Source organism: Albibacterium profundi (assembly GCF_042159835.1).
Lineage (GTDB): Bacteria > Bacteroidota > Bacteroidia > Sphingobacteriales > Sphingobacteriaceae > Albibacterium > Albibacterium profundi.
This window is the reverse complement of the sequence record NZ_JBBVGT010000003.1, coordinates 692,056-732,655: the sequence shown is the minus strand read 5'-3', so window position 1 is coordinate 732,655 and position 40,600 is coordinate 692,056. Positions and strand designations below refer to the sequence as shown.

At 41.9% G+C, this 40,600-nt stretch carries 38 protein-coding genes (1 of these 38 cut by a window edge); 22 read left to right on the top strand and 16 right to left on the bottom strand.

What is annotated here, in order from left to right:
- Positions 1–322: 322 nt before the first annotated feature.
- Positions 323–643, bottom strand: coding sequence for a hypothetical protein (locus WKR92_RS14590; protein WP_375558576.1), 321 nt, complete (start codon positions 641–643; stop codon positions 323–325).
- 70 nt (positions 644–713) lie between these two features.
- Here WKR92_RS14590 and WKR92_RS14585 point away from each other — a divergent pair, with 70 nt between their 5' ends.
- Entirely contained in the window at positions 714–1,004 is a 291-nt protein-coding gene (locus WKR92_RS14585) for a hypothetical protein (RefSeq protein WP_375558575.1), read from the top strand.
- Positions 1,005–1,073: 69 nt separating this feature from the next.
- Here WKR92_RS14585 and WKR92_RS14580 read toward each other — a convergent pair whose 3' ends face one another.
- Positions 1,074–1,598 carry a YciE/YciF ferroxidase family protein gene (locus tag WKR92_RS14580; protein ID WP_375558574.1) on the bottom strand — a complete coding sequence of 175 codons (525 nt, stop codon included), beginning with the start codon at positions 1,596–1,598 and terminating at the stop codon, positions 1,074–1,076.
- An 80-nt stretch (positions 1,599–1,678) separates the two neighbouring features.
- Between WKR92_RS14580 and WKR92_RS14575 the strand changes: the two genes are divergently transcribed.
- From WKR92_RS14575 to WKR92_RS14520, 12 genes are all read left to right on the top strand, one after another.
- The gene (locus WKR92_RS14575; protein ID WP_375558573.1) at positions 1,679–2,542 is read left to right on the top strand and encodes a carbohydrate kinase family protein; all 864 of its coding nucleotides are present in this window, start codon (positions 1,679–1,681) and stop codon (positions 2,540–2,542) included.
- A gap of 61 nt (positions 2,543–2,603) precedes the next feature.
- A complete protein-coding gene (locus tag WKR92_RS14570) occupies positions 2,604–3,635 on the top strand; it encodes a GntR family transcriptional regulator (RefSeq protein ID WP_375558572.1) in 1,032 nt (343 codons plus the stop codon).
- 88 nt (positions 3,636–3,723) lie between these two features.
- Positions 3,724–5,844 carry a bifunctional aldolase/short-chain dehydrogenase gene (locus tag WKR92_RS14565; protein WP_375558571.1) on the top strand — a complete coding sequence of 707 codons (2,121 nt, stop codon included), beginning with the start codon at positions 3,724–3,726 and terminating at the stop codon, positions 5,842–5,844.
- A gap of 23 nt (positions 5,845–5,867) precedes the next feature.
- Positions 5,868–7,217 (top strand): FGGY-family carbohydrate kinase, encoded by a 1,350-nt coding sequence (locus WKR92_RS14560; protein ID WP_375558570.1) that lies wholly within the window; start codon positions 5,868–5,870, stop codon positions 7,215–7,217.
- A gap of 190 nt (positions 7,218–7,407) precedes the next feature.
- A complete protein-coding gene (locus WKR92_RS14555) occupies positions 7,408–10,506 on the top strand; it encodes a SusC/RagA family TonB-linked outer membrane protein (RefSeq protein WP_375558569.1) in 3,099 nt (1,032 codons plus the stop codon).
- A 20-nt stretch (positions 10,507–10,526) separates the two neighbouring features.
- Positions 10,527–12,008 carry a RagB/SusD family nutrient uptake outer membrane protein gene (locus tag WKR92_RS14550; RefSeq protein WP_375558568.1) on the top strand — a complete coding sequence of 494 codons (1,482 nt, stop codon included), beginning with the start codon at positions 10,527–10,529 and terminating at the stop codon, positions 12,006–12,008.
- A gap of 58 nt (positions 12,009–12,066) precedes the next feature.
- Entirely contained in the window at positions 12,067–14,748 is a 2,682-nt protein-coding gene (locus tag WKR92_RS14545) for a heme-binding protein (protein ID WP_375558567.1), read from the top strand.
- A gap of 22 nt (positions 14,749–14,770) precedes the next feature.
- Positions 14,771–15,571 (top strand): 3-keto-disaccharide hydrolase, encoded by an 801-nt coding sequence (locus WKR92_RS14540; RefSeq protein WP_375558566.1) that lies wholly within the window; start codon positions 14,771–14,773, stop codon positions 15,569–15,571.
- Between the two features lie 105 nt (positions 15,572–15,676).
- Complete coding sequence (locus tag WKR92_RS14535) at positions 15,677–16,732, top strand: aldose 1-epimerase family protein (RefSeq protein ID WP_375558583.1); 1,056 nt, start codon at positions 15,677–15,679, stop codon at positions 16,730–16,732.
- Between the two features lie 15 nt (positions 16,733–16,747).
- A complete protein-coding gene (locus WKR92_RS14530) occupies positions 16,748–17,962 on the top strand; it encodes a hypothetical protein (RefSeq protein ID WP_375558565.1) in 1,215 nt (404 codons plus the stop codon).
- 12 nt (positions 17,963–17,974) lie between these two features.
- Positions 17,975–19,006: a sugar phosphate isomerase/epimerase family protein gene (locus WKR92_RS14525; protein WP_375558564.1), complete on the top strand. Its 1,032-nt coding sequence runs from the start codon at positions 17,975–17,977 to the stop codon at positions 19,004–19,006.
- Positions 19,007–19,035: 29 nt separating this feature from the next.
- Positions 19,036–20,181 (top strand): Gfo/Idh/MocA family protein, encoded by a 1,146-nt coding sequence (locus WKR92_RS14520; protein ID WP_375558563.1) that lies wholly within the window; start codon positions 19,036–19,038, stop codon positions 20,179–20,181.
- An 89-nt stretch (positions 20,182–20,270) separates the two neighbouring features.
- Here the strand turns inward: WKR92_RS14520 and WKR92_RS14515 are convergent, their stop codons facing one another.
- The 4 genes from WKR92_RS14515 to WKR92_RS14500 form a co-directional block, all read right to left on the bottom strand.
- Positions 20,271–20,867 (bottom strand): zinc-binding dehydrogenase, encoded by a 597-nt coding sequence (locus WKR92_RS14515; RefSeq protein WP_375558562.1) that lies wholly within the window; start codon positions 20,865–20,867, stop codon positions 20,271–20,273.
- A 217-nt stretch (positions 20,868–21,084) separates the two neighbouring features.
- Positions 21,085–21,303, bottom strand: coding sequence for an alcohol dehydrogenase catalytic domain-containing protein (locus tag WKR92_RS14510; protein WP_375558582.1), 219 nt, complete (start codon positions 21,301–21,303; stop codon positions 21,085–21,087).
- Between the two features lie 142 nt (positions 21,304–21,445).
- The gene (locus WKR92_RS14505; protein ID WP_375558581.1) at positions 21,446–21,907 is read right to left on the bottom strand and encodes an SRPBCC family protein; all 462 of its coding nucleotides are present in this window, start codon (positions 21,905–21,907) and stop codon (positions 21,446–21,448) included.
- Between the two features lie 44 nt (positions 21,908–21,951).
- Positions 21,952–22,119: a hypothetical protein gene (locus tag WKR92_RS14500; RefSeq protein WP_375558561.1), complete on the bottom strand. Its 168-nt coding sequence runs from the start codon at positions 22,117–22,119 to the stop codon at positions 21,952–21,954.
- A gap of 122 nt (positions 22,120–22,241) precedes the next feature.
- On the opposite strand from WKR92_RS14500, the gene WKR92_RS14495 reads away from it, so the two are divergent.
- Genes WKR92_RS14495 through WKR92_RS14470 form a run of 6 tightly spaced genes read left to right on the top strand, consistent with a single transcriptional unit; the run spans position 22,242 to position 29,512 of the window.
- Positions 22,242–23,219, top strand: a complete 978-nt coding sequence (locus WKR92_RS14495) for a ligase-associated DNA damage response exonuclease (RefSeq protein WP_375558560.1) — start codon at positions 22,242–22,244, stop codon at positions 23,217–23,219.
- Between the two features lies 1 nt (position 23,220).
- On the top strand, positions 23,221–24,801 hold the full coding sequence (locus WKR92_RS14490) for an ATP-dependent DNA ligase (RefSeq protein WP_375558559.1): 1,581 nt from the start codon (positions 23,221–23,223) through the stop codon (positions 24,799–24,801).
- A gap of 2 nt (positions 24,802–24,803) precedes the next feature.
- A complete protein-coding gene (locus WKR92_RS14485; RefSeq protein ID WP_375558558.1) occupies positions 24,804–27,245 on the top strand; it encodes a ligase-associated DNA damage response DEXH box helicase in 2,442 nt (813 codons plus the stop codon).
- An 18-nt stretch (positions 27,246–27,263) separates the two neighbouring features.
- Positions 27,264–27,944: a ligase-associated DNA damage response endonuclease PdeM gene (gene pdeM, locus WKR92_RS14480; RefSeq protein ID WP_375558557.1), complete on the top strand. Its 681-nt coding sequence runs from the start codon at positions 27,264–27,266 to the stop codon at positions 27,942–27,944.
- A 13-nt stretch (positions 27,945–27,957) separates the two neighbouring features.
- A complete protein-coding gene (locus WKR92_RS14475; protein WP_375558556.1) occupies positions 27,958–28,851 on the top strand; it encodes a sensor histidine kinase in 894 nt (297 codons plus the stop codon).
- Positions 28,852–28,861: 10 nt separating this feature from the next.
- Entirely contained in the window at positions 28,862–29,512 is a 651-nt protein-coding gene (locus tag WKR92_RS14470) for a response regulator (RefSeq protein ID WP_375558555.1), read from the top strand.
- On the opposite strand, the gene WKR92_RS14465 is transcribed toward WKR92_RS14470, so the two are convergent.
- The 5 genes from WKR92_RS14465 to WKR92_RS14445 all read right to left on the bottom strand — a co-directional run bounded on the left by WKR92_RS14465 (position 29,505) and on the right by WKR92_RS14445 (position 33,515).
- Positions 29,505–30,623, bottom strand: coding sequence for a PAS domain-containing sensor histidine kinase (locus WKR92_RS14465; protein WP_375558554.1), 1,119 nt, complete (start codon positions 30,621–30,623; stop codon positions 29,505–29,507). The genes WKR92_RS14470 and WKR92_RS14465 overlap by 8 nt on opposite strands.
- Positions 30,624–30,646: 23 nt before the next feature.
- A complete protein-coding gene (locus WKR92_RS14460) occupies positions 30,647–31,156 on the bottom strand; it encodes an RNA polymerase sigma factor (RefSeq protein ID WP_375558553.1) in 510 nt (169 codons plus the stop codon).
- Between the two features lie 219 nt (positions 31,157–31,375).
- Positions 31,376–32,896: an FAD-dependent oxidoreductase gene (locus WKR92_RS14455; RefSeq protein WP_375558552.1), complete on the bottom strand. Its 1,521-nt coding sequence runs from the start codon at positions 32,894–32,896 to the stop codon at positions 31,376–31,378.
- Between the two features lie 71 nt (positions 32,897–32,967).
- Positions 32,968–33,441, bottom strand: a complete 474-nt coding sequence (locus WKR92_RS14450) for a CinA family protein (protein WP_375558551.1) — start codon at positions 33,439–33,441, stop codon at positions 32,968–32,970.
- A gap of 8 nt (positions 33,442–33,449) precedes the next feature.
- On the bottom strand, positions 33,450–33,515 hold the full coding sequence (locus tag WKR92_RS14445; RefSeq protein ID WP_375558580.1) for a DUF6766 family protein: 66 nt from the start codon (positions 33,513–33,515) through the stop codon (positions 33,450–33,452).
- Between the two features lie 135 nt (positions 33,516–33,650).
- On the opposite strand from WKR92_RS14445, the gene WKR92_RS14440 reads away from it, so the two are divergent.
- A complete protein-coding gene (locus WKR92_RS14440; RefSeq protein WP_375558550.1) occupies positions 33,651–35,507 on the top strand; it encodes a beta-N-acetylhexosaminidase in 1,857 nt (618 codons plus the stop codon).
- A 4-nt stretch (positions 35,508–35,511) separates the two neighbouring features.
- Here WKR92_RS14440 and WKR92_RS14435 read toward each other — a convergent pair whose 3' ends face one another.
- Positions 35,512–36,429 (bottom strand): pirin family protein, encoded by a 918-nt coding sequence (locus tag WKR92_RS14435; protein WP_375558549.1) that lies wholly within the window; start codon positions 36,427–36,429, stop codon positions 35,512–35,514.
- Between the two features lie 77 nt (positions 36,430–36,506).
- Complete coding sequence (locus WKR92_RS14430; RefSeq protein WP_375558548.1) at positions 36,507–37,406, bottom strand: diacylglycerol/lipid kinase family protein; 900 nt, start codon at positions 37,404–37,406, stop codon at positions 36,507–36,509.
- A 90-nt stretch (positions 37,407–37,496) separates the two neighbouring features.
- Here WKR92_RS14430 and surE point away from each other — a divergent pair, with 90 nt between their 5' ends.
- The gene (gene surE / locus WKR92_RS14425) at positions 37,497–38,231 is read left to right on the top strand and encodes a 5'/3'-nucleotidase SurE (protein ID WP_375558547.1); all 735 of its coding nucleotides are present in this window, start codon (positions 37,497–37,499) and stop codon (positions 38,229–38,231) included.
- A 25-nt stretch (positions 38,232–38,256) separates the two neighbouring features.
- On the opposite strand, the gene WKR92_RS14420 is transcribed toward surE, so the two are convergent.
- From WKR92_RS14420 to WKR92_RS14410, 3 genes are read right to left on the bottom strand one after another with little or no spacing between them, the layout of a single operon-like run.
- Complete coding sequence (locus WKR92_RS14420; RefSeq protein WP_375558546.1) at positions 38,257–38,991, bottom strand: metallophosphoesterase family protein; 735 nt, start codon at positions 38,989–38,991, stop codon at positions 38,257–38,259.
- 1 nt (position 38,992) lies between these two features.
- Positions 38,993–39,736: a nucleotidyltransferase domain-containing protein gene (locus WKR92_RS14415; protein WP_375558545.1), complete on the bottom strand. Its 744-nt coding sequence runs from the start codon at positions 39,734–39,736 to the stop codon at positions 38,993–38,995.
- On the bottom strand, positions 39,733–40,344 hold the full coding sequence (locus WKR92_RS14410; protein ID WP_375558544.1) for a hypothetical protein: 612 nt from the start codon (positions 40,342–40,344) through the stop codon (positions 39,733–39,735). The genes WKR92_RS14415 and WKR92_RS14410 overlap by 4 nt, the downstream gene beginning before the upstream one ends.
- A gap of 164 nt (positions 40,345–40,508) precedes the next feature.
- Here WKR92_RS14410 and WKR92_RS14405 point away from each other — a divergent pair, with 164 nt between their 5' ends.
- Positions 40,509–40,600: the 5' end (the start) of a TVP38/TMEM64 family protein gene (locus WKR92_RS14405; RefSeq protein WP_375558543.1), read on the top strand. It continues 604 nt past the right edge of the window; the window shows 92 of its 696 coding nt (coding positions 1–92); its start codon is at positions 40,509–40,511; the stop codon falls past the right edge of the window.

Genomic DNA, 40,600 nt, shown 5'->3' with positions numbered 1-40,600 from the left:
AATCGATTCTTTGAACAAAAGAAGAAAATTGTATAATCAACAAAAATTAATAAATTTATAACTTGAAACTCTCCTTAAGGTTTGAACCTAATATGTCTAATTTAGTTTGAAGACGTACAGTACCGATTCATACAAGGGCGCAACTTGTGCTATTTTCATGGTGTATTACTAAATCTTATTGTTCGATAAAAACAAGGCATCTTTTTCCTAATAACTTATTTATTATCACAAAGGTTTTAATAATATCTACCTGTTTAACGATTTCTGACGTTGTGTGAATGTTATTTAGATACTATAAGGTGGGAACTAACGATTTTGGGGTTTATTCTTTGCTGGGTGTATGAAGTTTAATTGAATCCTGGTATTCTTTGATTAAGATTTTCTGTTCTTCTTCGGTCAGTTCCTTGCTTGAAATAGATTTAAAAATTTCATTAAGATCTCGTTGCTCAACGGTAACTCCTTTAAGTTGTTCTGAAGATGCTGTAAGGGCGGGAAAAGTTGAAGAGTCTGGTACTTGTGTTACTGAATCAATCGTATTCAAATCAGCATCTTCCGATCGCTCATGTTGACTGTTGTTGTTACAGCTTATCATAAGAAACAAGGAAGTGCTTATGAGTATTCTGGTAAATAAAAACTTGATCATACTTAACAAAGGTAACATATTATTTATAGCTATTTTCTTCTTACTAATTTAAAATACTAAATTTGTTAGCATGAAGCATGATATATTTGAAGGTACAATTCAGCTGGATTACAATGGGAAGGTTCGAACCGTTCCTTACGAAATTGAAACCAGCCCAGGCTATGGCGGACTGCCATTTGCGGGCGTCACAGATGTAAACAATAAATATTACAGTTTTGTTCGCGACACAAATGGTAAATGGGATCCTCCAGGTGTAGGCCCTAAATGGCCTTCTGATTTTTTAGAGTTGCTTTATCATGCTCTGGAAATTGAATATCAATGCCTTCAATATAAGGATGGGTCTTGGAAGCGTATTGAATAGACAAGGGTACGAACGTTCAAATCGCTCGCACCCTTGCGACACTATACATATGAATTAATGGAATTCTTTTTAATTCGCTTTGTTGGTATTGGCTTCTTTCATGGCAATTTCAGTCAACAATACATCGGTCTTCTTTTCTTCGTTCAGAGTTTCAGATAAAAGTTTTTCTGCATCCGTATGTTTCATGAGTTTAGCATAGGTAACTAAGCAGCCGTAGCTGGCGATTTCATAATGTTCTACTTTCTGCGCGGCTGCAATAAGTGCTGCATCTAATATCTCTTTATTGTCTTCAAAGCTCTCGATAATTTCGTCTGCTTCTCCTAGAAGACCTTCCATTGCTTTACACTTCTTTCCGCGTGCTGTTAGGTCGATCGACTTAAACACATCTTTCAGTCGGTCGATATGCCCTTCGGTTTGTGAATGATGTTCTTTGAAAGCAGATTTCAATGAATCACTGACAGCTGAAGTGGACATTTTTTTCAAGCCTTTTAAAAGTTGACGCTCTGCGCCTAATATATCACGAAGTTCATCTACGAACAGTTCATGAAGTTGTGCATTGGGCATGTTGTTATTTGATTGCTTAGTAGTTGCCATAATAATAGTTTTTTTATTTGATCAATTTATTTATGGGGACTAACACGTCCTAGTTGAAAAAGGTTTTGTAATATTATAAAATGAATAAGGACGTTCTAAATGTGATTTGTTTCGGCGAAGTTCTCATGGATAATTTTCCAGAAGGAAGACGAATTGGTGGTGCTCCGTTAAATGTTTGTTATCACCTGAATAAAAATGGCATTCAGAGTCGCATCGTCAGTCAGGTCGGCAACGATGCTATTGGCGATGAACTCTTTAGCGGTATAGGTGATCTTGGTGTAGATACCGAATATATTAAGAAAACGGATCGGTTTAACACCTCGACCGTTGAGGTTCATATCGATACTGACGGTAAAGTGTCTTATGAGATTGTAGAGCCGGTTGCCTGGGATGGTTTGGAATATGATAGTGAGGCGGCATTGGCGGTGGAGAAGTCCACAGCCTTTGTTTTTGGAACTCTGGCGGCACGGAGTAAGGCAAGCCGTGGTACGCTTTTTAAATATCTAGATCGTGCGAATTGGTCGGTCTTCGATGTGAATATTCGTCCACCGTTTTATAGCCGAGAGTTGATATGGGAACTTATGGGTAAATGTCAGACGCTGAAGGTGAATGACGACGAGTTGAAAATTCTGGCAACGTGGTTGAGTGAAGTAAAACTGTCTATGATTGAGGCCTTGGATACTATACTAGATCGCTTTCCAAATATTCAGGAGATATTGCTGACGATGGGTGCGGAGGGAGCGGTTTATAGGAGTCGCAAGCAATTCATTTCTGTGCCTGCCAAACGTGTTGAAGTGAAAGATACAGTAGGAAGTGGCGATTCATTTTTAGCTGCTTTCTTGGCGAAAAAAATACAGGGTGCCACTATTCTTGTTGCACTAGAATATGCCGTTGAGGTCAGTGCTTATGTGGCAACACAGCAAGGTGCATGTCCTGATTATTGAGATCCGATTTGTAGAGGTAGTCGGTGATTTTTTTGTAGATTCAAAGAAATTATAAAAAACTATGATGCCTATACCTTTTTTTGATCATGTTTGGATCGATGAACAATCCGTTACACCTAAGTATATTCAACTCACTAGCTCTGTCTTAAAAGCAATCCAAGCGGGACATTTAAAGAAGAATGACATGCTCCCCTCTATCAACGAATTGAGTTATGTTCTTGAAATATCACGAGATACAGCCGAGAAAGGTTATAAACATTTAAAAAAACTGGGGGTTTTGGGTTCGGTTCCAGGCAAGGGTTACTATGTGTTGAATGCCGATTTTAAACAAAAGCTTCACGTGGTTCTGTTTTTTAATAAGTTAAGTGCACATAAAAAGATTATTTATGACGCCTTTATTGGGGCAATTGGTGATGGTGTGTCGGTCGACTTCTACATATACAACAACGATTTTAAACTTTTTAAGAAGTTGCTATTGAACCCGAAGCATGAATACACTCATTATGTAATTATCCCTCATTTTGTTGAAGGGGGCGATAATGCCGCTGAAATTATAAACTCAATTCCAAAGGAAAAACTGGTTCTACTCGATAAAAACATCAATGGTATTGAAGGGAAGTTTGCGGCAGTTTACGAGAACTTTTCGGACGATATTTACAACGCTTTGGAACAGGCCCGAGAACAATTGAGTAAGTATCATACCATCAAACTGATCTTTCCCGATAAAAGCTATTACCCGAAAGCTATTATTAAGGGTTTTTATCGTTTTTGTCAGCAGTATGCGTTTTCACATCTATTAGTGAGTGATATCTTAGATGAACCGATTAAGGCCGGTGAGGTTTATATCAACGTGATGGAGGAAGATCTGGTAAAGTTACTAGACCGTATTGTTTCATTAAAGCTGGAAATTGGCAAGGATGTGGGAGTAATTTCCTACAATGAAACATCTTTGAAAAAATTTATTATGAATGGTATTACGACGGTTTCAACCGATTTTAAACGGATGGGGATTGCAGCTGCACATCTGATCTTGGACAATTCTACGAGACACGAAGAGGTTCCATTCTATTTAAAGCTCCGATCATCTATTTGATCGCACGGGATGTTTTTCATAACAGCTCATGACAGTTGAATAATAGGCCTTTTTTATTATTGTAGGAAACTAATAAAGCCAACAGGATATGACAGATTCTAGATTAAGCACATTTAAGTACGTAAATTATCTTTGGGACAAGGAGCATGCTGAAAAATTAGTAGGTGATGAAGTAGGGTTGCTCCTATATCGTTCGAATCTTCTTGGCGCTGATTTGCGTCTCACTAACTATGGTGGGGGTAATACATCATGCAAAACAACGGAAACTGACCCACTTACAGGAAGCAATACCGAGGTTATGTGGATTAAAGGTTCTGGTGGTGATATTGGCTCTTTAAAGAAAAACGGCTTGGCGGCGCTTTATCTGGATAAACTTCATAATTTGAAGAACGTATATGGGGGTATTGAGAAGGAGGATGAAATGGTTGGCTTATTTAATCATTGCATCTTTGATCTGGATTCGAAAGCTCCATCAATTGATACGCCTTTACATGCGTTCTTGCCATTCAAGCATATTGATCATCTTCATCCCGATGCAGCCATTGCTATAGCGGCAGCGAAGGACGGAGAGCGGATAACCAAAGAGCTTTTTGATGGGGAAATCGGTTGGGTAGAATGGCAAAGACCAGGTTTTGACTTGGGTCTGAAGTTGGAAGATTGTTTGAATGAAAATCCGGATATTAAAGGAATTATGTTAGGCTCTCATGGTTTATTTACGTGGGGAGATACGGCTTACGACTGCTATGTTAATACGTTGAACGTAGTAGAGAAGTGCGCTGAATATATTGAAGAAAAGGTTAGCAAATCGAAGGTTTTCGGTGGAGCGAGACTGATGAGTTTAGATGAAACTGATAGGAAGAACCAAGCTGCACAAATTGCGCCGGTATTACGAGGTTTCTGTTCTTCTGAACGGCATATGGTTGGTCATTTTACAGATGATCAGCGAGTGCTGGACTTCGTCAATTCGAACCATTTAGAACGACTAGCGGCGATGGGAACTAGTTGCCCGGATCATTTTTTGCGGACTAAAATTAGTCCGCTTGTACTGGAATTGGAGCCTCATGTGGATTTAAATGACACAGCAGAGCTTGTGTCGAAACTGGAACCAGCTTTTGTTGCCTACCGTAAAATGTATGCGGAGTACTACGAGTCGTGTAAACATGCGAATTCACCGTCAATGAGAGATCCAAATCCGGTTATTATTTTATATCCCGGTGTTGGCTTATTTGCCTTCGCAAAAGATAAGCAGACCGCTAGGGTAGCAGCAGAATTTTATACGAATGCGATCAACGTGATGCGAGGAGCAGAAGCTATTTCTGAATACACTTCACTCAGCAGGCAGGAAGCATTTAATATTGAGTACTGGCTTTTAGAAGAAGCAAAGTTACAGAGGATGCCGAAAGCTAAACCGTTGTCGGGTAAGATTGCATTGATTACGGGTAGTGCAGGAGGGATTGGGAAGGCTATTTCTAAGAAATTCCTTGAAGAGGGAGCGGTGGTGATTATAAATGATATGGATGAAGGTCGATTGGATGAAACGGTTCGTCAATTTGACAAGTTATACGGAAAGGATCGTTTTACTTCGACCGTGCTGAACGTCACGAAAGATGAGGATATCAGAAATGCATTTAAGCAGGCAGGTATCTACTTCGGCGGTGTCGATATTGTGGTAAATTGTGCCGGTTTGTCGATTTCAAAACCGATTGAAGAGCATACAGATGAGGACTGGGATTTGCTTTATGATGTGCTGGTAAAAGGTCAATTTAAGGTCACCAAAGAAGCATTGAAGGTGCTCAGAAAGCAGGATTTGGGTGGCGATATTGTAAATATCGGCAGTAAAAATGCCCTGGTATCCGGACCTAATAATGCGGGGTACGGATCAGCGAAAGCTGCGCAACTGCATCTGAGCCGACTGAACGCGGCTGAACTCGGTAAGGATAGAATTCGCGTAAATGTAGTAAACCCAGACGCGGTTATTATTGATAGTAAGATCTGGGAGGGGGCTTGGGCGGAAGGCCGGGCAACTGCTTATGGAATTAAACCGGAAGAGCTTCCTGCTTTTTACGCGAAAAGAACGCTGCTGAACGAAACGATTTTGCCTGAAGATATAGCCAATGCGTGTTTTGTCTTTGTCGGCGGATTATTGAGCAAGTCGACCGGTAATATTCTGAATGTGGATGGTGGAGTAGCAATGGCATTTGTACGTTAAATAGTTAAGGCTCAAAAAAGAGTATGGAGAAAAACTCAGTTATTGCAGTTTTTGATGTTGGAAAAACTAATAAAAAGTTATTCCTTTTTGACCGGCATTATAAAATTGTGTACGAGAAATCTGCTCGTTTTCTAGAAACTACCGATGAGGACGGTTTCCCCTGTGAAAATCTGGATAGTTTGAGGCTTTCGGTCTTCGATTCGTTAGACGAAGTGTCGCGGAAGACAGACTTTGATATCAAGGCAATTAATTTTTCAACTTATGGAGCAAGTTTTGTGTATCTAGATGAAAAAGGAGACACCGTAACGCCTTTGTATAATTATTTGAAACCATACCCGGAAGATATTCAACGAGAATTTTATAGACGTTATGGCGGTGAGGAAAGATTCGCCAGTCAAACCGCGTCGCCCGTGTTAGGAAGTTTGAATGTGGGTATGCAGCTATATAGAATAAAAAGAGAGCAACCTGAACGGTTTAAAAGAATCAAAGCCGCATTGCACTTGCCGCAGTACATGAGTTATCTGATTTCAGGCCGACTGTATTCTGACATCACCAGTATTGGCTGTCATACGAATTTGTGGGATTTTGAAGCGAATGACTATCACCCCTGGGTGGAGAATGAAGGGATCCTAGATAAACTAGCCCCCATTGTACCGTCCGATATGGTATATTCATCACAATTGCCTGATATCACGGCCCTTGTAGGTGTTGGCTTACACGATAGTTCAGCATCTCTGATTCCCTATCTCGTCGGTTTTAACCAACCCTTTGTGTTGATTTCGACGGGCACATGGAGCATCAGTTTGAATCCTTTTAACACAACGAGGTTAACCGAACTTGAATTGAAATCGGATTGCTTATCCTATATTCAATATCAAGGAACACCAGTGAAAGCATCTCGCTTATTTGCTGGTCACGAACATGAGAAGCAAGTTGAACGGATTGCTAACTATTTTAATCAGGCCACATCGAAATATCGGAATATGATCTTCGATCCCAGTATCCTAAAATTGGATAATAGGAGGGAACTCAGAAAATCTTTTTCAGATCAGGAATTGGGCGTCTTTGCGTCCGACGTCGAAGCTTATCATTACCTCATATTGCATTTGGTGAATGAACAAAAGCGATCTACTGAGCTCATTATTAAAGGCTCTGATGTTAAACGAATTTTTGTCGATGGCGGATTTAGTAAGAACTCCATCTACATGAATCTCTTGGCTGCAGCTTTTCCGGATATCGAAGTTTTTGCGGCATCCATGGCGCAGGCTACTGCTATCGGTACGGCACTTTCTATTCATCATTCTTGGAATAGTGATCCGATACCCAATGATCTTATCGAGTTGAAATTTTACTCACCCTCCATCGTATTATAAATATTTTTTATTAACGCTACTTTTTGGCTACCTCTGGTGCTGATTGGGTGTGTTTGTTATTGACAATCAGTCTGTTGTTTGCTAAAGGACAATGCGGGATGATCTTCAGGACAGAGCGGGTTGCGATAGGTTACGACTTTGGTTAGGTTTACTTCTACTAATAATCAAGTTCAAAAAAACCTAATGAATTATGAAGCAATTCTATCGTGTTAGAAGGAAAGCTATACTGCTTTTGTGTGTGCTGATGGCGAGTATTAGCGTCTTTGCTCAGCAAGAGATTACCGTTACAGGTGTTGTCTCAGATGAGTCGGGTCCTCTTAGTAAGGTTTCAGTTATTGTCAAAGGTACAAATAATGGAACGGTAACGAACGAAACCGGAGCATATTCAATTGATGTAGCGCCGGGTACGACGCTCATATTCCGAAGTATTGGCTTTGAAGAACAAGAAATTCTTGTCGACAAAGGGGGCGTAACTGATGTATTATTACTGGCCGATTCCGAGGACTTAAGTGAGGTGGTGGTTGTGGGTTACGGTAGCCAGCAGCGTAGAGATGTGACCGGTTCGGTGGCACCTGTTGAAATGGCGAACATCAGAGATCAGTCGTTAACGAGTGTCGATCAGGCACTTTCGGGACAGATAGCGGGTGTCAATGTAAGGACTTCAAACGGTGTTCCGGGTGGGGGACCGAAGATTCAGGTGCGAGGTATTGGTGCTATAGGTGCGGGAAGTGAACCTTTATATGTAATTGACGGTTTTCCTGTTCCTTCTTCTTCGAGCCAACAGTCCAATCCGATGAGCGCGATAAATCCTCAGGATATTGAGTCTATGACGATATTGAAGGACGCGTCGGCGACTGCAATATACGGATCAAGAGGTGCCAATGGAGTGGTCATGATTACAACAAAAAAAGGCGTTAGCGGAAAGGCTACAGTCCACGTCTCGGCGAATACCGGTTTGCAAAGTGTTCCAGAAAAGGGTAGACCAGACTTAATGAACGGACAGGAGTTTGCGCAATGGCGAAAGGAGGCAATTTCTGATAAAATTCGTTTTGACGAAGGACGTGAACCTACTTTAGAGGATATACCGGAAGTTTATAGAAATCCAGAGTTAATAGGTGACGGCACAGACTGGTATGATGAGGTGACGCGAGTGGCTTCTATGTCGGATATAAATCTGAACGTGTCTGGTGGAAGCGAAAATATCAGAACCTATGTTTCAGCTGGTTATTTCAACCAAGAGGGTGTGATGCTGAATACAGGTTTTGAACGTTTTTCTCTAAGAGCAAACGTAAATGCCGATGTGGCTGAAAAATTAAATCTGGGATTTAATATTGCGCCCTCGTTGGCTTACACACGAGGAGGTGTAAGAGGACAGGGGCGTGATGAGGGTTTCGGTATTGCAAGTCCGATTCCTGCTGTTTATAATGAAGACGGAAGTTATAATGCCTACATCCAATCACCCGGTTCATTTGGGATCCCGAATCCGGTAATGGTCATGAATGAGACGACCAACAAGGCGAACAGGACTAAGATATTAATGAACACGTTTGCCGAATATGAGATAATCGATAATTTAAAATTCAAATCAACTTTTAATGTTGATTTTGAAGATACAAGCTCTGAATATTTTAGGCCTTCTACTTTGGGAAATCAAAATGCGGCACCACCTTCGGTACCTAGCGGAAGTTTTGGACGAGGCAAGTACTTGAACTGGTTGAATGAGAATACATTGAACTACGACTGGGCTTCTGACGAGCACTCTTTTTCCGGATTATTGGGTTTTACGGTTCAGTCGCAACGCTTTGAATCTGCTAACTTCAATGGCGAGCAGTTTCCGGATGATGATATTCATACCTTGAATGCTGCAGCGCGAATCACGGGTGGGACCGATAAGAGCGACTGGTCACTAATATCGTACCTAGCGAGAGCAAATTATTCGTACTTGAGCAGGTATTTGGTGACTGCGACAGTTAGAACGGATGGTTCTTCTCGCTTTGGATCAAACAATCGCTGGGGAACGTTTCCTTCTTTGGCTCTCGGTTGGGTGCTTTCAGAAGAGAATTTCTTGAAAGATACGGAATGGGTGAACGAACTGAAGTTGAGAGCATCCTATGGATTTACGGGTAATTTCAACATTGGGAACTATTCCTATATGAGTAACATTGGAACACGGGATTATGTGTTTAACGGAACACTGGCGAGCGGTCGGGTGATGAACACCTTGGGTAATCCAAATTTAGGCTGGGAGAAGATGCGTGAGTTGAATATTGGCTTTGATTTCTCTTTGCTAGGCAGTCGTTTGTTACTGAGTGCTGATTTCTATAATCGAAATACACAGGACCTATTGCTAAACGTGGAGATACCTCAATCGTCTGGTTTTGGTTCGGTCACCGAGAACCGTGGAGATGTGCGAAATAGAGGACTTGAGCTGGCAATCAGTTCGCAAAATGTGGTGACGGACGATTTTAACTGGAGTACGAACCTTAATATTTCGTTTAACAGGAATAAGGTTATTGCATTAGGTAGAAGTGACGATCCTATTTATTCTGGTGCAAGTAGTGAGGGCAACCCGACCAATATTACGCAAATCGGTAAACCTGTAGGTATGCTGTATGGCTATCTAGTTGAAGGTATTTATCAAAATGCGGCAGATCTGGAGAGATATCCTGCTTTTCCGGGCGCGATACCGGGGAATATGAGATTTAGGGATGTGAACCAAGATGGTGAAATTACCCCATTTCAAGATTTTACAATAATCGGTAATCCTTACCCGGACTTTACTTGGGGAGTGACCAATACATTAAACTATAAGCGCTTTGATCTACGGGTGTTGGTAGTTGGTTCCATGGGTGCAGAAATGATTAGGGCAACAAACTACTATACTTGGAATATCGATGGTGTATTTAATGTTCAAAAGAACGTGGCAAACCGTTGGCGTTCTGAAGAGCAGCCAGGTGATGGGATTGTACCGACAACCAACGGCACGGGCAGGGGACGTGTAATGTTTAGAGATACGCATAGTTATACGGTTGAAAAAACGGATTATGCTTGGATAAAAAATATAACCTTAGGCTATAATCTTCCGAACGAACTTAAGAGAGCTAAGGTCTTTGAAAACATGAGGGTGTATGCAACGGTTCAGAATGCTTTTTTATTCACCGACTACAGTGGTAATCCTGAAGGAACGAATTATAACAGGCCGGATACGGGTGCATTGGTGCCCGGAGTTGATTACTCGAATTATCCTGTGCCGAGAATTATTACGATCGGGACCAACTTTAGTTTTTAAACCATTTAAATCAATTCAAAATGAAAGTTAGAATTTACATATTGGTGTGCTTAGTTGTGGGGCTGGCTGGCTGCAAAAAGCTTTTGGATGTGAAGCCGCATTCCTTTTCAAGTGATGCTAATTATTATGAAAACGGAAGCCAAATTTTACGCGCGGTAAATGGTGCTTATGGATCCTTGCAGGAGTTATACACGAACGATTTTTGGGCGCTGACCGAGATGAGATCTGATAATACCAATTATCAATTTGATGAGAGTGACCGCGGAGCGCAACAACGCGAAGAAATTGATGAATTCTTGATTACCTCTACAAATAACTATGTGAATACAATATGGCAGTTGCTATACCGTAATATTCAGCAAACAAACGTTATTGTTGATCGGGCGGATGTAGTAGAGTTCTCAGACGAAGGGCTCAAAAATCGGTATTTGGGTGAGGCAAAATTCTTAAGGGCTTTGCAGTATTTTCATTTAGTGCGACTGTTTGGAGAGGTTCCTTTGGTGGTCCATGAGATTTCTGACCCTGAAGCGGCATTTAGTGAGGGACGGGCAAGCGTCGATGAGGTCTATGCACAGATTATAGCGGATGCGACATTTGCCTCTGATAATCTTCCTGAAGCGTATGAAGACAACGAAATTGGTCGCGCAACAAAAGGTGCAGCTCTTACCTTGTTGGGCGAGGTTTACTTGACGAGGAAGGATTATCAGTCTGCAGTATCAGCCTTAAATCAGGTTGCTTCTATGAACTATTCGCTTGTGCCTGACTATGGAGACAATTTCGATCCGGCTACAAAGAATAATTCAGAGTCTGTATTTGCTATACAATATGATGCCGCACTACAATCTGAAGCAAGTAATTTTATCTTTATGTTCGGTCCTCGAAACGCTAAGGTTCAGCTGACCGGCTATAATGGTAATTTGGGTGGTAGTAATATCCCAACTCCAAGTATGGTAGATGCCTACGAAGAAGGTGATCTTCGGAAGGATGAGTCGATCGCTATGTTTACCGACCCCTCCAACAGTTCCTTTGAGGAAGCTGAAGCCTTTGACGGCAGTATTCCTTTTATAAAGAAGTTCTATCACCCTCCCTTTTTAGAGGACGGCAGGGCAAATGAAAATTGGCCAGTTTACCGCTATTCGCATGTCTTGTTAATGCTTGCAGAGGCATCAAATGAACTGGGTGTGGGTGATCCGCACACGTACCTTAACCAAGTGAGAGAACGCGCGAGCCTTGATCCGCTATCCGGATTGTCCAAAGATCTATTCAGGGATGCCGTGCATCATGAACAACGTGTGGAGCTAGCATTTGAAAATCACCGTTGGTTTCAACTGTTACGTAGTGGTGAGGCAATTGAAGTAATGACCGAGCATGGCAACGAAGAGAAAGGTCGGCTTTCTCGCTTGAGTGATGCCTCTTATAATATCCAAGCATTTAAATTGCTTTTCCCGATACCGGAACGCGAGGTTCGTTTAAATGGATTTGAACAAACACAGGGATGGTAATTAACTAATTGATCTAATTGACACAAACAGATAACCTAAACTTTTCTAAATTATTTTTATGCACGTACAAGCTAAATTCATTGCCATTTTAACTACAATCTCTTTTATTTTAACATTGGGAGCTTGTCAAGAGAAGACTGAACCAGAAGAACCTGTTGACCCCGAGGTGGAGAAATTTATACTGCCTTCTGATTTTGTAATTGAACACCTTTACAGTCCGTCGGAAAGCGAAGATGGGTCTTGGGTTTCGATGACTTTTGACGATCAAGGAAGAATGATAGCCTCCGATCAGTTCGGTGCACTCTATCGCTTAACAATACCGGAGATCGGTAATGATAGTATTCCTATTCAAGTAGATAGCCTTCGTTTCCCATTAAAAGATAAGCAGTCGAAGGATTCTCTAGAAAAAAAGGTAGGGATGGGTTATGCCCAAGGATTATTGTGGGCGCATAACAGTTTGTACGTAATGGTCAATCATCGAGGAGATGATGTGTTTAAGAAAGGGAGTGGGCTGTATAGACTTCAGGATACCGACCATGACGATGAGTTTGATAAAATCACGCAGCTGATTGCCTTAGATGGTAGTGGGGAACATGGTCCGCATAGTATTATCCTAGGCCCGGATAATGAATCGCTCTATCTGGTAGCGGGAAATCATACCGATATTCCGGAAATGGATCGTTATCGCTTACCAAGAAGTTGGCAGGAAGACAATGTGTTTCAGCTGATTAAAGATCCGCAGGGTCATGCAACGGATCGGATGGCACCAGGTGGATGGATTGCAAAGACTGATTCAGTAGGATCCGAATGGGAGCTCTATGCGGCAGGTTTTCGAAATACTTTTGATATAGCTTTTAATCCGAGTGGTGAGTTATTTGCATACGATTCGGATATGGAATGGGATTTCGGAATGCCTTGGTATCGTCCGACGAGAATCTTACATGTGACGAGTGGAGCAGAGTTTGGCTGGAGAACAGGTTCTGGAAAGTGGTCAGCTGCTTATCCTGATAATCTACCGGCGATGATCAATGTGGGACAAGGTTCGCCGACCAATCTTATCTACGCTGGCAAAGCTAACTTTCCGGAGGAATATCGAAAGAGCCTACTGGCATTCGACTGGAGTTTTGGAATTATCTATTCCATACAAACGGAACATGATGGTGCAACGTATGAAGGAAAAGCAGAAGAGTTTATTTCTGGATCACCGCTGCCTCTTACTGATGGGGTGATTGGGCCAGATGGAGCACTATACTTTTTGACAGGTGGAAGGGAGCTCGAATCTGATCTATACAGGGTTTATCATAAAGATCATAATGAGATTGCCAGCGAAGTAAAGGACGATCGAGATGTTGGTCTTAATGCTTATCAGCGAGTTAGACGAAAGCTTGAAGAGTACCATGTTGGTTCTCATCCGGAAGCGGTAGACGCCGTTTGGCCGTATTTGCGTAACAAAGATCGCCATATTCGCTATGCGGCTAGAATTGCGCTAGAACATCAGCCGGTTGACACATGGAAAGAGCGCGCTTTTAAAGAACGTAGTGTGCAAGCGGTTATTCAGTCGATGGTGGCGATGGCGCGAAGCGGCGACTCAGCACTTCGATCATCGATCCTTAATAAATTGATGACCATCGATCTTGCCAGTCAAGACGAAGAAAAACAGATAGATGTTTTACGAGCCGTTGAATTGGTTCTTTATCGAATGGGGAACCCTGAACAAACAACAACAAGTAACCTCATTAGTTATTTAAATGAAATATACCCGGCGGAGACGAATTCACTAAATAGGAGCTTGAGTAAGTTATTGGTACACGTGGGGGATAGCGCTGCGGTCGATAAAACCTTGGTTTTACTAGAACATGCTGAAGATGACTCGACCTACCAGGCGACTGTTACACAGTCGTCCGACCTTATTCTGCGAAATCCTCAATATGGCTTAGACATAGCTAATATGCTCGCAAAAACGCCACCGGCTCAACAAATCTATTTTGCTACGGTGTTAAGTAAAGCTAATGCAGGATGGAATGAAGAGAATCGGGAAAAATATTTTAAATGGTTTTACGATGCGTTCGGATATAAGGGAGGAAACAGCTATATTGGTTATGTTAACCGAGCCAGACAAGAGGCTCTTAAGCTTGTTCCTGAATCAAAATTTGCTTACTTTAATGAATTGTCCGGCGACTCACTAGTAAATCAAGCAGGAACTTCGCTCTATAGTTCTGAAGAGGGGCCTAAGGGACCAGGACGGGGATGGGAGATGGAGGAAGCTGTAGAGATAGTAGAAGCAGATTCTGGTGAAAGAGACTACGAGCAGGGAATGATGTTGTTTTCAGCCATTCGTTGTAAGTCTTGTCATTCCATGAAAGGTGAAGGAGGTTCCATTGGTCCGGATTTAACACAGTTGGGTACTAGGTTTTCAGCTAAAGATATGTTGGAAGCGATTATCGAACCTAATGAAGTAATATCTGACCAATATGCGTCAAAAGTTTTTTCTCTTAAGGATGGAACTTCTATCTTAGGGAAACTAATGGATGAAGACGAGAACGTTTATACAATATCTCAAAATCCTTATGCACCACAGGTGTTGAAAGAAATAGCGAAAGAAGATGTGGTCGATGTGAAAATGGCTAAGGTGTCTGTTATGCCGCCCGGAACTATTAATGTTCTGAATGAAAATGAATTAAAAGACTTGATTGCTTACTTGATGGCTGGTGGCGACGAAGAGCATGAAGTCTATAAGTAAATACCGTTTATCCTAATACATTATGACTAATTTAAAAAGTACCTTTTTTTTTCGACGTTGGTGGCTCCGGCTACTTCATGTTAGTTTCATTTTTGTGCTCGTGAGCTGTAACACGCATTCGAACGGACAAGAGGAAAAAAATAAAGAAGACGGAGTTGATAGCAGTGGCTTTGTTGATCTGTTTGAGGGAGGGACCTTAGATAATTGGGAGGGGGATCCGGCCTACTGGCGGATTGAAAATGGAGTGCTTATTGGTGTAACCACCGCTTCTACACCACCTTTAGAAAATAATACATTCCTTACTTGGAAAGGTGGGGAGTTAGGTAACTTCGAGCTGAAGGCGGAGTTTAGGATTACGGAAAAAGGTAATAGTGGAATCAACTACCGGAGTGAAACCGTTACGGATGTTCCTTTTGCACTTAAGGGCTATCAGGCTGATATCGACGGGATGAATAATTACACGGGGCAGAACTATGAGGAACGAAAAAGAACGACCTTAGCTTATCGTGGAGAACAGGCCGTCATTGAACCGTCAGAAGATGCAACAGTTGAAAATAATGCATGGACGGCTCGACGCATTGAATCTTCTTTGGGTTCTTCCGATTCCCTTAAAACGCTAATTAACTCTGAAGATTGGAATGAGATTCACATCATTGCTAACGGCAATCGCCTACAGCATTATATAAATGGCGTATTGATGAGTGACGTTACGGATAAGGATGAGAAAAACTTCATGGCCAGCGGCTTATTGGGCATACAAATCCACGTGGGTCCTCCGATGAAAGTAGAATACCGCAGCTTCCGAGTGAAGCAAGTTGACTAAACCGTCTTGCCTAACGGATGGGTGCAGGACACCGCATGACGGTCAATTTCAAATAGAAATTTATATTGTCATACCAAATGGGAATTATGAAGAAAGGAGCGAAGCATTCTGGAAAATAGAAACTGGCATTCCAAGATATCTAACCCTGCTCAAGTAGGTGGGATTGAAACTTCTGTTCTTGATAATGGAAACGGAAGAGGTAGTCGGATTGCGTGGGTTAATACCGGTTCTGGACTGCGATATAAAGTTGTCATCGACCGTGCCATGGATATTGCAGATGCGTTTTACAACCAGAATAGCCTGGCTTGGCTGAGCCACCTCGGTGTTCAGCGAGCGAACGCTACGAAGGGAACCGATTGGCTGAATAGTTTCGGCGGTGGTTTACTTACAACCTGTGGGTTGGATCATATCGGAGGACCGGAGTCGGACGAATATGGAGACAGAGGGCTTCATGGTTCGATTAGTTCAATGCCAGCAGAAATTGAGTCGATAATTCAACCAGATCCGAAGAAAGGACTATTGGATATGCGGATTGTCGGCCGAATGAAACAGACTCAGGCTTTAGGGCAACAATATGAGCTGAAACGTACCATTTCGGGAACACTTGGACAACCGGTGATCCATATTCATGACGAGGTGACTAACGTAGGAAATAGTCCTGCTCCACACATGTTGCTTTATCACTTTAATTTTGGATGGCCCTTGGTAGACAGAGGTGCGAATATTTTATGGGAAGGCTCTTGGAAACCTAGAGAAAAGGCTGGAGCCGCTAAGATATTTAAGATGGGAAATGACTTTCGCAAATGTCCAGATCCTATGGATGACCATCGCGCTGGAGGTGAGGAGGCCGTTTTTATTGATATTGAAGCGGATGCATCCGGACAATGTGTATGTGGAATTGCGAATCCAAATTTAGGTATTGCAGCTTTATTACGATTCGAAAAAAATCAGTTACCCTGGTTAACGAATTGGCAACACTGGGGGCCTGGGGAATATGTGACCGGACTTGAGCCAGGTACGAATGTGCCGAAGGGACAAGCTGCTGCACGTAAAGATAATACACTGATATTTCTAAATCCAGGAGAAAAAAGAATGTACCACTTAGAACTTGAGGTATTGACCGACCTGCATGAAATGGAAACACTAATAAACAAAAATTAACCTATAGAGAAAATTATGAATAGTTTTGAGATTGCCAATAAGGCGCTAGAGCAAGGAGAAGGGATATTAAGACTAACTCCCACTTGGGTGCCGCGATCTTTTTGTGTGCCCGGAAGGAGAATCAAACTCCATCCGGATGATTATTACGTACTAGGTGGTGAACGTGGGGGGATCGATGAGCGATGGCTCTCATCGACAACCCCCGCTAAGAATGGGCCGCTGACTGGAGAACATGAGGGTTTGAGTGCAATAGCCTATTCAGATGGATCAAAGACTGAGCAGATTTTATTAAAGGACGCAGTTACCGAACTGAAGGGTCAATTAATAGGAGATCGACTGTGGAATGAATATGAAAGTTGGCCAATGTATTCAAAATTCTTTGACAATATGGGGCCGCTCCCGCATCATATCCACCATAACGACGAGAAGGCTGCACTGATAGGGCAATTAGGGAAACCAGAAGCCTATTATTTTCCACCACAACTGAATAATCATGGTGGCGATTTTCCGTATACGTTTATGGGCATTTCACCTGGAACAAGCAAAGAGCAGATCAAAGAGTGCCTTGTGAACTTTACAAAAGGGGATAACAAAATAACGAGTTACTCTCAGGCATATCAACTTGATCCCGGTACCGGATGGGACGTGCCACCGGGATTGCTACACGCGCCAGGAAGTATGTGTACATACGAGCCACAAAAGGCTTCCGATGTTTTTGCAATGTATCAATCCTTAGTGAATGAAGCGATTATCCCTGAAGACCTTTTATGGAATGGAACGCCTGCAAAAGACAGGGGAAATTTTGATGCGCTTGTTGATGTGATCGATTGGGAGCTCAATGTAGATCCAAATATGATGCAGAATCGCTTTATGGCGCCTAAGCCGGTTAAACCGATGGATGAGATGCAAAGCGAAGGCTATATTGAAAATTGGATTTGCTATAAATCGTCTGCATTTAGTGCGAAGGAGTTAACGGTTCTCCCTGGAGCTACGGTAACCATTAAAGATAGCGCTGCGTATGGAATGATTATGATGCAGGGTCACGGAAAAATGGGAGTGTGGAATGTTGAAACTCCTGCATTAATTCGATATGGACAACTAACGAATGATGAATTCTTCGTGAGTGAGCAGGCAGCTAGAAACGGCGTTCAAATCACAAACCTGTCTGCATACGACCCGATTGTCATGCTAAAGCATTTTGGACCCGATAATCCAGATTTAGAACTATAAAAATTTAACAAGATGAATGACTTTAATTACCCCAAATTACACAACGCTACTTGGCCAGGTATCGTGGGAAAAGGCCCGGATTCAGAGCCTGTTATTTCTTTTGATACGATGCTTGAGAAGACGGCAGCTGCCGAGTTTGAAGGAATAAAGTTCGATGGTGTCGATATTGGACTCTTTGATCCGCATATTGATCTGGATATGAGCGATGATGGCATTAAACGCCTAGCTGATAAGATAGCTGGATTGAATCTTAAAATAGGAACATTGGTTGCCCCGATTTGGTCGGGATCGGCTATGGGGACAAAGGAGAGTCGATTGGTATTTATTGATGCAGTACGTAAATCTACTGAGTTTGGCCAAAAACTTCGTGAACTGGGTGTCCGATCGAATGCAGTTGTCCGTATTGATTCAGCAAGTAATCTAGACGAGTGGGCGAAGGATCCTGTTAATAATTCAAAGTCAATTGTCCAAACCTTTAAGGAAGCTTGTGATGTTGCTGCCGATTTTGATGAAAGCTTAGCTGCCGAGGGGGAAATTTGTTGGGGAGGTATGCATAGTTGGAAGGCTATGATTGAAACACTAGAAGCAGTAGATCGACCGAATATGGGTTTCCAAGCAGATATGGCTCATACCTTGTTGTATTTACTAGGCTATAATAGCCCAGAAGATAGAATATTACCGGACGACTTTAACTGGGACGACCGATCGGCTTTGGACGAAGGATTGAAAAAACTCACGAAAGAACTGCGTCCGTGGACCATAGATTTTCATATCGCACAAAATGATGGGACTGTGTTTGGGTCTGGATCGCATGATAAAACCGGGCGCCACTGTTTAGCGGATGACCCAAAGGGGAAACTGGATATCGTAAACGATGCAGCTTATTGGCTTCGAGACGAAAATGGAAACCTGACGAAAGCATTTAAGCATATTTGCTGGGATGGATGCATGTTCCCGAACGAAGTTATGGAGGAACAAAAAACGTGGAACAATATTCTTGAAAAGATGGTTAAAGTGCGCCGCGCTCACGGATGGAACGAATAAAATTTCTAACGATAAACTCTAAACGCAAAATGACAAAGAAAAAAGAAGTAAGAATTGGGCTAATTGGTTGTGGCTTTATGGGTAGGACACATTCCAACGGGTATAACCGAATTAAGAATTTCTTTCCGGATTTAGAGCATCTACCAGTATTGAAAGTAGCCTGTTCTAGAAATGAAGAAAAAGCAAAGGCCTTTTCGGAGCAATGGGGCTACGAGTCGTATGAAACCGACTGGAAAGCTGTTATAGCACGGGATGATATTGACGCCATTGATATATGTACGCCTAACGATATGCACGCAGAGATATCGATTGCAGCAGCTAAAGCTGGCAAGATGATTTTTTGTGAGAAACCGTTGGCTCGGACGCTGGAGGAGTCAGAAGAAATGGTTAACGCCGTCGCAGAGTCTGGTGTTAAAAATATGGTTTGGTACAATTATCGTCGTTTACCTGCTGTAACACTTGCTAAGCATATTATAGAATCAGGTAAATTAGGCAGAATCTTCCATTATCGTGCTAATTTTTTACAAGACTGGACAATCAATGCCAATGTTAAACAGGGTGGTAGTGACTGGCGTATGGATGCTGAGGTTGCTGGATCGGGTGTAACTGGTGATCTACTGGCCCATTGCATTGACACGGCCATGTGGCTAAACGGAAGCATTGGTGATGTTTCAGCTGTTACCGAAACTTTTATAAAGGAACGCGTCCACCAGGTGACCGGAAAAATGGAGCCCGTTGGGATTGACGACGCATGTATATTTCACTGTCATTTTGATAATGGATCTTTAGGTCTATTTGAATCAACGCGTTATGCCCGGGGGCATAAAGCATTTTACACCTTTGAGATTAACGGAGAAAAAGCTTCAATTCGTTGGGATCTAGAAGATCTGAACCGTTTGGAGTTTTTTGATCATTCCGATAGCTCTGAAGTGCGTGGTTGGCGTTCTATTCACGTTACGGATGGTGATCAGCCCTATATGGATAAATGGTGGGTGCCAGGATTGAGTATTGGATACGAACAGAGTTTCATCCATCAAGCAGCTGATTTTCTTGAAAGCCTAGCGTCAGGTCAAGACTTTTCCCCTAACTTTAAAGACGCTTTTGACACCCAAAAAGTCTGCGAAGCTGTTCTTGAATCTGCAGCTTCAAAAAGCTGGAAAACAACAGGCTTATAATAACGATTTATCCTGTGTACTATTAGTAGCTAAGACCACGTATAAATTTCGTGGCCTTAGCTTATGAATTTACGGTATCAACGCTCTCATCATGGCACAAATACAGCTCGGAGACAGGAATCTCGATGCTCAGCAAAAAGCTCGTAAACGTAATTACCATGATCGAGGATGAATTCATGTGTTTTGAGGTACGTCGGGTCGATATCACCTTTCTGTACGTGGTCGAGCAATGTTGGAATATATTTCTGAGCATGCACCATTCCGGACTTTATTGTCAGAGACTTATTAATCATGACGCCCACCGGAAACTTATCTACGAGGCCGGAGTAGACTCCCACTATGGAGACCGTACCGCCTTTACGACAATTGGTTAGGGCTTGCCGCAAAACTGCAGGCCGATCACTTTCTAACTTTAGCTGTTGTTTTACCTTGTCATAAACATCTTGAAGACCCTGACTGTTTGCCTCCATACCAACTGCATCAATGCAAACGTCTGGACCCCGACCTCCGGTGGCCTCTTTTAAGGTTTCTTGGATATCGCTAGATGTGTAATTTAAAACTTCTCCATTGCAATTTTCTGCAACTAGCGATAACCGATAGTCGTATTTATCAATACAAATTACTCGGGAAGCACCTTTTAACCAAGCGGAGGCAACGGCCATTTGTCCAACTGCGCCAGCTCCCAAACGGCAACAATATCGCCCTGATTAACCGATATGTCGGCAGCCATATACTCAGTTGATAGAGCATCCGAAGTAAATAAAGCTTGTTCGTAACTTAAATCTTCCGGAATGACAAAACACCCATATTCAGCATAAGGCACACGAATATATTGCGCATGACTACCGGCATAACCGCCATATAAATGAGAGCACCCGAAAAAGGCGGCAGTTGGAGCTCCGTTTATCTTTCAAGTATTTGACCATTTTGATTGCTATTATCACAAAGTGACCATTCTTCGTTTTCGCAATAGAAGCACTTACCGCAGCCCATGTCGGGCGCAACTACAACTCGGTCTCCTTTTTTCAACTTTCTGATATTCGCGCCCGTTTCGACTATCTCGCCAACAAATTCATGTCCTAAAACATCTCCTGATTTCATTCCAGGAATATAACCATGTATAAAGTGAAGATCAGAGCCGCAAACGGAAGATAAAGCTACCTTTACGATAACGTCACCGGGGTTGATAATCTAAGGTTCTTTAACGGATTCAAGCTTAACTTGATTTTTTCGATCATAACATAATGCTTTCATATGAGTAGAGTTAATCCCCGAAAGGTTGGTTTTCAATAGTTGGCAGCACACCAGACTCTATAAACCGTTTGAAGTTTTTAATATCTTCTCTGATCATGTTTTCGAAGAGTGGATTAAACAGTCCCGCGATCGCCTCCGTAATTTTTCCTCCGGGTGCTCGGTAGGAAATAACGGCATGAACTTCCGTGCCGAACTTGCCTGCATCTTCGAAATGGATATTACCGGCGTTTTCGATGATCGTTCCCTCTTTTGATTGCCATCCAATGCGTTCATTTTGTTCGTCGAGCACAATTTCACTTTCCCACTTAACGGGAAGCGTGTCCCCTAGCACAGAAAGCTCCCAACGTGATCTGCTTGGATCAAGCACGGTGATATCCTTCAGATGTTTCATAAATAAGGGGAAATTTTCAATTTTGCGCCAAAACGCATAGACTTCGTGTCGCGGTTTATTGACAGTTAAACTGACCTTTATATTTACGTTGCGAACTTCTGTATATTTTTTATCAATATAGTTGTCTAGTGGGCGTAAGCAACGATCTTCAAGCCCTGATACAATAAGATCCCACCAATAGCGAGTTTAAACGGTTTAAACCGTGATGATTTTCGGGCTGTACATAAAAATATCACTCCTGCGCCGATAATTGCCATTTTTTCGGCAGTACTTAATTTGTTTTCTTCATGCATGGCTGCATATTTATGCTTGTTTATGAGTTAACATCAGTTCATTAGCATTGTTTAAAACATATTTAATTTGAAAGATGTTCATTATGTACTTAATAACTATTAGTACTTAAAGAGCATTTAAATTGTTGAGATTCACCCACAAAGGTATTTATTGTGAAGCCGGCAAGTTCTATATTGACCCTTGGTCGGAAGTGGACTACGCTGTAATAACCCACGGACACGGTGACCATGCGCGTGCGGGGATGAAACATTATTTGTGTCATCACTTCACAGTTCCTATACTGAAAAGGAGAATAGGTGACGTAAATGTACAGGGAGTTGCTTATCATGAAACACTGAATATCAACGGTGTGAGTGTGTCGCTCCATCCGGCAGGACATATAATGGGGTCGGCACAAGTTCGTTTGGAATACAAAGGAAAGATAGTCGTTGTCTCTGGTGACTATAAACTTCAGAACGATGGGCTATCCACTCCTTTTGAAGTTGTGAATTGTCATGAGTTTGTTAGTGAAAGTACCTTCGGCCTTCCGATTTATAATTGGGTGTCAGTTGAACAACAAAATGAACAATTAGGAAGCTGGGTATCAGAGAATCAATCAAATGGTAAAACCTCTGTGATTATAGGCTATTCTTTGGGGAAAGCTCAGCGCATCATGAGAGCATTAGAGAATATTGGACCCCTGAATGTGCATTCTTCTATTGGCAAATTAAACGAAGCTTATGCGAGCGTAGGTATTGATTTGCCACCGTATGAAGTGATAGATTTCCAAAGCGATTTACGCTATTTGGATAAGGGTATTGTTATATTACCTCCTTCTTTGCTGGATAGCAATATTATCAGAAAGATCCCTAATCGTGTGAACGCTATTTGTTCAGGCTGGATGCAGGTACGCGGTGCTAGGCGCTGGCGGAGTGTAGACGCAGGCTTTGTTATCAGTGATCATGCAGACTGGCCGGGGTTGTTGTCAGCTATCAAGGCTACAAACGCTGAGAAAGTGTATGTAACGCATGGACAAACGCATGTGTTCGCTAAATATTTAAACGAGGCTGGCATTTTAGCCGAAGAGGTGATAACTGAATTTGGAGAGGAGGAAGGCTAAATTGGAAACATTCACTAAACTGATCAACGCGCTGGATAGCACCAATAAAACCAATCAAAAGTTGGAAGCATTTGATCTCTTCCTACATGAAGCGACTGACGAGGACAAACTCTGGTTTTTAGCTCTTTTTACAGGGAAGAGACCGAAACGCAATGTAAATACGACGCTCATGAAACGATGGGCCATGGAAGAAGCCGATATACCAGAGTGGCTTTTTTTGGAATGCTACGCTTCAGTGGGTGATTTGGGCGAGACAATTGCCTTGATACTGCCTGAGCCAATAAAATCTATTGAACGGGATCTTTCCGAATGGATGAAGCTGATCGCGGAGCTAGTGGACAAATCAGAGGATCAAAAGAAGGCCTTTGTGTTGGACAGCTGGAAACATCTCACTCGAACTGAGCGTTTTATTTTTAATAAACTACTTGGCGGTAGCTTTCGTATGGGTGTTTCTTCTAAAACTCTGATTAACGCAATTGCTAAGCACTATCGACTAGATACCAGTGCCGTTGCTCATGCAATTATGGGTGATTGGAAAAGAGAAGAAGTCCGCTTTGAGATGCTAATTAAAGGAGGATATGCGGATATTCACCTATCAAAACCATACCCTTTTTGTCTGGCGTATCCCATAGGCAAGCAGCCTGAAGACTTAGGTGATATCGCTCAATGGCAAGCAGAATACAAATGGGACGGTATACGTGGTCAAATAATCAAACGAAATGATGAGGTTTTTATTTGGTCACGTGGTGAAGAGCTGATTACACATCAGTTTCCGGAGATACGTGATGCGGTGTTCGGCTTTCAGGAAGATTTTGTGATGGATGGAGAGATTTTGGTATATAAAGATGGACAGGTAATGAACTTTACGGATCTTCAAAAGCGATTGAACCGTAAAAATATCAGTAAGAAGTTACTTGCCGAACTGCCCGCCGTCATGTTTGCCTACGACTTGATTGAATGGCGGGGTAAAGATATACGGAGTAAGATGATGAGCGAAAGAAGAGAACTTTTGGAATATCTTCTAACTACATATTCCTGTGATCAAATCCACATCTCAGAAATCATTCGTGCGACCGATTGGGAGGAATTAAAGAAAAGACGAGAACAAGCACGCAGCATAAATAGCGAAGGTCTGATGCTTAAGCACTCCGAATCCCAATACCATGCAGGAAGGCTGAAAGGAGATTGGTGGAAATGGAAAATAGATCCGTTAAGCATTGATGCTGTTTTGATTTATGCGCAGAAAGGAAGCGGGAGGCGAAGCGGTTATTATACAGATTACACCTTTGCGGTTAAACAAGGCGACCAACTAGTAACGATTGCGAAAGCTTACTCCGGTCTTAGTGATAAGGAGATTCAGGAGGTGAGTCGCTTCGTAAATCGCAATGCAATAGAAAAGTTCGGTCCGGTGCGTACTGTAAAACCGGAATTAGTTTTTGAGATTGCTTTTGAAGGAATAGGTTTTAGTAAGCGTCACAAATCGGGCGTAGCATTGCGTTTTCCAAGAATAGCCCGTTGGCGAAAAGATAAGGTAGTTGACGAGATAGACGATATCGAAGAAATAAAAAAACTGATAAGGTGATTTTGAAAAAAACTTTGAAGGATAGTCCGGGTTATCGTTTGGTATATGACTGGATGCTGGATAAAGGCAATACCCCTTTTGAATTTCAGAAAAAGACTTGGGAGAAGTTCGCTAGAGGCTATAGTGGAATGGTGATTGCGCCAACCGGATTCGGCAAAACCTTCTCTGTTTTCTTAGCTGTTTTAATCGAATTTATGAATTGTCCAGAACAGTATCAACGTGGTTTAAAGTTGCTATGGATAACTCCGCTTCGTTCTTTGGCGAAGGATTTGGCGAAGGCGATGCAAGAAGCAATTGACGAAATCGGATTGGATTGGACCGTAGAGGTTCGCAATGGCGACACAGATATAAAAGTTAAACAAAGACAGAGCAGACAGATGCCGGATGTTTTATTAGTCACTCCTGAGACTTTACATTTGTTGTTAGCGCAAAAAGGGCGCGTAAAATTCTTTAAGTCATTAAAATGTGTTGCGGTCGACGAATGGCATGAACTGTTGGGTTCAAAACGAGGTGTGATGGTGGAACTGGCCATAGCTTTTCTACGAGCAGAAAATCAAAAGTTACGTATATGGGGAATAACTGCTACTATCGGGAACCTAGATGAAGCAATGGATGTATTGCTTTTTTCGATTAAAAAACGTGTTAAGGTGCGGGCGAAACAACATAAGAACATAGATATAATTTCTATTTTTCCGGATGAGGTGGATGTATTGCCCTGGGCCGGACACCTGGGCAGTAAACTAGTAGAAAAGGTGGTTCCTGTCATCCTGCAAAGTAAGTCGACCATTATATTTACGAATACGAGAAGCCAAACAGAAATTTGGTATCAACTATTGTTGGATGCTTATCCAGATTTTGCTGGGCAGATCGCCATTCATCACAGCTCAATAGACGCATTTATTAGACGATGGATTGAAGAAGCTCTCAGTGAGGGAAAGTTGAAAGCGGTAATCGCCACTTCTTCGTTAGACTTGGGTGTAGACTTTAAACCTGTAGACACCGTGATACAGATAGGTTCTAGTAAAGGTGTTGCTCGATTTATGCAGCGTGCTGGGCGTAGTGGCCACTCTCCATTCGAGACATCAAAGATATACTTTGTACCAACACACTCTCTCGAACTCATTGAAGTAGCTGCATTGAAAGACGCTATTAAAAACAAGGTAATCGAAGAGAGGCAGCCGCTTGTACTTACATTTGATGTCCTTGTGCAATTTCTGGTGACAATTGCTCTTGGAGGCGGATTTAAATCAACGGCTATGCTTCCGATTATTAAAAACACCTTTGCTTTCTCGGAAATGACAGACGACGAATGGCGGTGGTGCATCATGTTTATTACCGTTGGCGGGGCTATCGGAGAGAACTATGAAGAGTTTCATAAGGTGGTGCGAAATGATGATGATCTGCTGGTAGTTTCTAAGAGACGCATAGCGATGCTTCATAGAATGAATATTGGTGTGATTGTAAGTGATGCGATGATGCGAGTAAGGTTTATTACGGGAGGCTACATCGGGATGGTTGAAGAATATTTTATTTCGAAGCTGAAGAAAAACGGAAAATTTATTCTTGCTGGAAGGGTTTTAGAGTTGATACGGATTAAGGAGATGACAGCATATGTGAAACTTTCATCCGGAAAAGCGCTTGCTCCTGCATGGCTTGGTGGTCGACTTCCGCTGAGCGCCAACCTAAGTCACTTTCTTCGTAAGAAACTTGCTGAAATCGAAAGAGGCCATACTAAAGAAAAAGAACTGAAGTTTTTATCACCGTTGTTTGCCCGACAAAATGTGCAGTCAGTAATTCCAGCGGAAGGCGAGTTTCTAATAGAGAAGATAAAAACGAAGGAAGGATACCATCTTTTTATGTATCCTTTTGAAGGACGACTAGTGCATGAACTAATGGCGGCACTGTTGGCTTATCGGATCAGTAAACTGTATCCGATAAGCTTTTCTATGGCAATGAATGATTATGGCCTTGAATTGTTTTCTGATTCGGATATCATGTTGAACAACAACGATTTGAAGAATTTATTTGACACGAAGGATTTAATGATAGACGTTTCTAATAGCATCAATGCAACGGAAATGGCAAAGCGAAAATTTAGAGACATAGCTGTTATTTCCGGTATGGTTGTCCAAAACCTACCCGGTGCACAACGAAATTTTAAGAGCTTGCAGTCTTCAGCTGGTATTATATTTCAGGTTTTAGAAGAACATGATCCACAGAATCTTTTACTTCGACAGACGTATATGGAGGTGTTCCACCAACAGTTAGAGGAACACCGCTTAATGTCTGCTTTTACACGGATAAAAGAAAGCACGATCATCTATAGGACGTCGTCTAGTTTTACGCCTTTAAGCTTTCCTATAAAGGTGGACAGTCTGCGCCAGTCATTGTCTAGCGAAAATTTAGAAAAAAGAATTGAGCGAATGCGAGCAAGGAGTCTATAATCAGAAAAACACGAGAAAATGAATATACACGAGAAACGTATCATTTTTGCCGGCGAGGAACTGATCTTAAACAATCAAAGGACTGTTTATTGGAGCCGAAAGAATATGCTAATCTTGTCGGACTTTCATCTTGGCAAGCCTGCCTATTTTAGGGAGAATGGGATTGCAATTCCGAAATCTGTTGCGATGAAAGACATAAAGACATTGGAGTCTCTGTTGATTTACTATGGTGCCGAGCAGGTGATCATCGTGGGAGATTTAGTTCACGCTGGTACGAATAAAGAACTGACCTTATTTAAAGCGCTCGTTCAGAAGTTTAGAGAAGTCAGGTTTTTATTAATTAAAGGTAATCATGATAGTATTTCTAGCTCCCAACTGGAAGCCTTAGGCATCTCTAACGTACATAATGAGTTGCAGATTGACCCGGTTAGTTTTTCTCACAATTCGAGGCCAGGTTCAAAAAAACATTGGATTGTAGGTCACATTCACCCGGGTATCCGTATTGAAATGCCGACCAAACGCTTTATCAGGCTCCCATGCTTTGTGCAAGCCACATCGGAACTGATACTCCCTGCATTTAGTAGATTCACTGGACTGGACATGTTCCGTCATGCCGACAAAAAGGCATCATATTTCGCTTTTTATGAACAAGGTATTTTTATGATAGAACATTTCTCAGGTTTGGATGTTAAAGGATAGTGACAACTTACTAATGAAGACAGATCTTAAGAAAGACACATCGCAGCCATATAACATTGCATCGCGTGCCAAAATTATTTCGCTCTTAATACAGCACTCTGAAAAAGTCTGGAAAGCGGGTAAAGAGGGAATGCATTTTCGCCAAGCGATGGCGGATCAGGATATTGCAACTCTAATAAATGAACTACAAGAATACCATCACTTGCTTGAAATGCAGAACGATGAATTAAAGCGCATGAAATCCGAAATGGAAATTACGAAGCTAAACCAACAAAAAAATATATTATCGGCAATGTTTGCAGCACAGGAGAAGGAGCGTAATCGAATCAGCCAAGCATTGCATGATAGTGTCTGCCAACTCCTGTATGGTATTCGCTTGAACCTGCAGAGTTCATCAATTTGTAAAGAAAATAGCGACCACTTTAATAATCTAAACCATTTATTGGATCAGGCGATCAACGAGACACGTTTAATTTCTTATGAATTAAGACCCTCAATTTTAATCGACTTCGGATTTAGTGAGGGAATTAAGGAGATGATAGCTCGATTAACGGCACCGTCCTTTAAAATACGGGCACGTATTTCACCGCTGGCAAACAAACTAGACCCCGATGTTCAATTGCATGTTTTCAGGATTATACAAGAGTTGGTCAATAATGTTTTAAAACATGCGAAAGCCAACAACGTGGATATCGTTCTTAGGATACAAGATGCGACGGCGATACTAGAAGTACGTGATGATGGAGAGGGTTTCCAGGGAAATATTGCTCTGGCATTTAGGAATGGGTCGGGACTTAGAGGAATCAAAAATCAGCTTGTTTTATTAAATGGCAAGATGACAATAGATAATACAGATATAGGGGCAACGATACGAGTACAGTTTGAGGATATAAACATCAATAGATAAAGCGGACGTCATGATAAATGTTGTGTTGGTTGAAGACCATAATATTGTTCGGGATGGTATAAAGATGTTGTTGGAGTCGGAAGCGGATATTCATATCGTAGGTGAAGCCAGCGATGGACAAAAAGCTATTAAATTATTGGAAGAAGGTACGGATGTAGATATTCTTCTTTCAGATATTAACATGCCAAACTTAGATGGTATCGATATGATCGGTAAATTAAAAGTGTCTCACCCCCATGTGAAAGTTATCATTTTAACGATGCTGGATAATGAAAAATATGTGGCTCGAGCATTCGAAGAGGGTGCGTGTGGATACTTGTTAAAAAATGTTAGTGCCGATGAATTAATTTTTTCATTAAAACACGTAAAAATAGGCGGATATTATCTATGTTCGGAGCTTTCCATTAAGCTTTTGAAGAGACTTATCAGTTCACCGAACTTTGCGAGTAAGGATTCTGAACCTGATATTGATTTGTCGTCCAGGGAGATCGAGGTATTGCAGTTAATCGCAGAAGGCTATACCAATGGGGAGATATCCGAGAAACTATTTTTAAGCAAACGAACGGTCGAAGGACATAGGCAGAGTTTGATAGATAAGACGGAGTCAAGAAATACAGCAGCTTTGATACGGTTTGCCACGTTGCATGGTCTGGTTAAATAGTAGCTAGGGAAAAAGAAAGCCGGGATCCCTCACCGAGTGTGCTTTCGATACATAATTTTGAATTGTGCTTTTCCAGAATATCATTGACGATAAACAAACCTAGGCCCAATCCAATAAACTTCGTGTTCTCAGATTCAATTCGGTAATAACGATCCAAAAGTTGTCCGGCGTATTCGGCTGATATACCTATGCCATAATCAGTAACCGCAATCTCAACGTGACCATCGGTCTGACGAGAAGTAACATCAACAGTATCTGCCTTTGGGGAAAATTTAATGGCATTAGACAGTAGGTTACTTAGAACCTGCATGAGACGACCGCGATCTCCGCGAACGTGGATATCTGACCCTATATTTACGACAATCTGGTGGTGTACGCAATATTGCTGAATTGACTTAACGCTTTCAAGAATAAGATCACGCAAAGGAAATTCTACCATATTATATTCAAATTGGTTGATTCGGATTTTGGATACGTCTAATTGATCATTGATCAAGCTCTCTAGTCTTGCTAAACTGAACTGTGCTCTAGGGATAAACCCATAAGCCTGATGATCTTTTTCTATTAACTTACCAAGGAGTTGGATATATGCTTTAGCACTGGTCAGTGGAGTTTTTAGCTCGTGGCTAATGAGGTTAATAGCATCATCCTTCAGGTTGTTTAGCATCTCTAGCTCATGTGTATAAAGTTGTAACTTTTTTTGCAGGCTAACTCGTTCTGAAATATCCCGTGCTATTTTCGATGCGCCAATAATCTTCCCATCCGGTGTTTTAATCGGTGAGATGGTAAGCGATAAGCTAATGATATCACCATTCTTTGCCAATCGCTCTGTTTCGTAATGCTTGATTTGCTCTCCAGAGCGTATCTTATTTAGAATTTCAGTTTCTTCTTGTAGGCGGTTTTCTGGAATGAGTATTGTAACGGACTGGCCGATAGCCTCATCGGCACTGTAACCAAACATTTCCACCGCCGAATTATTCCAGCTAGTTATCTTGCCTTCCAGATCTTTGGTTATGATGGCATCATCGGAAGAACCGATGATGCTTGCCAATAGCCAATCTGGTCCTGGAATGGTATTAGGAGTCTTATGGTGTTTGTCACTTTTCCGCATCGCAGCACGTTATTGACTGCAAATTAAATGTTTTTATATTGTTTTAACGATTTCTTTAATAATTTTCTAGCAATATGAATCCTTGTTTTCACGGTTCCGATGGGTATAGCAAGGTAGTCTGCTATCTCATGATACTTATAACCTTCGAAATACATCGTAAACGGTTTGTAATAGTCATCAGACAGCTTGTTCAAGGCGTTTTCTATATCTTTTCTGATAAATTTATTTTCCGCTTGATTCTTTGTGGAGCTATGTAACATGCTCTCGGCGTAAATCTCGTCGGTTTGGATTACAACCTTGTTGGCTTTGGTAGCTTTACGATAATTATTAATGAAGGTGTTCTTCATAATGGTGTACAGCCACGCTTTCAAATTAGAGCCTTCTTGAAATTTATTCTGATAATTGATGGCTTTCATCAAGGTCTCTTGAATTAAGTCATCTGCATTATCTTCCATGCGCGTAAAATGCAACGCATATGGTTTTAAATAATCGATGTGGCTCGCTACTAATGTTTGAAATTGCATCGTTGTCATTGCGTTCAGGTTTTAAGTTTCAATTAAATGTTTAAGTCATTGATTGTTAATCAATAAATATGCTGAAGATGACAAAACAAGTATATCACGCAGACGGAACGCGAAGTTTGTAAGAGCATTTGGGTATTAATACCCCTCATAAATATTAGTGATCTTTTCGAGAGAACAATCGGACTGTCTATTCACCGACTGTTTTTGTAGACTTTTGTATACAGCTGATTATAAAGGCTTTGATAGTTTGTTGTATGCAGGACCCTCAATGACGTCACCGTCAACCGTAAAGCGACTTCCGTGGCAGGGGCAGTCCCAAGTTTTTTCAGCTTTATTAAAATGGACAACACACCCCAAATGAGTACATACAGACGAAACGACGTGTAAACCGCCCTCTTCATCACGATAGGCAGCCACTTTCTCGCCATCTATCGTCAGCGTTTTTCCGTCTCCATTTTTTATTTCCTTTAAACTGTCAGCGTTGCCGTAAAAAAGATAGTCCTTTACGAGATGCGTTACTACAGTTGACGTTTCTTTTGCAAACTGCTTAGCACTGGCAATAGGGGTGAAGCGGGTTGGGTTGTAGAGTTCCAGCCACTGGTGCTCCTTGCCTACTATTTTATCGCTGATAAGCATCGCCGCTAATGTGCCGTAAACTAAACCGTCAGCTTTAAAACCTGTTGCGATGTAGGTGTTCCATTGGAGCGCGCTGATGCCGATATAAGGTAGTCCGTCGCCCGATTTGTAGTTCTGTGCCGCCCATCGGTATGCGATATGATCGACATTAAAATGCTGATGCACGTACTGTTCTATCTGTTGGAGAAATTGCTCATTTTCTTCCAAAGTTCCCGTACGGTAGGGTTCTCCTAATGCAATTAGATAATTCCCATCGTGAGTTGAATAGGGGCGTACGGAATATTGACCAGATTCAATGAGATCCCAATAAACAGCAGCGGGGGGTAATGCTTCTTTTAATTTAGCTGCAAGAGCGAATTCACGATAAACTTCCATTTCCGTATGAACTTGATACACTCCCTTTGGTGAATGGGTGGCCATGATAACATGATTCGCCTTTACTGTATGTCGATCTGTATCGATAATACAAGGACTGCCGTCTTTGACTTTTATCACCGGTGTGTTTTCAAATATTTGGCAGTTTTGATGGTTTATTAATTGGGCTAACCCTAAGACATATTTATACGCATTAAGTTGTGCTTGGTTTTCAAATGTTGTGATCTCCTTAATGTCGCTATAAGGAAAGTCTGAAAGAGTGGTGTTATGTGCTTCAAGTCCCGCCTTTTTACCAGCTTTAAATTCTCGTTGAATCTCCGATTCATTTTCTGAATGCGAATTTCTAGTAAATAAATGCCATGGGACACGTTGAAAGTCGCAATCTATCTGATTCGCAGTAATCATTTCTTCGATGAAGTCGATTGCCGCCAAACGCGACTTGACCATCTCAATCATGTCCTTTTCTCCATGTCTGCGTTCTATATTTGATAAGCGTTCACCCACCGTAGCATAAAGGTTCCCCGTAGAATAAGCTGTTGATCCACTCGCGATTTTCTTGGCCTCTAGGAGGACAACTTGTCGACCGGCTTTTGCAAGTAAATAAGCAGCAGTAATTCCGGTTATACCGCCACCGATAACTACGATGTCGGGTTCTAAATTGCTTTTTAATTGAGGATAATTTGGACTCGGCACATCTGCATACCAAACAGAGGTCGAGAAGTCTTTTGTATCGTTCATGTTCTTAAGATTAATAATAATAAATATATTCGTTCTTTACCTGTTAAGCATTGTTGGTTTTTATGAGCTAGTTATAAAAACTCATTTAAGAGCTTAGCAACTTCCGCGGTAGTCTGTCTAACGATATCTTCAGGGGAACCGGAAAACACTATTCGTCTAGAAAATAAGCTGTGATTGTTCATTAATCCGTGAATGAACATGGTGCCGACAGGTTTTTCATCAGTTTCGCTACCACCAGAGGTCGTCAAGCCGGTAATACCCACATAAATATCAGCTTCTATCAGACGCGTGAGACCCTCGGCTATCGCCTCAGTAACTTCCATCGACTCGGGTGTTTTTTCGTCGATAAGCTGTTTTGGAACGTTCAATATCGTCTCTTTTAATTTCGCATCATAGCATACAAGTCCCCCCTTTAAGAACTTTCCAGCCTGTGGAACTAGTGAAAAATCGGAAGTAACGCGTCCGCCAGTAGCACTTTCAACAAAAGCAATGGTCAGGCCTTTTTGTGTCATCAATTTTGTACATTGTATCAAATTGTTGTCCATACTCATTTTTATTTACCTGTTTCCATATGAGGAGCATCTACCGGTTTAGATTCTGGCGACCCTTTTTGTCGCAGTTGCAGCGTTTATGTTATTACGATTTATCAAATAACCATGATATGAGGGAAATGGTTTTGTTATAATCAGTTTGTTTGGGCAGTTACTAAAATAATATTTATATTAACCTTCTTTTTCTGAATAAAGACCTGAATATGAAACAACTTTTTCTTACTTGCTTCGTTTTGCTTTTTGTCGCTTTAGTTAGTCGTGCTCAAGACATATCCGTCATTCCTCAACCGGTAAGCGTAGAGGAAAGAGCGGGCACGTACCGTATCGATCCTCAAACGACGATTATTTATGAAAAAGGAAATATAGACCTTCGTGCTATATGCGAAAAGCTTTCCGACCAAATTGAAGAACTAACCGGCTTTCATCTAGATGTAATGGAAGGTAATCGAAGTAATGCTAAAGGGAATATTTATCTGGGATTAGATAAAAAGCTTGATACGTTGGGCGACGAGGGATATCGACTGGTGGTGGACGAAAACGGAATAGAAGCAAGTGCGCAAAGAGAAGCAGGTGTCTTTTACGCGGCACAGACTATTTATCAATTAGTTCCGACCAACCGATCGGACGAAGAAGTATTGGCTTCGGCAGAGATACCGGCTGTCGAGATCTCAGATAAACCTCGCTTTGGATGGCGGGGCTTGATGTTGGATGTAGGACGCTATTTCTATTCGGTCGATTTTATTAAGGAATATATTGACAATATCGCGATGCACAAGATGAATACATTTCACTGGCATCTGACGGAAGACCATGGTTGGAGGATTGAAATAAAAAAGTATCCAAAATTGACCGAAGTCGGCGCTTGGCGGCAAGGGACACAGTTCAGTAGGTTTCATGAAGACATCAATCGAAATGCACATGGCGGCTATTACACACAGGAGCAAATTCGAGAGATCGTAAAATATGCGCAGGATCGGTATGTGACGATTATACCAGAAATTGAGATGCCAGGACACGCAACTGCTGCTTTAGTAGCTTATCCTGAACTCTCGTGTACAGGTGGACCGTTTACTATACCGGAACACTGGGGGATACAAAAGGAGATATTTTGTGCTGGAAATGAGCAGACTTTTGAGTTTTTGGAAGGAGTTCTAACGGAAGTGATAGATCTCTTTCCTTCTCCGATTATTCACATTGGAGGAGATGAAGCTCCGAAAGACCGCTGGGAGGTCTGCCCCAAATGTCAAAAGCGTATTCAAGAGGAAAATTTGAAAGATGAACATGAGCTTCAAAGCTATTTTATAACACGTATAGAGAAGTTTGTGAATTCAAAAGGCAAGAAGATCATTGGATGGGACGAAATATTGGAAGGTGGTTTAGCGCCCAATGCCATGGTGATGTCATGGCGTGGTGAAAAAGGCGGTATAGCTGCCGCTAAATTGAAACACGACGTGATCATGACGCCAAATACGTACGCGTATCTGGACTACTATCAGGGTGAGCATGATTTTGAACCACGGGCGATCGCTGGATTTTTGCCTCTTGAAAAAGTCTATTCCTATGAACCTCATCACGAATCCTTTACAGATGAGGAAGCTGCTTATATAAAAGGTGTGCAAGGGAATGTTTGGGCGGAATATATTCATACGCCTGAAAAAGTTCAGTATTTTGCATTTCCACGTGCAGCAGCCTTAGCTGAAATTGCTTGGTCTCCCGCGTCAAAAAAAGATTGGACAAGTTTCAAGCGACGCATTGAAGATCAGTATAAACGCTATGATTTGGCTGGAATGAATTATTCTACAAGTGCATACGACGTATGGATTGACAGTTCGATTGATACGCTGGGCAGCGTCGCAAATGTTTCATTGAGAACACAAAGCTATCAGCCGGAAATCCGTTACACGGTTGACGGAACAGAACCTACGGCGGAGTCGCCAGTATACAAAGACAGCTTCACAGTATCTCTACCCGGAACAGTAAAAGCAGCTACGTTCAGAGATGGAGAGCGAATTAGTCATCGAAGTGCTCGTTCGTTTTACATTAATCCAAACAACCAGTAAGCAGTTAAGATAGTGGTTCAGGCTTAGGAGCAGAACCTGCTGGTCTTGATTTATCATTTGGGAGGGGAATAAACTCCTTATCATCAGTTGGTGGTAAGATGAAGCGACCTTGCTTCCAATCTTCTTTAGCTTGTTCTATACGTTCTCGTCGCGAGGAAACAAAGTTCCACCAAATAAAACGTTCGCTCAGAGGCTCACCACCTAGAAGCATCAAGGTTGTTTCTTGTTTTGCGACAATAAGTGGATCTACCCCTTTGGTAAATACTAACATTTTACCTTCGGTATAGATTGTGCCGGAGATCTCGACAGCACCTTTAACAATATAAAATCCGCGTTCAGCATGTTCCGGAGGAAGGGCAAAGGGAGTGTCTTTTTGGAGAACTACATGCAGATAAAATAATGGTGAATTTGTATTGACATTGCTTTTCAATCCGTATGCATCTCCAGCTATGAGCCGCATCCATATTCCTTTATCGGTAAAAACAGGTAATTGATCTGGTGTATAATTAGCAAATGACGGTGCAATTTCTTCATCTTGCTCCGGAAGAGCCACCCACGTTTGTATCATTTCGAGCCCTCCGGATAATGAGGATGGATCTTCAAAGCGTTCTGAATGTGCAATTCCGCTGCCGGCTGTCATCCAGTTTACCTCGCCTGGGCGGATAATCTGTTCCACACCCAAGCTGTCACGATGCGTAACCTGACCGCCAAACAAATAACTCACTGTTGAGAGTCCGATATGGGGGTGAGGCAGTACGTCCATTTCAGTAGCTTGCTGGATGCTTATATTATCGACCGGACCTGCGTGGTCCATAAAAATAAAAGGGCCAATCATTCTTTTTAATCGGAAGGGTAGTATGCGCTTCACTTTCATCTGTGGGGACAGAGAAGCCATACGTGATTCAATAACAAGGTCGAGCATAATCCAGTTTTTTAGTTTAAAGCAATTTAAGTATTAATTTTTTAAACGGAGAGTAGTAATGGTATACGATGGCCGTACTACCGTATAATCTTAAGAGCGTTGTCCATGACTTCTATCCGAAGTTCCTCCTTCGAATTAGTGCTTGCTTCATCATCCACGTGCATAAACCTGCTTTGACAGACAAGACGGCATCTTCTGGCTTTTATGCTGTGCCCACGCCAACTGATGTCTTCGTCATTTATCAATCGCTTGATGTAAGCTGCAAACTCGTCACGCTGTTCTTCTTGAATGCAGACAATATCCAACATGCCATCGTCTGTTTGAGCATCTGGAGATAAAACGAGATTAGGTCCGATAGACGGAATGTTCATAATCTCTATTAGCAGTGCGTTTCCGTTGTAAATACGCTTATCAGCCTTGATGTAATATGGAGAGGCTTCTGCGCTTAAAACGAGTTTGAGTAGCTCTTCACGAGCAAATCTTAATTTATCGTCGGCGTCCTCGAGATGTTCAGTACTGATCGAGTCCATTTTGTTAATTAGCTGCGCAAACAAACCATATCCTGCACCTTCTAAAAAATAGTCGACAGTTTCTTTATCATAGACAGCACCGAAATCGAATCGCTTGGCGTCGCTTGTTTTCCAGCTTTTTATATGGTCTTCGACAGATAAACCGAGTTTAGGGTTGAGCGACTTTGATAGGTTATTGGCGGTACCTAAAGGTAATATTGCAAAAGGGATATGTTGATTTTGCTTCTCTTTTTTCATCAATTCTTTAACAACGCGACGTATGGTTCCATCACCACCAGCAGCTATGATAAAATCGGCCTGATCTATTTCCTCTTTCCAACGGTCATCATGTTTAATCGGAAAATAAGTGCAGGAAAATCCCTCTTTTTCAATAGCATGCATCAACTCCGATTTAAAGTAATCGTCGTCTCCAGCGTCTTGATTATGTAGCAACAGGGTCTTTTTCATGTAAATAGTTTAAAGTTGAACATTTCATGCTACTGTTTTGTTGTTCCTACAGAAAGAAATAATTACGATGTAAACGAAAGCAACAAGGAAATGAAAATTTTAGTTACGAATGACGATGGAATATACAGTCCGGGGATTGCAGCACTTGCTAAAGTGGCGAAAAAATTTGGTGATGTGCGGGTAGTCGCACCAGACGTCGAACAGTCGTCCATGGGACATGCGGTAACACACTCGCGACCTTTGCGTTATAAGAAATCGCCTATCGAGTTCGGCGATATAGAAGCACATCGGGTAAACGGTACTCCGGCCGACTGCGTCGCCATGGGAACACATCTCTGGACCAATATTGACGTTGTACTATCAGGAATTAATATGGGACCAAACTTAGGAAACTCGATGTGGCACTCAGGAACGCTAGCGGCAGCGAAACAGGCTGTTTTATTTGGAATTAAAGGAATTGCACTCAGTACACCGGTCGGAAAATCGGAACCTGATTTTGAGCTATTAGCGCCTTTTGTCGAACAGACACTCGAGCTCCTGTTGGCAAAGCGGGAGCTTGCGTTGTATAATGTAAATTTCCCGCAACAGCCAACCGATTTAGTTTGGACCAAACAATCGGTACGCTTATATGACGGCACAATTTTGCCTGGCACCGATCCGATGGGAAGAAAACATTACTGGTTTACGGTTACTCCACTGGAACCGGCCGAAGAAGGGACCGACCGTTGGGCGGTAGAAAATGATCTGGTTTCAATTACACCACTACGACTTGATTTGACAGATCACAGTGTTTTGAAAGATAAACTCAGCGGTGTGGAGAGTTAGTTTTCGAGCTATCAAATTAGAAGATTTATACATCTAATACGGTATAGTATGTTGATGCATCATAATGAGCTTGCAGCACAGGTAGAGCTACATTATAAACCGGAACTCCGCCTGCTGTTGCACCTTGAAATTGGCCAACATGAGCATGACCGTGGAATGCAGCTGTTACATTCCGGCGTTGTAAAGGCTCTGCGAGATAGGATGAGCCAAGAAATGGATAGATCTCTAGCGGTTCTCCTTCCACCGTCTCTTGTATCGGTGAATAGTGGAGGAGGGCTATCTTCTTAACTTCTGGATACTCTTGTTCTAACCTAGACAGAGCACGATCTAACAATAATGATTCATTCACTGCCTCCTGCACAAAGTCCTTCATCGCTTCTTCACCAAACATAGAAAGCATATAACGATCAAATCCGCCACCAAAGCCTTTTACCCCGCTAAATCCGATTCCCTCTATAACAACAGCTTCGCCGTCCAAGATAATCATATTACTATCTTGCAAAATTTGTCGGATGAGTTTTTGTCTTCCCTTTTCATAATCATGGTTGCCTAATACACCGATTACAGGAATACTTGCGTGTCTTAATTCTTCGGCAAGAACGTCAGCTTCTTCTTCGTCACCTGTATCTGTAAGATCACCGCAAATCAGTAGAACGTCAGCTTGATCTGATATTTCTGCAAAACGATCCTTCCAGTGGCCTTTATCTGAAACCCTCGTGTGAATATCCGCTAATGCAGCTAGTCGTTTTTTATTTTCCATGTTATATCGTAATGATTGTGCATACTTTATAATCCCATTCTTTTATGTCAATTTGATACTGTGTCTGATCAATCATAGGTCCGCGGCATACTTTTTCTTTTGGGGGTGGAAGGTCATATTGTTCGTTCGCGCGCCGTATAAGTTCGTCGAAAATCCATTTGGGGATGATTTCACGATAATCTGCCGGGTACACGAATTGAAAATTGATAATTTGACTAAGAAGTAAATGCCAATGTTGATCCATCCGAAAGAGAAGATGTTCCCAATTTAAGCTTTTACCATACTTCAGGAGTGTATGATTAATATCGGCGCTATCGTTCCTTTCTCGGTTCTGGACATACAACTTACACCAAATTAATTCCTCGGCGGGAATAAACTCCACAGGCACTCCCAATAAAGTCCCTTTCGCAGACCGTTCGTGCCATGTATCATCAATCGTGCATATATTATATACACTATCGAATATGATATCGATAAAATAGTCTCCTTTAAACACTTTCGCAAGCCACCGAACATCGGTTAATTCAATTTCGTAACCTCGGGCTTTAAATTGTTTTAGGATACGTGGATATTCACTGCTTTTACAAAACAGATCGAGGTCTTTTGTATTTCGGAAGATGCCCGTATAATGAAACATCGCAAAAGCCCCGCCCAGCATATAACGGCAGTCACTCTGATTCAGAAGCTCTAAGGATTCCATGAAGAAAGCATTCGCTTCTTCTTTTTGTTTTTCCGTTTCTATCATTCTGCTTTCAATTTCGTGTCTACGAAGCCTTCGATAAGCCCTTTCCATTGCGGGGTTGATAGTCCGAGCTTCGCCATTATTCCAACGAGTGCGTTGCGGATTTTATCAGTCAAAGTGGTACTGTCTAAGTTAATCAGCTCATTTCGACCATGATATTCAGCTTGTACGACGTTCTGTGTACGCTTTACTAAAAAGGTTGAGCTTGAAATGTGTTTAAAAAAATGTGCAACTTCATCCGTTTCCCGTTGCCGAGGGTTTTGAGTGGGGCGAACGGTTACTGAACAACTCTCTCCCGATGACTGGGATATTGTCTCCTCTATTTCTTCAATTTCTACCCAATCGTAGCCGTCACCAATTGAACTTCCGGGTCCGGGTATATCGATCCGCAGCAGGTCGCCTTTTCTCATTTTCCGGATTAAATCACGTCCTTGCTGATCGGTTAAAACGAATCGGGCACCGGGCACCTTCGCGATACGATACCATTCGTAAGGATGTAATAATCTGTTTTTGGCAATTTGATAAAACTCGATCGACTGTGCTTCGCTGTCAAAAGTAGTACGAGCGATATGATCCAATTGCTTCCCCTTATGCTGAATGGGCGTAGTCATAATGTTTTTTCTTTTATTTCTTCATGAAGACTAACAGTTGTAATAAGCTATTGGTTTCAAATAAATTCCGTGAACAACACATGAAAGGGTTTTCTGTGAGAGGCTTCATTTTAAACAAATTCCGAAAAATAGGTGTTCTAATGAGAGAATATGAGTTTGTGTACATGAGATATCAAAAGTTTCCTATCGTAGCGTCTTTTTTTATATTGGTTGTCCTTCTTGGTCTCTATTTTTTTGTGCCTGCATTTAATGAGGC

Excerpts from the sequence above, each read along its gene's own strand:
- WKR92_RS14590 (WP_375558576.1), bottom strand. The coding sequence starts at position 643 with ATGATCAAGTTTTTATTTACCAGAATACTCATAAGCACTTCCTTGTTT.
- WKR92_RS14585 (WP_375558575.1), top strand. The coding sequence starts at position 714 with ATGAAGCATGATATATTTGAAGGTACAATTCAGCTGGATTACAATGGG.
- WKR92_RS14580 (WP_375558574.1), bottom strand. The coding sequence starts at position 1,598 with ATGGCAACTACTAAGCAATCAAATAACAACATGCCCAATGCACAACTT.
- WKR92_RS14575 (WP_375558573.1), top strand. The coding sequence starts at position 1,679 with ATGAATAAGGACGTTCTAAATGTGATTTGTTTCGGCGAAGTTCTCATG.
- WKR92_RS14570 (WP_375558572.1), top strand. The coding sequence starts at position 2,604 with ATGATGCCTATACCTTTTTTTGATCATGTTTGGATCGATGAACAATCC.
- WKR92_RS14565 (WP_375558571.1), top strand. The coding sequence starts at position 3,724 with ATGACAGATTCTAGATTAAGCACATTTAAGTACGTAAATTATCTTTGG.
- WKR92_RS14560 (WP_375558570.1), top strand. The coding sequence starts at position 5,868 with ATGGAGAAAAACTCAGTTATTGCAGTTTTTGATGTTGGAAAAACTAAT.
- WKR92_RS14555 (WP_375558569.1), top strand. The coding sequence starts at position 7,408 with ATGAAGCAATTCTATCGTGTTAGAAGGAAAGCTATACTGCTTTTGTGT.
- WKR92_RS14550 (WP_375558568.1), top strand. The coding sequence starts at position 10,527 with ATGAAAGTTAGAATTTACATATTGGTGTGCTTAGTTGTGGGGCTGGCT.
- WKR92_RS14545 (WP_375558567.1), top strand. The coding sequence starts at position 12,067 with ATGCACGTACAAGCTAAATTCATTGCCATTTTAACTACAATCTCTTTT.
- WKR92_RS14540 (WP_375558566.1), top strand. The coding sequence starts at position 14,771 with ATGACTAATTTAAAAAGTACCTTTTTTTTTCGACGTTGGTGGCTCCGG.
- WKR92_RS14530 (WP_375558565.1), top strand. The coding sequence starts at position 16,748 with ATGAATAGTTTTGAGATTGCCAATAAGGCGCTAGAGCAAGGAGAAGGG.
- WKR92_RS14525 (WP_375558564.1), top strand. The coding sequence starts at position 17,975 with ATGAATGACTTTAATTACCCCAAATTACACAACGCTACTTGGCCAGGT.
- WKR92_RS14520 (WP_375558563.1), top strand. The coding sequence starts at position 19,036 with ATGACAAAGAAAAAAGAAGTAAGAATTGGGCTAATTGGTTGTGGCTTT.
- WKR92_RS14500 (WP_375558561.1), bottom strand. The coding sequence starts at position 22,119 with ATGCATGAAGAAAACAAATTAAGTACTGCCGAAAAAATGGCAATTATC.
- pdeM (WP_375558557.1), top strand. The coding sequence starts at position 27,264 with ATGAATATACACGAGAAACGTATCATTTTTGCCGGCGAGGAACTGATC.
- WKR92_RS14475 (WP_375558556.1), top strand. The coding sequence starts at position 27,958 with ATGAAGACAGATCTTAAGAAAGACACATCGCAGCCATATAACATTGCA.
- WKR92_RS14470 (WP_375558555.1), top strand. The coding sequence starts at position 28,862 with ATGATAAATGTTGTGTTGGTTGAAGACCATAATATTGTTCGGGATGGT.
- WKR92_RS14465 (WP_375558554.1), bottom strand. The coding sequence starts at position 30,623 with ATGCGGAAAAGTGACAAACACCATAAGACTCCTAATACCATTCCAGGA.
- WKR92_RS14460 (WP_375558553.1), bottom strand. The coding sequence starts at position 31,156 with ATGACAACGATGCAATTTCAAACATTAGTAGCGAGCCACATCGATTAT.
- WKR92_RS14455 (WP_375558552.1), bottom strand. The coding sequence starts at position 32,896 with ATGAACGATACAAAAGACTTCTCGACCTCTGTTTGGTATGCAGATGTG.
- WKR92_RS14450 (WP_375558551.1), bottom strand. The coding sequence starts at position 33,441 with ATGGACAACAATTTGATACAATGTACAAAATTGATGACACAAAAAGGC.
- WKR92_RS14440 (WP_375558550.1), top strand. The coding sequence starts at position 33,651 with ATGAAACAACTTTTTCTTACTTGCTTCGTTTTGCTTTTTGTCGCTTTA.
- WKR92_RS14435 (WP_375558549.1), bottom strand. The coding sequence starts at position 36,429 with ATGCTCGACCTTGTTATTGAATCACGTATGGCTTCTCTGTCCCCACAG.
- WKR92_RS14430 (WP_375558548.1), bottom strand. The coding sequence starts at position 37,406 with ATGAAAAAGACCCTGTTGCTACATAATCAAGACGCTGGAGACGACGAT.
- surE (WP_375558547.1), top strand. The coding sequence starts at position 37,497 with ATGAAAATTTTAGTTACGAATGACGATGGAATATACAGTCCGGGGATT.
- WKR92_RS14420 (WP_375558546.1), bottom strand. The coding sequence starts at position 38,991 with ATGGAAAATAAAAAACGACTAGCTGCATTAGCGGATATTCACACGAGG.
- WKR92_RS14415 (WP_375558545.1), bottom strand. The coding sequence starts at position 39,736 with ATGATAGAAACGGAAAAACAAAAAGAAGAAGCGAATGCTTTCTTCATG.
- WKR92_RS14410 (WP_375558544.1), bottom strand. The coding sequence starts at position 40,344 with ATGACTACGCCCATTCAGCATAAGGGGAAGCAATTGGATCATATCGCT.